The sequence below is a fragment of the Streptomyces sp. RKAG293 genome (genome assembly GCF_023701745.1).
In the GTDB taxonomy this organism is placed as follows: Bacteria; Actinomycetota; Actinomycetes; order Streptomycetales; family Streptomycetaceae; genus Actinacidiphila.
This window is the reverse complement of the sequence record NZ_JAJOZB010000001.1, coordinates 8101911-8158052: the sequence shown is the minus strand read 5'-3', so window position 1 is coordinate 8158052 and position 56142 is coordinate 8101911. Positions and strand designations below refer to the sequence as shown.

The 56142-nt window shown below is 71.1% G+C and carries 54 protein-coding genes (2 of these 54 running past the window's edge); 21 read left to right on the top strand and 33 right to left on the bottom strand.

Annotation, left to right across the window (positions count from 1 at the left end):
- From LNW72_RS35985 to LNW72_RS35965, 5 genes are all read right to left on the bottom strand, one after another.
- Positions 1-531 carry the 5' portion of an NAD(P)/FAD-dependent oxidoreductase gene (locus LNW72_RS35985; RefSeq protein WP_250979232.1) on the bottom strand. The gene continues 822 nt to the left of window position 1, outside the view, so only the first 531 of its 1353 coding nucleotides appear in the window; its start codon is at positions 529-531; its stop codon lies off the left edge, out of view.
- A gap of 30 nt (positions 532-561) precedes the next feature.
- Complete coding sequence (locus LNW72_RS35980) at positions 562-1851, bottom strand: lysine N(6)-hydroxylase/L-ornithine N(5)-oxygenase family protein (protein WP_250979231.1); 1290 nt, start codon at positions 1849-1851, stop codon at positions 562-564.
- A gap of 198 nt (positions 1852-2049) precedes the next feature.
- Positions 2050-2817: an SDR family oxidoreductase gene (locus LNW72_RS35975; RefSeq protein ID WP_250979230.1), complete on the bottom strand. Its 768-nt coding sequence runs from the start codon at positions 2815-2817 to the stop codon at positions 2050-2052.
- Between the two features lie 118 nt (positions 2818-2935).
- Positions 2936-4135 carry a cytochrome P450 gene (locus LNW72_RS35970; RefSeq protein WP_250979229.1) on the bottom strand — a complete coding sequence of 400 codons (1200 nt, stop codon included), beginning with the start codon at positions 4133-4135 and terminating at the stop codon, positions 2936-2938.
- Between the two features lie 80 nt (positions 4136-4215).
- Positions 4216-5376, bottom strand: a complete 1161-nt coding sequence (locus tag LNW72_RS35965) for a nucleotide disphospho-sugar-binding domain-containing protein (RefSeq protein WP_250979228.1) — start codon at positions 5374-5376, stop codon at positions 4216-4218.
- A 141-nt stretch (positions 5377-5517) separates the two neighbouring features.
- Here LNW72_RS35965 and LNW72_RS35960 point away from each other — a divergent pair, with 141 nt between their 5' ends.
- The 3 genes from LNW72_RS35960 to LNW72_RS35950 all read left to right on the top strand — a co-directional run bounded on the left by LNW72_RS35960 (position 5518) and on the right by LNW72_RS35950 (position 9851).
- Complete coding sequence (locus tag LNW72_RS35960; RefSeq protein WP_250979227.1) at positions 5518-6207, top strand: TenA family transcriptional regulator; 690 nt, start codon at positions 5518-5520, stop codon at positions 6205-6207.
- Positions 6208-6315: 108 nt separating this feature from the next.
- Positions 6316-8175 carry an asparagine synthase (glutamine-hydrolyzing) gene (gene asnB, locus LNW72_RS35955; RefSeq protein ID WP_250979226.1) on the top strand — a complete coding sequence of 620 codons (1860 nt, stop codon included), beginning with the start codon at positions 6316-6318 and terminating at the stop codon, positions 8173-8175.
- A 5-nt stretch (positions 8176-8180) separates the two neighbouring features.
- Positions 8181-9851, top strand: coding sequence for an MFS transporter (locus tag LNW72_RS35950; RefSeq protein ID WP_250979225.1), 1671 nt, complete (start codon positions 8181-8183; stop codon positions 9849-9851).
- On the opposite strand, the gene LNW72_RS35945 is transcribed toward LNW72_RS35950, so the two are convergent.
- Together LNW72_RS35945 and LNW72_RS35940 are read right to left on the bottom strand one after the other, a co-directional pair.
- On the bottom strand, positions 9844-10080 hold the full coding sequence (locus tag LNW72_RS35945) for a ferredoxin (RefSeq protein ID WP_308402083.1): 237 nt from the start codon (positions 10078-10080) through the stop codon (positions 9844-9846). The genes LNW72_RS35950 and LNW72_RS35945 overlap by 8 nt on opposite strands.
- Before the next feature lie 20 nt (positions 10081-10100).
- Entirely contained in the window at positions 10101-11222 is a 1122-nt protein-coding gene (locus tag LNW72_RS35940) for a cytochrome P450 (RefSeq protein WP_250979223.1), read from the bottom strand.
- Positions 11223-11531: 309 nt separating this feature from the next.
- On the opposite strand from LNW72_RS35940, the gene LNW72_RS35935 reads away from it, so the two are divergent.
- A complete protein-coding gene (locus LNW72_RS35935; RefSeq protein WP_250979222.1) occupies positions 11532-12542 on the top strand; it encodes a methyltransferase in 1011 nt (336 codons plus the stop codon).
- 10 nt (positions 12543-12552) lie between these two features.
- Positions 12553-13599 (top strand): acetylserotonin O-methyltransferase, encoded by a 1047-nt coding sequence (locus LNW72_RS35930; protein WP_250979221.1) that lies wholly within the window; start codon positions 12553-12555, stop codon positions 13597-13599.
- A gap of 70 nt (positions 13600-13669) precedes the next feature.
- Here the strand turns inward: LNW72_RS35930 and LNW72_RS35925 are convergent, their stop codons facing one another.
- Positions 13670-14353, bottom strand: a complete 684-nt coding sequence (locus LNW72_RS35925; RefSeq protein ID WP_250979220.1) for an SDR family oxidoreductase — start codon at positions 14351-14353, stop codon at positions 13670-13672.
- 137 nt (positions 14354-14490) lie between these two features.
- Between LNW72_RS35925 and glnT the strand changes: the two genes are divergently transcribed.
- Positions 14491-15852 (top strand): type III glutamate--ammonia ligase, encoded by a 1362-nt coding sequence (glnT, locus tag LNW72_RS35920; RefSeq protein ID WP_250979219.1) that lies wholly within the window; start codon positions 14491-14493, stop codon positions 15850-15852.
- Between the two features lie 9 nt (positions 15853-15861).
- Here the strand turns inward: glnT and LNW72_RS35915 are convergent, their stop codons facing one another.
- The 5 genes from LNW72_RS35915 to LNW72_RS35895 are packed head-to-tail and all read right to left on the bottom strand — an operon-like array spanning position 15862 to position 20359.
- On the bottom strand, positions 15862-16197 hold the full coding sequence (locus LNW72_RS35915) for a hypothetical protein (protein ID WP_250979218.1): 336 nt from the start codon (positions 16195-16197) through the stop codon (positions 15862-15864).
- Positions 16194-17579: an FAD-binding oxidoreductase gene (locus LNW72_RS35910; protein ID WP_250979217.1), complete on the bottom strand. Its 1386-nt coding sequence runs from the start codon at positions 17577-17579 to the stop codon at positions 16194-16196. The genes LNW72_RS35915 and LNW72_RS35910 overlap by 4 nt, the downstream gene beginning before the upstream one ends.
- A complete protein-coding gene (locus LNW72_RS35905) occupies positions 17576-18646 on the bottom strand; it encodes an FAD-dependent oxidoreductase (protein ID WP_250979216.1) in 1071 nt (356 codons plus the stop codon). Before LNW72_RS35905 ends, LNW72_RS35910 begins: the two co-directional genes overlap by 4 nt.
- Positions 18643-19989, bottom strand: a complete 1347-nt coding sequence (locus tag LNW72_RS35900; RefSeq protein ID WP_250979215.1) for a class I tRNA ligase family protein — start codon at positions 19987-19989, stop codon at positions 18643-18645. Before LNW72_RS35900 ends, LNW72_RS35905 begins: the two co-directional genes overlap by 4 nt.
- On the bottom strand, positions 19979-20359 hold the full coding sequence (locus tag LNW72_RS35895) for a cupin domain-containing protein (RefSeq protein ID WP_250979214.1): 381 nt from the start codon (positions 20357-20359) through the stop codon (positions 19979-19981). Before LNW72_RS35895 ends, LNW72_RS35900 begins: the two co-directional genes overlap by 11 nt.
- 115 nt (positions 20360-20474) lie before the next feature.
- On the opposite strand from LNW72_RS35895, the gene LNW72_RS35890 reads away from it, so the two are divergent.
- A complete protein-coding gene (locus LNW72_RS35890) occupies positions 20475-20957 on the top strand; it encodes a hypothetical protein (protein ID WP_250979213.1) in 483 nt (160 codons plus the stop codon).
- Positions 20958-20972: 15 nt separating this feature from the next.
- On the opposite strand, the gene LNW72_RS35885 is transcribed toward LNW72_RS35890, so the two are convergent.
- Positions 20973-22502 carry a right-handed parallel beta-helix repeat-containing protein gene (locus LNW72_RS35885; RefSeq protein WP_250979212.1) on the bottom strand — a complete coding sequence of 510 codons (1530 nt, stop codon included), beginning with the start codon at positions 22500-22502 and terminating at the stop codon, positions 20973-20975.
- A gap of 133 nt (positions 22503-22635) precedes the next feature.
- Here LNW72_RS35885 and LNW72_RS35880 point away from each other — a divergent pair, with 133 nt between their 5' ends.
- Positions 22636-24753 carry an MMPL family transporter gene (locus tag LNW72_RS35880; protein ID WP_250979211.1) on the top strand — a complete coding sequence of 706 codons (2118 nt, stop codon included), beginning with the start codon at positions 22636-22638 and terminating at the stop codon, positions 24751-24753.
- A gap of 89 nt (positions 24754-24842) precedes the next feature.
- On the opposite strand, the gene LNW72_RS35875 is transcribed toward LNW72_RS35880, so the two are convergent.
- Entirely contained in the window at positions 24843-25862 is a 1020-nt protein-coding gene (locus tag LNW72_RS35875) for an acetylserotonin O-methyltransferase (protein ID WP_250979210.1), read from the bottom strand.
- Between the two features lie 211 nt (positions 25863-26073).
- Between LNW72_RS35875 and LNW72_RS35870 the strand changes: the two genes are divergently transcribed.
- Positions 26074-27702 (top strand): FAD-dependent monooxygenase, encoded by a 1629-nt coding sequence (locus LNW72_RS35870; RefSeq protein ID WP_250979209.1) that lies wholly within the window; start codon positions 26074-26076, stop codon positions 27700-27702.
- Between the two features lie 140 nt (positions 27703-27842).
- On the opposite strand, the gene LNW72_RS35865 is transcribed toward LNW72_RS35870, so the two are convergent.
- The 13 genes from LNW72_RS35865 to LNW72_RS35805 form a co-directional block, all read right to left on the bottom strand.
- Complete coding sequence (locus LNW72_RS35865) at positions 27843-28709, bottom strand: LLM class flavin-dependent oxidoreductase (protein ID WP_250979208.1); 867 nt, start codon at positions 28707-28709, stop codon at positions 27843-27845.
- Positions 28702-29439, bottom strand: coding sequence for a 3-oxoacyl-ACP reductase family protein (locus LNW72_RS35860; protein ID WP_250979207.1), 738 nt, complete (start codon positions 29437-29439; stop codon positions 28702-28704). The genes LNW72_RS35865 and LNW72_RS35860 overlap by 8 nt, the downstream gene beginning before the upstream one ends.
- 22 nt (positions 29440-29461) lie before the next feature.
- A complete protein-coding gene (locus LNW72_RS35855; protein ID WP_250979206.1) occupies positions 29462-29773 on the bottom strand; it encodes an antibiotic biosynthesis monooxygenase in 312 nt (103 codons plus the stop codon).
- Positions 29763-30086 (bottom strand): antibiotic biosynthesis monooxygenase family protein, encoded by a 324-nt coding sequence (locus LNW72_RS35850; protein WP_250979205.1) that lies wholly within the window; start codon positions 30084-30086, stop codon positions 29763-29765. The genes LNW72_RS35855 and LNW72_RS35850 overlap by 11 nt, the downstream gene beginning before the upstream one ends.
- The gene (locus LNW72_RS35845) at positions 30086-30838 is read right to left on the bottom strand and encodes an SDR family oxidoreductase (RefSeq protein ID WP_250979204.1); all 753 of its coding nucleotides are present in this window, start codon (positions 30836-30838) and stop codon (positions 30086-30088) included. The genes LNW72_RS35850 and LNW72_RS35845 overlap by 1 nt, the downstream gene beginning before the upstream one ends.
- 11 nt (positions 30839-30849) lie before the next feature.
- Positions 30850-31311 carry a DUF1772 domain-containing protein gene (locus tag LNW72_RS35840; protein WP_250979203.1) on the bottom strand — a complete coding sequence of 154 codons (462 nt, stop codon included), beginning with the start codon at positions 31309-31311 and terminating at the stop codon, positions 30850-30852.
- Between the two features lie 27 nt (positions 31312-31338).
- Positions 31339-31794: an SRPBCC family protein gene (locus LNW72_RS35835; protein ID WP_250979202.1), complete on the bottom strand. Its 456-nt coding sequence runs from the start codon at positions 31792-31794 to the stop codon at positions 31339-31341.
- 42 nt (positions 31795-31836) lie between these two features.
- Complete coding sequence (locus LNW72_RS35830) at positions 31837-33072, bottom strand: ketosynthase chain-length factor (RefSeq protein WP_250979201.1); 1236 nt, start codon at positions 33070-33072, stop codon at positions 31837-31839.
- Positions 33073-33074: 2 nt separating this feature from the next.
- Positions 33075-34352, bottom strand: coding sequence for a beta-ketoacyl-[acyl-carrier-protein] synthase family protein (locus tag LNW72_RS35825; protein WP_250979200.1), 1278 nt, complete (start codon positions 34350-34352; stop codon positions 33075-33077).
- Positions 34349-34774: a cupin domain-containing protein gene (locus LNW72_RS35820; RefSeq protein ID WP_250979199.1), complete on the bottom strand. Its 426-nt coding sequence runs from the start codon at positions 34772-34774 to the stop codon at positions 34349-34351. Before LNW72_RS35820 ends, LNW72_RS35825 begins: the two co-directional genes overlap by 4 nt.
- Positions 34771-35106: a TcmI family type II polyketide cyclase gene (locus LNW72_RS35815; RefSeq protein WP_250979198.1), complete on the bottom strand. Its 336-nt coding sequence runs from the start codon at positions 35104-35106 to the stop codon at positions 34771-34773. Before LNW72_RS35815 ends, LNW72_RS35820 begins: the two co-directional genes overlap by 4 nt.
- A gap of 213 nt (positions 35107-35319) precedes the next feature.
- A complete protein-coding gene (locus LNW72_RS35810) occupies positions 35320-35700 on the bottom strand; it encodes a SchA/CurD-like domain-containing protein (protein ID WP_250979197.1) in 381 nt (126 codons plus the stop codon).
- A 108-nt stretch (positions 35701-35808) separates the two neighbouring features.
- Complete coding sequence (locus LNW72_RS35805; protein WP_250979196.1) at positions 35809-36066, bottom strand: acyl carrier protein; 258 nt, start codon at positions 36064-36066, stop codon at positions 35809-35811.
- 200 nt (positions 36067-36266) lie between these two features.
- Between LNW72_RS35805 and LNW72_RS35800 the strand changes: the two genes are divergently transcribed.
- Positions 36267-37313 carry an acetylserotonin O-methyltransferase gene (locus LNW72_RS35800; protein WP_250979195.1) on the top strand — a complete coding sequence of 349 codons (1047 nt, stop codon included), beginning with the start codon at positions 36267-36269 and terminating at the stop codon, positions 37311-37313.
- Positions 37306-38919, top strand: a complete 1614-nt coding sequence (locus LNW72_RS35795; protein WP_250979194.1) for an FAD-dependent monooxygenase — start codon at positions 37306-37308, stop codon at positions 38917-38919. Before LNW72_RS35800 ends, LNW72_RS35795 begins: the two co-directional genes overlap by 8 nt.
- 104 nt (positions 38920-39023) lie before the next feature.
- Here LNW72_RS35795 and LNW72_RS35790 read toward each other — a convergent pair whose 3' ends face one another.
- Complete coding sequence (locus LNW72_RS35790; protein WP_250979193.1) at positions 39024-40613, bottom strand: FAD-dependent monooxygenase; 1590 nt, start codon at positions 40611-40613, stop codon at positions 39024-39026.
- Positions 40614-40888: 275 nt separating this feature from the next.
- Here LNW72_RS35790 and LNW72_RS35785 point away from each other — a divergent pair, with 275 nt between their 5' ends.
- From LNW72_RS35785 to asnB (LNW72_RS35775), 3 genes are read left to right on the top strand one after another with little or no spacing between them, the layout of a single operon-like run.
- Positions 40889-41350 (top strand): DUF1772 domain-containing protein, encoded by a 462-nt coding sequence (locus LNW72_RS35785; protein ID WP_250979192.1) that lies wholly within the window; start codon positions 40889-40891, stop codon positions 41348-41350.
- A complete protein-coding gene (locus LNW72_RS35780) occupies positions 41347-41880 on the top strand; it encodes a hypothetical protein (RefSeq protein WP_250979191.1) in 534 nt (177 codons plus the stop codon). Before LNW72_RS35785 ends, LNW72_RS35780 begins: the two co-directional genes overlap by 4 nt.
- Positions 41877-43757, top strand: coding sequence for an asparagine synthase (glutamine-hydrolyzing) (gene asnB, locus LNW72_RS35775; RefSeq protein ID WP_250979190.1), 1881 nt, complete (start codon positions 41877-41879; stop codon positions 43755-43757). Before LNW72_RS35780 ends, asnB (LNW72_RS35775) begins: the two co-directional genes overlap by 4 nt.
- A 68-nt stretch (positions 43758-43825) precedes the next feature.
- Here the strand turns inward: asnB (LNW72_RS35775) and LNW72_RS35770 are convergent, their stop codons facing one another.
- On the bottom strand, positions 43826-44341 hold the full coding sequence (locus LNW72_RS35770) for a hypothetical protein (RefSeq protein ID WP_250979189.1): 516 nt from the start codon (positions 44339-44341) through the stop codon (positions 43826-43828).
- Between the two features lie 215 nt (positions 44342-44556).
- Here LNW72_RS35770 and LNW72_RS35765 point away from each other — a divergent pair, with 215 nt between their 5' ends.
- The 4 genes from LNW72_RS35765 (at position 44557) to LNW72_RS35750 (ending at position 49844) form a co-directional block, all read left to right on the top strand.
- Positions 44557-46176, top strand: coding sequence for an FAD-dependent monooxygenase (locus LNW72_RS35765; protein ID WP_250979188.1), 1620 nt, complete (start codon positions 44557-44559; stop codon positions 46174-46176).
- Between the two features lie 35 nt (positions 46177-46211).
- Positions 46212-47774, top strand: a complete 1563-nt coding sequence (locus tag LNW72_RS35760) for an MDR family MFS transporter (RefSeq protein ID WP_250979187.1) — start codon at positions 46212-46214, stop codon at positions 47772-47774.
- A gap of 2 nt (positions 47775-47776) precedes the next feature.
- Positions 47777-49297: an FAD-dependent monooxygenase gene (locus LNW72_RS35755; protein ID WP_250979186.1), complete on the top strand. Its 1521-nt coding sequence runs from the start codon at positions 47777-47779 to the stop codon at positions 49295-49297.
- Positions 49298-49475: 178 nt separating this feature from the next.
- Positions 49476-49844, top strand: coding sequence for a SchA/CurD-like domain-containing protein (locus tag LNW72_RS35750; protein WP_250979185.1), 369 nt, complete (start codon positions 49476-49478; stop codon positions 49842-49844).
- A 99-nt stretch (positions 49845-49943) separates the two neighbouring features.
- Here LNW72_RS35750 and LNW72_RS35745 read toward each other — a convergent pair whose 3' ends face one another.
- From LNW72_RS35745 to LNW72_RS35735, 3 genes are all read right to left on the bottom strand, one after another.
- Positions 49944-50786 carry an AfsR/SARP family transcriptional regulator gene (locus tag LNW72_RS35745; RefSeq protein WP_250979184.1) on the bottom strand — a complete coding sequence of 281 codons (843 nt, stop codon included), beginning with the start codon at positions 50784-50786 and terminating at the stop codon, positions 49944-49946.
- Between the two features lie 21 nt (positions 50787-50807).
- Positions 50808-51539 (bottom strand): thioesterase domain-containing protein, encoded by a 732-nt coding sequence (locus LNW72_RS35740; RefSeq protein ID WP_250979183.1) that lies wholly within the window; start codon positions 51537-51539, stop codon positions 50808-50810.
- Positions 51540-51667: 128 nt separating this feature from the next.
- On the bottom strand, positions 51668-52477 hold the full coding sequence (locus tag LNW72_RS35735) for an AfsR/SARP family transcriptional regulator (protein WP_250979182.1): 810 nt from the start codon (positions 52475-52477) through the stop codon (positions 51668-51670).
- A gap of 285 nt (positions 52478-52762) precedes the next feature.
- On the opposite strand from LNW72_RS35735, the gene LNW72_RS35730 reads away from it, so the two are divergent.
- The 3 genes from LNW72_RS35730 to LNW72_RS41815 all read left to right on the top strand — a co-directional run.
- Positions 52763-53017, top strand: a complete 255-nt coding sequence (locus LNW72_RS35730; RefSeq protein WP_250979181.1) for a hypothetical protein — start codon at positions 52763-52765, stop codon at positions 53015-53017.
- 175 nt (positions 53018-53192) lie between these two features.
- Positions 53193-55340, top strand: a complete 2148-nt coding sequence (locus tag LNW72_RS35725) for a TOMM precursor leader peptide-binding protein (RefSeq protein WP_250979180.1) — start codon at positions 53193-53195, stop codon at positions 55338-55340.
- A gap of 38 nt (positions 55341-55378) precedes the next feature.
- Positions 55379-56142, top strand: partial view of a SagB family peptide dehydrogenase gene (locus LNW72_RS41815; protein ID WP_250979179.1) — the beginning only. 868 nt of this gene lie beyond the right edge of the window; only the first 764 of its 1632 coding nucleotides appear in the window; the start codon lies at positions 55379-55381; its stop codon lies beyond the right edge, outside the window.

Here is a 56142-nt window from a genome sequence, read left to right as displayed (position 1 = left end):
GGACTGCGGCAGGTACTGCTCGCGCACGGCGGAGTTGGCGCCGTCCGCGGCGACCAGCAGGTCGCAGGTGGCCTCGGTGCCGTCGGCGAAGAACGCGGTGACCCTGCCGTCCTCGTTCTTCTCGTAGTGCGTGTACTTCTTGTCGAAGTGCACGAGGTCCTCGACGCCGGTGAACAGGACCTGCCGCAGCGTCATACGGCTGACGGACTTCTCGCTGTTGACCGGGTCCTCGTCGACGACCAGCGGCAGGACGATGTTCGGCTTCATGTCCTCGCGGAGGAAGCTGAAGTACTTCGGCGAGCGGGCGCAGGTGCTGACGAAGACCTCGAACAGCTCGGGCGGCAGCAGCCGCTTGAGTGCCCGGCTGCCGTCCGGGTCGATGCCGACCCGGTAGCCGTGCAGACCGCTGGTCCTGGTGCGGTCGCGCTCGTACACCGCCACGCTGATCCCGGCCCGTTTCAGACCGTGGGCCAGCGCCATCCCACCGGTGCCGCCGCCGATGATAATCACGTGGAACGGTTGTGTCGTCATTCCTGGTGCATCCTTTCGATACTCCGTGCGTCAGGCCCAGACCGTGTTCATCTGCTCGTCCCGGATCGCGAACACCTGCCGTTCCAGAAGGGAGTTGACGATGACGGCGGACCGGACGGCGAGCAGGCTCAGATTGGGGTCGGCGAGTCCATGACCGACCCGGCTGCGGTTCTGCACGTACATCCGGCAGTGTTCCGAGAACTTCCACCGTATCGAGTAGTCGGCGTCCACCACCGGCTCTCCGCTCGAGTCCGTCTCGAGCAGTCCGAGCAAGTGGGGGGAGATGGGCAGCGGTGAGGCCTTGCGCCCGGTGGCGAGCACGACGGTACGGGCGGAGTGCCGTTCCCGGCCGCCCCAGTCGCGTTCGCACCACAGTGCGATGGTGCCGTGCCGCTGCGAGGCCTCGACGACGCTGCGGCCGGGCAGCATCATCACCGGTGACCGGCCCTCGCGCAGGAACGCCTCGTAGTTGGCCTGGTAGAGCACCTGCAGCGTGGTCATCGAGACGCCGTCGCTGGTGAGGGTCTGCTCGGCGACGTACCGCTCCCGGACGGACTCCGGCAGCCCCTGGAAGAAGCGCAGATACGTCGGGCGGTAGAAGTCGTTCGCCGAGGGCGATTCGTCCATGGGTGCGAACCACTGCCGGCGACCGATCCAGCGGATGTCCCGGAAGCCGCGCTGCACGAGGTTGAGCACGCATTCGGCGCCGGTCTGCCCGCCGCCGATGACGATGGCCTGCTCGTACGGCACGCTCGGAACGGTGGCCAGATGGGACTCCAGCTGCTCGGCCTGCACCACGCCGTCGATCTGCTGGCCGGCGAAGCAGGCCGGCACGTCAGCGCGGGTGCCGAGGCCGAAGACGACGTGGGTGGCGGTGGCCACCGGCCCTTCCGGGCCCCGCAGGACGAACCTGCCGTCGGCGAAGTCGACCTCGGTGATCTCCGAGCCGTAGCGCACCGAGCCCAGCCGGCCGGAGGCCCAGGCCAGGTAGCGGGCGTACTCCAGACGCGGGATCGATTCGTACTGGGCGTTGAGGAACGCGTAGATCCGGCCGGTGGTGACCATGTAGTTGAGGAACGACAGCCGGTTGCGCGGGTCGGCCAGCGAGACCAGGTCCTTGATCCAGGACGTCTGCAGCTGGGTGCCGGAGCCGAGCAGTCCGGGGTGCCATGCGGGCCCCTCCCGACGTTCGAAGAGAACAACGCCTCCGGGCACCACATCCTCCCCCAATGCTGCGAGGCTGAGGTTGGCGGGTCCCGCTCCAAGGCCCGCCACATGGTGGTGCGGCACGACGTCTTCCCGACGATCTGAGGTCCGCATGGCATCTCCCATCACGACCGATGGTGATCGCACGCCTTGGAGCAGGCCTTGAGCGGCGCTTGACCGTGCCGCGCGCAGTCCGCCCGCCCAGGGCGGCGAGCGCCTCGATCACGTTTGTCTGTGGAATGGCGAGGATCGGGAGGGGTCCGGAATTGATCCGGGAGGGATCGGAAGTGACCGGGAGAGTAAGCGGGCGGATCAGACGGACTTGAGCATGCCCGCGTCGATCAGCCAGTCACCGCCGGTGGCGCCGGGCAGCCGGTCCGAGGCCAGCAGGGCGACGATCGCGGCCACCTCCTCCGGCTCGATGATCTTCCCGGTGGTGAGTCCCATCCACTTCGGCACCGCGGCCACCAGCTCCTCGGCCGTGGCCATCCCCATCCGCTTGGCGCGCTCCGGGCTGTCCCAGGTGTCGGTGCGGACCGGCCCGGGGGACACGGTGTTGACCCGTACGCCCTGCGGTCCGAACTCCTCCGACAGGGACTTGGTGAGGTTGGTCAGCGCCGCCTTGGCGGCCGAGTACTCCACCAGGCGCGGCGCGGCGAGCCGGCCGTTGACCGACCCGATGTTGACGATCGCGCCCCTGGACTCGATCAGGCTGGGCAGGGCGGCGCGGATGGTCCGGATGGCGCTGAAGAAGTTCAGGTCGAACCCCTTGGCCCAGCCCTCGTCGTCCAGGTCCAGGAAGCCCTGCGCCGACACGGTTCGGCCGCCGACGTTGTTCACCAGGATGTCCAGGCCGCCGAACGTCTCCACCGCGTGCCCGACCAGCCGGGCCGGACCGTCCGTGGTGGTCAGGTCGACCTCCAGGGTGTGCGCGGCGGCCTCGGACAGCGCCGGTCCGATGGTCCGCGCGCCTCCGAGCACCTCCACGCCCTCGGCGGCCAGGGCGCGGACGATGGCGAGACCGATGCCCCGGCTGGCACCGGTGACGACGGCCCGCTTTCCCTTCAGCTGCAGATCCATGACGACTCCTCACACATAGGAATTCAGGCGTACGGACGTTCGGTCTTTCCGGACGTCCGGCGGCGCGGACGCACAGGTCTTCAGGTCTCAGGTGTTCAGGTCTCAGATGTTCAGGTGGTCAGGCGTCCCAGGTGACGGGCAGGGTGTGCGGGCCGCGCACCAGGCCGCCCGTGCACCAGGTGAGCTCCTCGGGCGGGACCGCCAGCCGCAGCCCGGGAAAACGGCTCAGCAGCGCCTGCATGGCCTCCTGCAGCTCCAGCCGGGCGAGCGCGGAGCCGAGGCAGCGGTGCACGCCGAAGCCGAAGCCGAGGTGCTGGTTGTGCGGACGCTCGAAGTCGACCACGTCGGCCGCGGCGAACACCGTGTCGTCCCGGTTGGCGGCGGTCATGACGGGCAGCACGTACTCCCCCGACCGCACCAGGGTGCCGCCGAGTTCGACGTCCTCGGTCGCCCGCCGCGGGGAGCCGGTGCTCACGCCCAGCGGCGTGTAGCGCAGCATCTCCTCGACCGCGGCGGGGATCAGCTCCGGGTCGTCCAGCAGCTGCCGGTGGTGGCCGGGGTGGGTCAGCAGGAAGTAGGTGAAGTTGGCGAGCTGGTCGGCGAGCACCTCGTGGCCGGCGATCAGGATGGTGACCGCGATCCCGACCAGTTCCTCGTCGCTCAGATCGCCCTCGGCGACCAGCGATCCGAGGAGGTCGTCGCTGGGCTCGTCGTGCCGGCCGGCCACCAGATCCGTCAGATAGCGCCGCAGCTCCTGCCCCGCCGCCCCGATCTGCTCGGCCGTCAGCTGGTGCAGCTTGGCGGCGAGGAAGGACTCGGCGAGCGCCCGGAACCGGGCGCGGTCGGGCTCGGGCACGCCGAGCAGCTCACAGATCATCAGGATCGGCACCGGCAGCGCGAACAGCTCCATCAGGTCGGCGGGGCCGTCCTGCTTCCCGACGGTGTCCAGCAGGTCCGAGATGATCTCCCGGGCGCGCGGCCGGAGCCGTTCCACGCCCCGGACGGTGAAGGCCGCCGCGAGCAGCCGGCGCAGCCGGTCGTGCACCGGGCCGTCCGAGGCGATCAGCAGATTGGCGCGCTGCACGATCGGCAGCAGCCGGGGTTCGTCGGGCCCCACGGAGGCGGCCCGGCTGAACCGCCGGTCGGACAGCAGGGTCTTGACGTCCTGGTGGCGCACCGCCAGATACCCGGGGCCGCCGTAGGGCAGCTGGACCGGGCAGAGGCCGGCGCCGGCGCGCAGCCGGCCGAGTTCCGGCTCCACGTCCAGGCCCGCCGGGTCGCTGAAGGGGAAGGCCACAGGTTCGGTCGGTGTGGGCATCTCGCAGGACCTCTTCCCGGTCGCGTCGGGGGCCCCACGCTGGCGGGACGCCCTCGACAACGGCTCGAACGACGACAGGTTCAGCTCCCGGCGGCCAGCGTCTCCAGTTCCGCGGCCACCTCGCTGGGGGTGGGCTGCGCGAGCATCTCCGTGCGCAGCGCGGCGGCCGCGGCCCGCTCGGGTCCGTCGGCGACCAGCCGGCTCACCTCGGCCCTGATCCGCTCCGCGGTCGCCTCGTCCCGGGTGAGCACCTCTCCCGCGCCGGCCGCCAGGACCCGCGCGGCGTGTCCCGCGTGGTCGGGCAGTTGTGGGATCAGCAGCATCGGCACACCGTGCAGCAGCGAGGTGAGGACGGTGCCGGCGCCGCCGTGAGCGACCACCAGGTCGCACTCCGGGAGCAGTTGGTGCAGCGGTGCGTCGACCTCGATGCGGACGCCGGGTGCCAGCGGGCCGAGCAGCGTCCGCTGCTCCCCCGCGACCGCGAGGACCACTTCCACGTCCAGGCCGGCGATCGCCCGGGCCACCTCGCCGGCCAGGAACCGCCGGGGGTCCAGCTTGGCCATCGTGTGGCCCCAGGTCACCAGCACCCGCGGCCGGTCCCGGCGCTCCGGCAGCGGTTCCGGCCGCTCGCCGGGGCCGTTGAACGGCACGTAGCGCAGCGGCAGCCGGCGGTACTCCCCCGGCACCTGGAGCCCGGCCGGCGTCGGGTCGACGGTGACGGCGCCGAACGGGTCGGGCCCGGCCACCCCGAAGCGGGCGGCGAGCGGCGCGATGGCGTCCGGCAGCATCTGCTGGGCGCGCAGCATCAGGTCGGTGCCGTACAGCAGCCGGACGGCCGGTACGCCGACGGAGGCCGCGGCGATCGGTCCGGCCAGCGCCGTCGGCTCGAAGACCACCAGGTCGGGGCGCCATTCCTTGGCGAGCCCGACCAGGTCCTCGGTCATCGACTCGGCGTGCGCGAGGAACATCTGCAGCGCCCGCGGGCCGCGCGCGGCGTGCGGCGCGCTGCTGACCGGCGGACCGTCGGTCTCGGACGGGAGGATGTAGCCGCGCACCATCCCCACTCCGTCGACGTCGTACCCCACGGCGGTTCCCTGCAGCCCGGTCCGCAGTACTTCCTCGCGCAGCCCCGGCTGGGTCGCCACCAGCACTTCGTGGCCCGCCGAGCGGAAGGCCCACGCCATCGGTACGAGTGCGTACAGATGTGACGGCCAGGCCCAGGTGGTGAACAGCACCCGCATGTCTCGTCCCAACCCTTCACCGATATATGACTCGTGACGGACGGCCGGCGCCCGCACCGGCGCGCGCTGTCGCACACCTTGTCGCCATGGCCCCGTGAGCCGCTCGAGCGGCGATTGAGCCGGGGTGCGCAGGCTGCCCTCATGGCGACGCGAACCTCAGTCAGGGCCGAACTCACCGGCACCGTCACCGACGGCGCCCGGCGGATCAGTGAGCACCCCTACTACCGGGGTCTGCGGGACGGCACTCTGCCGGGGGCCGCGCTGGTCCACTTCACCCTGCAGGACTCCTGTCATCTGCTCCCCTCCTACGGCAGGGCGCACGCGCGGTGCGCGGCGCTGGCCCGGGACAGCCGCCGGGCGGCGCTGCTGAGCCGGATGGCGGCCGGGTCGCTGGAGGACTGCACGGCGCGGCTGACCAGCTTCGGCGAGACCGCCGAGCGGCTGGGACTGCCGTACGCGGCGGACGCCGGTCCGCCGCCGGCCGCCCCGGCGACGCTGAGCTACGCCAGCTTCCTGGGCGACTCCTGCGCGGCCTCGCTCGCGGCCGGGATCGGCGCGCTGATCCCGTCGGCGTGGCTGTACCTGCTGGTCACGGACGAGCTGCTGGACCACCACGACCCCGCCTCGCGGTATGCGCCCGAGGTCCGCAAGGCCCACCCCGGGGACTTCTACCGGGGCATGCTCGACGAGTTCCTGGACCTGGCCGACGAGATCGCGGCCGAGTCCTCCGCCGCGGACCGCCGGGAACTGGTGCGCCGGGCCGGGCACGCGGTGCGGTACGAGTGGGCGTTCGTCGACGCCGCCTGGCGGCTGGAGTCGTGGCCGTTCTGACCCCCTGTCCCGGCCGGGTTCCGGCCGGACTTGAGCACCCGTCCAGGCAGTCGGAAGACGATGGCTGCCGGGATGCCCCGAAACCGAGAAGAGCAAGGGAGTTTCCGCATGTGCGGTATTGCCGGCTGGGTGGATTTCGGGCGCGACCTCACCGAGGAGCGGCCGACCGTTGACGCGATGACCGACACGCTCGGGAAGCGCGGTCCTGACGCCCGGGGCGTGTGGATAGCGCCGAACGCGGCGCTCGGACACACCCGCAACTCGATCATCGACCTGGCCGGCGGCGTACAGCCGATGTCGGCCGAGGAGGACGGGCGGGAGCTCGCCGTCCTCGCCTACACCGGCGAGGTCTACAACTTCAAGCAGCTGCGCACCGAGCTGGAGGGCCGCGGCCACCGCTTCCGCACCCGCAGCGACACCGAGGTGGTGCTGCGTTCGTACGTGGAGTGGGGCACCGGCTGCGCCAACCACCTGGAGGGCATGTTCGCCTTCGCGGTGTGGGACGTGCGGCGCGAGGAACTGGTGCTGATCCGCGACCGGATGGGCATCAAGCCGCTGTTCTACAAGACACTGCCCGAGGGCCTGCTGTTCGGCTCCGAGCCCAAGGCGCTGTTCGCCAACCCGCTGGTACGCCCCACCGTGGACGCCGACGGGCTGCGCGAGCTGTTCTCGACGGCGAAGGTGCCCGGGCAGAGCGTCTTCAAGGAGCTGCGCGAACTGCCGCCCGGCCACACCCTGACGGTCAGCCGCCGTGGCGCCGTGCTCCACCGGTACTGGGCGCTGGAGGCGAAGCCGCACACCGACGACCTCGACACCACCATCGCCACCGTCCGGTCGATGCTGGAGGAGATCGTCACCCGCGAGCTGGTGGCCGACGTCCCGCTCTGCACCGCCCTGTCCGGCGGCATCGACTCCAGCGCCATCACCGCGCTGGCCGCGATCGCCCGCGCCCAGGCCGGGGACGACGCGGTGCGCACCATCACCGCCACCTTCGTCGGCTACAGCGAGAACTTCACCCCGGACGACCAGCGCGACACCCCGGACGCGCCGTACGCGGCGGAACTCGCCCGGCACGTCGGCGCCGACCACACCGACATCGTGCTCGGGACCGCCGACCTGATCGACCCGGCGGCCCGGCAGGCGGCGATCATCGCGCAGGACATGCCGACGATGCTCGGCGACATGGACACCTCGCTGTACCTGATGCTGCGGGCCACCCGCGAGCACTCCACGGTCGCGCTGACCGGCGAGACCGCCGACGAGATCTTCGGCGGCTTCAAGTGGCTGCACGACGAGGAACTGGTCGGCATGGAGACCTTCCCCTGGGTCGCCGCCGAGAAGCGCCAGCAGGGCAGCAGCAACGGCCAGGGCCGCGGGCTGTTCTCCGCCGGCCTGCTGGGCAAGCTCGACATGTACGGCTACTACGCCGACAACTACCGCACGACGCAGGCCGAGACCCCGCACCAGGAGGGCGAGAGCGTCCGCGAGCACCGGATGCGCGAGCTGAGCTACGCGCACCTGGCCCGCTGGCTGCCGATGCTGCTCGACCGGGGCGACCGCCTCGCGATGGCCTCCAGCCTGGAGACCCGCGTGCCGTTCTGCGACCACCGGCTCGTCGAGTACGTCTACAACACCCCGTGGGAGTTCAAGATCTTCGACGGGCGGGAGAAGAGCCTGCTGCGCGCGGCCACCCGTGACCTGCTGCCCAAGTCGGTCATCGAGCGTCCGAAGAGCCCGTACCCCGTCACCCAGGACCCGACGTACACCCAGGCCCTGCACCGGGAGTTCGGCGCCGTGCTCGACGACTCGAACTCGCCGGTCCTGCCGTACCTGGACGTGGACGCCGCCCGGCAGGCCATCAAGGACCCGTCAGGTGTCGCCCACGAGTGGCACAGCCGGTCGAACATCGAGATGGCCCTCGGCTTCGACTTCTGGCTGCGGACCTACGGCGTACAGATCGACGTCTGACAGCCGTGACGGAAACCGTCCGGCGCCCCTGGCCCTGCCTGCTGGTCGTCCTGTTCGCCGCGTTCATGGACATGATGGACCTGGGGATCGTGAGCGTCGCGGCCCCGTCCATCCAGCGTGATCTGCACAGCGACTACGCCTCGGCGCAGTGGTTCATGGCCTCGTACGCGCTCGCCTTCGCCGTCCTCCTGATCCCGGGAGGGCGGCTCGGCGACATCTACGGGCGCAAGCGGGTCTTCATGACCGGGGTCGCCGGGTTCACCGTCGTCTCGGTCGTCTGCGCGCTCGCGCCGACGGCCGGGGTGCTGATCGCCGCCCGGTTCGTCCAGGGCGGCTTCGGGGCGCTGATGGTGCCCCAGGTGCTCGCGGTGCTCCAGATCCTCTTCCCCGCCACCCGCCGCGGCTTGGCGCTGGCGGCCTACGGCACCGTGATGAACCTGGCGCAGCTCAGCGGCCCGATCCTCGGCGGGATCATGGCCACCGACGATCTGCTGGGGCTGGGCTGGCGGGCGATCTTCCTGGTGAACGTGCCGATCGGCGCCCTGGTGCTGGCCGGCACGGCGGTGCTGCTGCCCGAGTCCCGCTCCGACCGGCCGCTGCGGCTGGACGTCACCGGCATCGTGCTGGTGGCGCTGCTGGCCGGGCTGGTCAGCTATCCGCTGCAGCAGGGGCGGGCGGCGGGCTGGCCGCCGTGGATGCTCGCGGCCCTGGCCGCCGCGCTGCCGGCCGGTCTGCTCTTCGGCTGGCACCAGCGGCGCCGCGGACCGCAGGCGGCCCTGGTGCCCGTCGCGCTGTTCCGCCGCCGCTCCTTCGTCGCGGGCATCGTGCTGTTGCTGCTGGTGTACACGGCGCTGCTGGCCCAGCAGATGGTCGTCATCTGGCACACCCAGATCGGGCTGGGCTGGTCACCGCTGCGGACCGGTGCGGCCGGCGCCGGCTGGGTGCTCGGGCTGTTCCTGCTCGGCGGCTTCGCCGTCACCCTCGCCCCGCGCATCGGGCGGGCCCTGCTGGTCTCCGGGTGTCTCCTCGTCGCGGCCTCCATCGCGGTGCTGAGTGAGGTCATCTCGCATGACGCGCTCAGCTTCTGGCGGCTCTTCGGCTGTATGACGGCGCTGGGCTGCGGGCTGGGGCTGGTCGTCCCGATCCTCGTCGACCTGGTGCTCGCCGGTGTCCCGAAGCGGGACGCGGGCGGCGGCTCCGGAGTGGCGAACGCGGTGATCTACTTCGCGTCCGCGGTCGGCATCGGGCTGAGCGGTCTGGTCTTCTTCGGCCAGGTGGCTTCGGGCGGCGACGCACACGCCCGGGCCCAGGAGTACCGGGTCGCCGACGCCGGCCCCGGCGCGGCCGACGCGCTGCGGGCCTGTGTGCACGACCGGTCGGCCGCGGCCGACCCGTACCGGATCCCGGCGAGCTGCCGCACCTCCCGGGCCGCGGACCCGGTGGTGGCCGCGGCCACCACCGAGGCACTGCGGCGGAACTTCGCGGACTCGGCCGCCAACAGCCTCTGGTACCCGGCCGGCGCGTTCCTCGCCGCTGTGGCGCTGGCTCCGCTGCTGCCGCGCGGGAGCGGTACGGCGGACGCCGGTGACGCGGACGGCGGAGTCGTCGCGGCGGACGGCAGTGGGGCCCGGCCGGAGAATCCGGCCGGGCCCCGCGTGGACGTTCCCCTCAACTAGCCGGCGCCTCGGGGGCGGGGGCCGGGTCCTCGACCACCACCCCGTTCAGCTCCACCTGGATGGACCGCGTCGGGCAGCCGCGCCGGGCCCGCAGCACCTCGTGCTGGAGCTCGGCCGGCGGTTCGGCGTCGAGGACCACGACCCGGCCCTCCGCGTCCTGGTCGAAGACGTCCGGGACCCGGTAGACGCACAGGCTGCTGGTCACACAGGTCGTGTTGTCGGCGGTCACGCGCATCGCACCCACCGCCGTCACCACACGACCGGGATCTCGGCGTACCCGGCGAGGAATCCACCGACCGGGCGCACCAGCTTCTCGCCGGGGATCGCGAGCTGCAGTCCGGGGAAGCGGCGCAGCAGACCGTCGGTGGCCTCCTGCAGCTCCATCCGGGCGAGCGCGGCCCCGGCACAGAAGTGGATGCCGGCGCCGAACGTCATGTGGTGGTTGTCCTGCCGCCGGATGTCGAGGGCGCAGGCGTCGGGGAAGGTCTCCTCGTCCATGTTGGACTCGACCGACAGCATCACCGTCGACCCCTTGGGGATGACCGCGCCGTCGCTCACCTCGATGTCCTCCAGCGCGTAGCGCAGCGAACCGAGGGAGGTGCCCATCATCTGGTAGCGGAGCAGTTCCTCGACCGCGGACGGCACCAGCGACAGGTCCGCCTTCAGATCCGCGGCGGCCTCCGGGCGGTGCAGCAGGACGGCGGTGCCGGTGCCGATCTGCGAGGCGGTGGTGACGTAGCCGGCGATCAGCAGGGTCTTGACCCAGTGCTGGAGCTGGTAGTCGGTCAGCTTCTCCGGGTCCTCCTCGCTGACCCGGATCAGCTCGCTGATCAGGTCGTCGCCGGGGTTGGCCCGCTTGTCGGCGATCAGCTCGCTGAGGTAGTTCCAGTAGTCGACGCGGCAGCGTTCCACCTCGTCGGCCGGCAGGGCCGTCACCGAGAGGTAGCCGTCGATGAGCCGGCGGAACTTCGCCCGGTCCTTCGGCGGTACGCCCAGCATGTGACAGATGACCAGGATGGGCAGCGGGTACGCGAACGCCTCCATGAGGTCGGCCGGGCGCGGCCCGGCCTCCATGGCGTCCATCAGCTCCGCGGTGATCTCGCGGACGACGGGCCGCAGCGCCTCGATCCGGCGGGCGCTGAACGCCCGCATGACGACGGCGCGTTCCACCAGATAGCGCGGCGGGTCGTTGTCGATCTCCGGGTCCCCGAACAGGTCGTTGTCCGCGGAGATGCGGGAGGCGGGGTGGCGCGACGTGTTGCGGCTCAGCCGCTCGTCGGCGAACAGCCGCCTGACGTCCTTGTACCGGGTCACCAGCACGGCCGGGTCACCGCTGGGGAGGGCGACGTGCAGCAGCGGTGCGTCCCGCATCGTCCGCCAGTCCTGCGGGATGTCCGGCGCTGGGGCCCATGGGAAGGGATAACTGACCGGGCATGACGGGCTCGAGCTCACCTGGCACCTCTCTCGTCTCCGTGACAGGGCTCCGACAGCCCTCAGTGTCGGCAGCCGCGCTGGGGGCGGGCTCAACGGCCGCTGGAACGCGACCGGTACCAGGGCGGGTCGAGTCATCCTCCATCCCGCGCTGGGAGATTCGCGGCCGACAGCGCGGTCGGGAGTGCGGCCGGACAGTGCGGGCCCACGAGCGCGCCGCGGAAGCGGCCAGGAACGGGAGACGCCGATATGTCATCCACCGCTGCGGACACCGGAACGGCCGCGGGCATCCTCCGGCTCGGCAACCGGTTCTGCGACGCCAAGGCACTGCTCACCGCCGTCCGGCTCGATGTGTTCGGCACGCTCGCGGACGGCCCGGCCACCGCCGGGGAACTGGGCGAGCGGCTGGGGCTGCACGGCCGCGGCCTGTCCGACTTCCTCGGCCTGCTGGCCGCGCTCGGACTGCTGCGCCGCGACACCGACGGGCGGTTCCGCAACGCCGAGGGCGCCGACCGCTATCTCGTACCGGGCCGGCCCGGCTGTGTGGCGGGCTTCCTGACCGGCGCCGACGTCAACCTCTACCCGGTGTACGGGCGGCTGGCCGACGCGCTGCGCTCCGGGAAGCCGCAGGCCGACGGTGACTTCACCGGGATGCTCGACGACCCGGAGGCGCTCGGCGGGTTCGTCCGCATGATGGACGGCCTCACCCAGGGCCTGGGCGTCGAGCTGTCGGCGGCCCTGGAGGGCACCGAGTACCGCTCGGTGCTCGACGCGGGCGGCTGCCGCGGCCATCTGCTGGGCCAGCTGCTCGCGGACCGCGCGGATCTCACCGGCCAGGTCTTCGACCTGCCGCAGATGGAGCCGTTCTTCCACGCGTACATGGCCGAACTCGGCCTGGACGGGCGGACGTCCTTCCACCCCGGCGACTTCTTCCAGGACCCGCTGCCGCCCGCCGACGTGATCGTGCTCGGCCACATCCTGCACGACTGGGACGCCGCGCAGCGCCGGCTGCTGCTCGACAGGGCGTTCGCGGCGGTGAACCCCGGCGGGACCGTCCTGGTCTACGACCGCATGCTCGGCCGCCGCGCCGACGACACCGAGAACCTGGTGGCCAGCCTCAACATGCTGCTGGTCACCGAGGGCGGCGGCGAGTACAGCGCCGAGGACGTCGGCGAGCAGGCGCGCCGCGCCGGGTTCGCCTCGGTCACCGACCGCCCGCTCGCCGACTTCGACACTCTCGTGATCTGCCGCAAAGGCTGAGGGGATTGCCATGACCGGTCCGACCACCGACCAGCCGACTCCGGCGGAGTATCTGCCGCTGCTCTTCGGATTCGCCGTCTACCAGATCGCCGGGGTCACCGCCCGGCTCGGAGTGCCCGACGCCCTCGGCGACGGGACGCGGACCGCCGCGGAACTCGCGGAGGCCACCGGCACCCACGCCCCGTTCCTGGAGCGGCTGCTGCGCGCCGCCGTCTCGGCGGGCCTGCTCACCTCGGACGAGGAGGGCGGCTTCACGCTGACCCGGCTCGGCTCCATGTACCGCAGCGAGTCCCCGGTGCAGGGCGCCCCGCTGGACGCCATGCACGCCGCGGCCCCGGTCTGGCAGGCGTGGGGCGCGCTGGAGGAGTCCGTCCGGACCGGCCGGCCCGCGTTCGACCTGGTGCACGGCAAGGGGCTGTTCGACCACCTGAAGACGGACGACGAGCTCGCCGGGCACTTCCACGCCGCGATGGCGGCCGGCAGCGCGGTCCAGCTGCCCGCCATCACCGGCGGGTTCGACTTCAGCCGCTTCAAGTACGTGATGGACGTCGGCGGCGGCAACGGCACCCACCTGGCGGCCATCCTCGCCGCCAATCCCAACCTCATCGGCAGCGTCTTCGACACCGCCAACGGGGTACTGGAAGCGCCGTCCGTCATCGAGGTGGCCGGGGTCGCGGACCGCTGTGAGATCGCCACCGGATCGTTCTTCGACTCGGTGCCGGCCGGCCCTGACGCGTATCTGCTGAAGAACATCCTGCACGACTGGAACGACGACGAATGCGTGCGCATCCTGGAGAACTGCCGCAAGGGGCTCGCGCCCGGCGGCCGTGTCGTGGTGTTCACCTCGGTGCTGTCCGAGGGGCGCCGCAACGAGGACCCGGTCGAGGCGCTGGGCGCCTCCATCTTCGACATCGAGATGATGGTCGTGACGACGGGCCGGGAGCGCACCCTCACCGAGTTCGAGGAACTGTTCACCCGGGCCGGTCTGCAGCTGGACTCGCTGACCGCGCTGCCCTGCCCGTTCCTCTACTACGGCCTGGAGGCCGTCGCCGTCTGAGCCGGGTGCGCGACATGAACGGTCCGGGCCGGTTCACACCGGCCCGGACCGTTCGTGCTGCGGCGGGACGTCACCAGGGGAAGGTCTGCTCACCGCGCCGGAAGGTACCGGTGGGGCCGCCGTCCGGCAGGGTGGCGGCGTCCGCGATGTCCACGGCGGCCTCCTCCGCGGTGCGCTGCGCCTGCGGCATCATGCGGGTCCTGACCGGGCCGGGGTTGACGGCGTTGACCAGTACCCCGGAGTCCTTGGTCTGGGCGGCGAGCATCTGGGTCAGCCCGTTGACCGCGGTCTTCGACACCGAGTAGCCGGGGCTGGCGGTGAACAGGCCGTGGCTGAAGGAGCCGGTACCGCTGGAGATGAACACCACCCGCCCCCAGCCCCGTCGCACCATGTCCGGGACGAAGGCCTGCGCGACCCGCCAACTGCCGAGCAGGTTCACCGCGAAGGTCCGCTGCACCAGGTCGAGGGAGACACCGAGCGGATCGCTGCCGGCGTCCAGCAGCACCCCGGCGTTGGAGACCAGCACATCGACCGGGCCGATGCCTTCGGCCGCCCGCTTGACGCTCTCGGTGTCGGTCACGTCCAGCGCGTGCGCGCTCGCGCCGGGGCCGAGTTCGGCGGCCGCCGCGAGCGCCGCGTCGCCGTCCCGCGCGGTGAGCACCACCCGCAGTCCGCGGCCGAGCAGTTCGGCGGCGACCGCGCGGCCGAGCCCTCGGTTGGCTCCGGTGATCAACGCTGTCCGCTGAATGGTCACTGTGTCCTCCTGGCATCGCCCGCGTCCGCCGGCTCTCCTGGCGCGGATGCTGACCGGTCCGTCTCAAGCCCGGCACGAGCCGTGGCGGACACCGTGGACCGTCGAGTCACCTTTGAATTCCCACCCTGGAGGCCGCGATGACGGCGTTGTCACCCGCACCACCGAGGGACGCCGAGGAGCTGGCCCGGGCGGTCGCCCGGGACGGCGTTGAGTTCCTGCTGGTCATGTTCGTCAACCTGTACGGAAAGCCCTGCGCCAAGCTGGCCCCGGTGCGGACCCTGGACCAGCTGCTGAGCGACGGGCTGGGTTTCGCCGGCAACGCCGCGGACGGTCTGGGCCAGTCGTCGGCCGACCCCGACGTCGTCGCGATCCCCGACGTCACCTCGTACGTCAAGGCGCCGCTGCAGGACGGGCTGGGCATCATCCAGTGCGATCTGTACGTCGAGGGCGAGCCCTGGCCGTACGCCCCACGGCACATCCTGCGCAACCAGCTGCGGCTGCTCGCCGAGCAGGGCCGGCAGCTGAAGGTCGGCGCGGAGCCCGAGTACTTCCTGGTGCGGCGCGCCGAGGACGGTTCGATCAGCGTCGCCGACGAGCTGGATGACGCCGACTCGCCCTGCTACGACGCCAACGCCGCCACCCGCGCCTTCGGCCATCTGTCCACCATCAGCCGTTCGCTGGACGCGTTGGGGTGGGAGAACTACTCCAACGACCATGAGGACGCCAACGGGCAGTTCGAGCACAACTTCGGCTACGCGGACGCGCTGCGCACCGCCGACCGTGTGATCATCTTCCGTCATCTGGCGAAGATGGCGGCGCACCGGTCGGGTCTGATCGCCACCTTCATGCCGAAGCCGTTCACCGACCTCACCGGCAGCGGACTGCATCTGCACGTGTCGCTGTGGGAGGGCGAAACGTCGCTGTTCGACGACACCGACGACCCGCGCGGGCTGAACACCTCACCGCTGGGCTACGGCTTCATCGCCGGGCTGCTGGACCACGCGCCCGGTCTGATGGCGCTGACCTGCCCCACGGTCAACTCCTACAAGCGGCTCGGCGCCGGCTCCGACACGCTGTCCCGGTCCAGCTGGGCGCCCGGTTACGCCAGTTACGGCGGCAACAACCGCACCCACCTGGTCCGGATCCCCGACACCGGGCGGATCGAGGTGCGCTGCGTGGACGGCGCGGCCAACCCGTACCTCGCCATCGCCGGCATCGCCGCGGCGGGCGCCGACGGGATCGCGCGCGGCGCCGACCCGGGCGACCCGGTCGCCCGTGACCTGGAGGCGGCCGCGGTGCCCGCCGGGCTGCGCCCGCTGCCGCCCACCCTGCTGCACGCGGTGGACGAACTGGTCGCCGACGGGGTGCTGCGCGAGGGGCTCGGCAAGGTGCCGGACGGTTCGTACGCGGACTACTACGCCGAGGTGAAGCGGACGGAGTTCGCCCGCTATCACCGCGAGGTCACGGACTGGGAGCTGCGCCGCTACCTGCAGAGCTGACGGCACGGCTCAGTCCCGCGGGACCTCCTCGATCCAGGAGGTCCCGCGCGATCCGTCCGTCCGCTCCCAGTCCTCCCGCAGCCGCACGCGCCCGTCGGGCAGCGGCTCGGGGGTGCTCAGACAGGTCCCGCACACCACCTGGCCGTCGGCCAGCACCTGGCTGTACGCGGCGGTGAGGACGCCGTCGGGACCGGCCGTGCCGACGAGCCGGCCCAGCCGTACGGCGCCGCCGGAGAACTCCGCCCACACCAGGTCGCCGCTCTGGTGGTAGTGACCGGTGGGCGTGGCGTCCCCGGCGGCGGTCTCCGCCGCGTGTGAGCGGAAGACCCGTCCGTCGTAGCTCACCGCCCGGCCCCGGGGGCGACGTTGTAGTTGGAGCGGAAGAAGTTGTCCGGGTCCAGCCGCCGCTTCAGCGCCGCGAGCCGGCCGTAGGCCTCGGGGCCGAAGGTGCGCAGCGCCCGGTCGGCGCCGGGCGCGCCGCTGTCGCCGACGTAGTTGATGTAGCCGTCGCCCCAGCGGCCGTGCGGTTCCGCGGCCGCCGCGACGGACTTGGCCCACGCGGTCTGCTGCTCGTCCGCCTCCGGGTGGGCGGGGTCCCAGATCGCCATGCCGGTGACGTTGAAGGCCGCGTCACGGAAGGGCACCGCGCTCCCGGCGGAACCGGCCCTGCGGACCGCGCCGTTGATGGGCTCCAGCAGCACCGTGTCGTTGAACGGGTCGGTGATCCGGGCGTCCTGGAAGCGCGCGGCGACCGTGTCCACCAGTTCGTCGGGCAGTCCGTCCACCAGCCGGGCGCTCCAGTAGTGGCGCAGCCCGAACGGCAGGCGTCCCAGGCACAGTTGCATGGAGACATAGCTGCGGTGCTCGATCCGCCAGTCCAGGACGTCGATCCGGCGCAGTGTCTTGTCGAGGGTGACGCGGTACTCCTCGTCGTCGCCCGCGTAGCAGACGCTCATCACGGCGGCGGGGCCCTGGCCGGGGCCGTAGCGCTCGAGCAGCATCGTGCAGGTCAGGTCGTCGGGCGCTTCCAGCATGAGGTCGCGGAAGAGCCGGACGGCCGCCGACGGGTCGTCGCCGGGGTAGGCGACATAGCCGCCGTAGACCCGCTCGACGGGATGCAGCCGGAAGGTGAACTCGGTGACGGCGCCGAAGTTGTGGCCGGCACCGCGCAGCGCCCAGTCCAGCTCCGGGTCGGTGTGCGGGCTGACGTGCAGCCGTTCGCCGTCCGCGGTGACCAGGACGTACGACTCGACGTTGTCGCAGGCCAGTCCGTGCCGGCCCATGAGGTGGCCGATGCCGCCGCCGAGGGTGAGGCCGCCGACGCCGGTGTCGTCGAAGGTGCCCCCGGTGCTGGCCAGCCCGTAGCTGGTGGTCGCCAGGTCGAAGTCGGCCCAGGTGGAGCCGCCGCCGGTGCGGGCGAGGCGTTCGACGGGGTCGACGGCGGTCCTGTTCAGCAGCCGCAGGTCGATGACGAGGCCGCCGTCGAGCGATCCGGACCCGGCGATGTTGTGGCCGCCGCCGCGGATGGTGGTCGGCAGACCCGCGTCGCGGGCGGCCCGGACGGCACCCTGGACCTCGGCGGTGTCGGCCGGCAGGCAGATCAGCCGCGGCCGGTGGTCGTGCATCCCGTTGAACAGCAGCCGCACACGGTCGTACGCCGGATGGCCGGGGGTGATCACCCGGTCCGGGCAGACGGCCTCCAGGGCGCTGCGCGCGTCGTCGGTCATGAACGCTCCCCCTCGGTGATCGGGATCGGTGCCAGCAGTTCGGCCGCCGCCACGGACGCGGCGGCGAGCGCGGTCTTGGCGGCGCCGCCACTGCCTCCGGTGAAGGTGAACAGGCCGCTCGGGTAGGGCAGTGCCGCCCGCAGGACGAGCCGGCCCTCGGGGGCGTAGGCCTCGGACATGGCGATGAAGCGGTGCGGCGCGTTCAGGGTCAGGCCGGGCAGCCGCAGGGCGGCGGTCCGCCGGACGGTGCGCTCCTCGCGGTCGAGGAACACCCGCTGGCCGGGGTCGGTGTCCCAGCGGTCGGTGGGCAGGCCGAGCAGCATCCGGCCGGGTCCGGCAGGGCGCCCGTACAGCCCGCTGGTCTCGTCGACGAAGGGCGGCGGGCGGTCGCCCGATGTGGCGTACACGGCGCACTGGATGACCTTGGTGCGCAGGTCGGGGGCGGGCAGCCCGAGGCCGGTGAGCAGCCGTCGGGTCCAGGCGCCGGCGGCGACCACCATCAGGTCGGCCGTGCCGCGGGCGGCGCCGGTGCGGTAGTTGACCTCGCCGCCGTCCGGCCGCTCGAGCTCGCACAGGTCGGTGGTGTCCAGCACCCCGCCGCGGGCGGCGAAGTCGGCGCGCGCGCCGCGCCGCAGCGCGTCGGGTGAGAAGTGCCCCGCGTGCCGTTCCAGCACCGCGGCCGACTCCTCGGGCAGTTCGCTGAAGCCGTAGCGGACGGCCAGCTCACGGCGGTCGAGGATCAGCACGGAGCCGGGCAGGCTGCGGTCCACGTCGATCAGCCGGCGCAGCGGCGGCGCGGAGTGCAGGATGTACAGCGATCCGGCCTCCTGGTACTCCGACCATTCGCGCAGCAGCGCGCTGGAGCGCAGCTCCTGCAGGCTGCGCGCGGCCAGTTCGGCCGCCCGGGGGTCGGTCTCGAAGCCGCGGACGAGCCCGCCGGAGACACCGGTGGAGTCCCGGGTGCCGGGCACTCCGGTGACCAGGGTGACCCGCAGTCCTGGATGGCGCACCAGGCGCCAGGCGAGCAGCATTCCGGCGAGTCCGCCGCCGACGACGCAGATCCTCATGGCCCGGCCACCGTTCCGCCGCCGGTGAGGACGTCGAGCAGACCGTCCGCGGTGCCGCCGGTGCCGCCGAGCAGACAGCGGGCGGCGAGCGCGCTGTCGAAGGTCTCCAGGGCCAGCGCCTGTTCGGCGCGGGCCAGTTCCGCGGGGTCGGGGCCGCCGGAGCCGTCGGTGAGGTTCCAGCCGGCGGTGGCGGCCCGGTACCGCTCCCAGGTGAAGTTCGTGGCGTGCGGCGCGGGCCGGTCCCAGCTGAGGAAGGCGCGCACCGCGCGCGGGTCCTCCTGCTCCAGCAGTTCGTGGGCCCAGACGGCGTGGCCGCGACTGGTGGAGAACTTCGCCCCGTCGAGCCGGTAGAACTCGTTGACGACGAGCCCGCCGTGCACGCTCTGCGGTACCCCGGCGGCGGCGAACAGCGCCGGGAACAGAGCCAGGTAGTAGAAGGCGTTGTCCAGGCCGAGGAACGTCCACACGGAGTCGACGCCGTCCCAGGCCTTCACGTGCTCGGCGAGTCCGGTGGCGCCCGGCTCCAGCCGCCGTCCGATGGTGTGCAGATAGCCGAGGCCCATCTCGGCCCACACATCGATGCGCTGGCCGGGGAAGCCTTCCGCCTCGATGCCCCAGTCGGTGGGGTAGCTCAGCGGAACGGTCGGCAGCTCGTCACTGAGCAGCAGCCGCCAGGCCAGTTCCCGTGCCCGGGGCGGCAGGGCCGCCCGGTACCAGACGTTCTGCAGCACCGACCGGTACTCCTCCAGGCGGATGACGGGTCCGGTCACCGTCCTCGTCCCGGTGGCGGGTGATCCGCAGCGGGTGCATCGCGGGTCGACCAGCGCGGCCGCGGGCGTGTAGCTTCCGCAGCCCTCGCAGGTGCCGCCGCCGGACGGGCCGTCGCAGTGCGCGCAGCGCCCGCTGACGTAGGCGTGGTGGGCGATGCCGGGGCAGTTCGCGCAGACCGGGGTCCGCCACTCCTCGACGGGCAGTGTGCCGGCCTCCACCAGCTCGCCGAGGAACCCCGCGACCGCCGCACGGTAGCCGGGGTCGTCCAGGGGTTCGGTGAAGCCGTCGTGGCCGACGCCGACGCGGTCGAACACCCCGCGGATCAGCCCGGCGTAGCGGTCCCGCAGTTCGCGGACGCCGCTGCCTTCCTGGCGGGCCTTGGACAGGACGTAGTTCTGGTGGTCGTCGAGTCCGCACAGCGCGAACACCCGCTCACCGCGGCGGCGGGCGGCGCGCACCGCGATGTCTGCGGCCAGGTACGGGCCGGCGAGATGGCCCAGGTGCAGCGGGCCGTTCGGGGTGGGCGGCGGCGACAGGACGACGGTGGTGCCGGGCGCGCGGTCAGTGGGCATCGGCCGGCTCCGCCCCCTCCGGCTCCGACCCGGCGGGTGCGGCGTCGCCCGGCAGCCAGTAGATGCTGAGGATGCGGACGGGCTCGTCGCCCGCCGTGATCACATGGCGGTCGCCCGGGGTGAGCAGGATCGCGCTGCCGGCCGGGGCCGCGGTGTCCTCGCCGTTCACCGTGAAGACGGCGTCGCCGCCGACGACCACGGCGAGTTCGACCTCGGGGTGGTTGTCCAGCACGCTCTGGGAGTTGGCCGGGACCTGGCACCACATGGCGCTGAACGGCAGCCCTGAGGCGGCCGCGTACTGCTCCCAGCGCCCGATGTGGATGCCGTACTCGCTCGTCAGGGGCGAGTCGTCGATGCTGAACTTCTGCACTGGAGTTCTCCCTACGCGCGGGCGTGGATCTCTCGGCGCCATCGTCACGCGCGGGGCTCGAAGGGCCCTCAAGGGGAGGTTGGCGGCCGCCGCACGGCGTGTCACCATCACCGCCATGACGACCCCTCAGACGCAGGTCGGCGCGCGCCCGGTGGAGTACCGGCCGCGCGCCCTGAGCACACTCGCCCCGGAGTCGGAGCACGGCTGGACCGTCAAGCGGTACACCGTCTCGTCGTTCCGCGACGTACCGGCGCCGGACGTCCTGGAGTTCGCGCGGCGCGGCGTGCGGCTGTCGCTGCCGGATCCGCATCCCGGGCTCCCCTCGCACGCGTTCAGCGTCGTGCACGAGGACGAGGACGCCTGCTACGTGGTGGTGGGCTGGTGGAGCCGCAACCGCGTGATCCTCCACACCCGCACCTGGCTGGCCGACTGGGACGCGCTGTCCACGCCCGTCGAGGCGCCCGCGTACGCCACCGCGTGCATCTGGGAGATGGCCGCGATGGCGCACGAGCGGGACGCCTGGGTCCGGCATGTGGTGGTCCCGGAGCGGCCGGACTTCACGGCCTACTTGGCCTCGACCGTCTCCGGGCCCCACTGACCTGACGTGCCGGCTCTAGGAGACGGCGCAGCCCTGGTACGCCCCGATGTTCGGGGATGCGGACGGGACCGGGTTGCCGAAGTAGTCCCGGCCGCCGTTGCCCGCGACCGGCGTTCCGGTGTGCAGCGCCGGCGAGCCGGTGCGCAGCCGGTAGCCGGCGGTGTCGGTGCGCGAGTGGGCGGTGCCGGGGGCGGTCAGCAGCGGATCGCCCGTGAACGGGTGGGCGCCGAGCGGCGATCCGGCGGCCACGTTCTGGTACACGTTGTGGCTGTAGGTGCTGGTCGCGTCGCTGATCACGGATCCGGCGGGGCTGCCGACGAAGATGTTGTCGGTCAGCTGCATCGTCGAGGTCCCGTAGACCTGGATCAGGTTCGCGGCGGTCGGCGCGTAGACGGTGTTGTTGTAGATCCTGGTGCCGGGTTCATCACCGCACGGGCTGGTGATGACGCCGAAGAAGCCGTCACCGCGGTCGTTCTGGCTGATGTTGTAGCGGACGGTGCCGCCGCTGGCGGTGATGCCGGACGGGCAGATGAACAGGAAGCCCGCGCCGTTGTCGTGGCTGAAGTTGTACTGGTAGAGCGTGTCGCTGCTGCCGCCTTCCAGGTCGAAGGCCATCCCGGGGGCCACCCCGCCGGAGACCTCGTTGTACTGGAACACCGCCCGGTCGGAGTTCCACGCGTAGGCACCGACGTTGTAGTCGGTGGAGCGGGTGTTGTAGCCCGCGACCGTGTTGCGCTGGACGAGGGGTTCCACCCCGTTGACGACCATGATCCCGTCGCCCCCGGTGTCGCCGACCCGGTTCTCCTCGATGAGGACGTGGGTGTTCGGCACGAACTGCGTGCCGGGTCCCGTCGGGTTGGACGCCCGGCGCTGCCAGGACGAGGCGATGCCGATGCCCGCCCGGTCCACATGGGTGACGTGGTTGCCGGTCACCCGGATGTCGTCGAATCCGGTGGGGACCGACGCGCCGCCCGCGGTGAACACGATGCCGCCGCTGGTGTCGTTGTCACGGCAGTCGCAGCCGTTGACGTCGTGCACGGTCAGATCGTCGACCGTGTAGTGCCGGCCCGTCCCGTAGTCCTCCAGCAGCACGTAGACCCCGACGCGCTGCTGGGTCGCCGCGGGCGCGGGACCGGTGTTCGTGATGTCGAGATGCCGCAGGACATATCCCTCGACGTTGTGCAGGAAGACGGCCGCTGTAGCGCCCTGGCCGTCGATCCGGGCGGCCGAACCTGATCCGTAGGTGTTGACCGTGACGGGATGTTGTGCCGTTCCCGAGCCGCGCGGGGTGAGCGTGCCCCCGCAGCTGGTACCGGCCTTGAAGCGGAGGGTGTCCCCGGGGTGCAGCACCGTGGCGTTGACCTTGGTGAGGCTGCGCCAGGCAGTGGTGGTGCCGGTCCCGGCAGCGCTGTCGCTGCCGGCCGCGCAGTCCACGTATCGCGTGGTCCCGGTGGTGCCCGCGGACGCGGGTACCGCCATCGCGAAGAGCAGGACTGCGGCAAAACAAGCGCCGGTGAGTGTCCGCACCGGCTTGATTCTGGTCATTTCCAACCCCCATTCGAGCCACTGACTGGCCGGATCCTTGCGGTGGTCGCTCGAGCTGCGCTCAAGCCCCTACCGGGACCATGGCCGCCCCGGTTCGATACGAACTGCCGCTGATGTACGGAGGTGCCCCACCATGACCCGTAGACGCACAGAGGCGTCCGGTCGCCGGCTGCGGTGGCTGGTGCCGCTGCTGCTCGTCCTCGGATGGCTTCTGGTGAGCGGTGCGACCGGATCGTTCGAGGGCAAGCTCGGCGACGTGGTCACCAATGACGGCGCGGCCTATCTGCCCGCCAAGGCCGAGTCGGTGCACGCCGACAAACTCCAGGCCCAGTTCTCCGACAACAAGACCTATCCCGCGGTCGTCGTCTACGAACGCGCGTCCGGGATCACCGCCGCCGACCGCCAGGCGGTCGCGTCGGACGCCGCCGCGGCGGCCGAACTGGCCGGTGTGCGCGGGCAGATCAGCCCCGTCACGCTGTCCAAGGACGGACGGGCGCTGCAGTTCACCGTCCCGCTGGTCAACCAGATGGACCCGGTCACGGACGCGGTGAAGGCACTGCGCGCCACGGCCGACACCCATCCGGGACTGACCGGCCATGTCACCGGCCTCGGTGGCATGTACTCCGACTTCGGCGGGGCCTTCAGCAGCATCGACGGCCAGCTGCTCGTGGTGGCCGTCGGACTGGTGATCCTGGTCCTGCTGCTCGTCTACCGCAGTCCCACGCTGCCCGTCCTCGTTCTGCTGGGCATCGCCTTCGCGTCCGGGGTGGCCGCCGCCGTGGTCTACGGGCTGGCCAAGCACAGCGGTCTGACCCTCACGGGACAGAGCCAGGGCGTGCTGTCGGTGCTCGTCGTCGGCGCGACGACGGACTACTCACTGCTGCTCGTCAGCCGCTATCAGGAGGAGCTGCGCAAGACCCAGAACAAGTACGACGCGCTGGCCACCGCCTGGCGCGCGGTGCTCAAGCCGGTGCTCGCCTCCGGCGGCACCGTCATCCTGGGCACCCTGTGCCTGCTGTTCAGCAATCTCAACAGCAACCGGAGCATGGGCCCGGTCGCCGCGATCGGCATCGCCGCCTCGCTGCTGGCCGCACTCACCTTCGTCCCCGCGGTGCTCGCCCTGATGGGCCGCGGCGCGTTCTGGCCGTTCCGTCCCGCCTTCGGCACCGCCGAGCGCACGGGCGAGGGACTGTGGGGCAAGGTCGCCGGGCTGGTCGGCCGCCGGCCGCGCGGCATCTGGATCGCCGCGGGTCTGCTGCTGGTGCTGGCCGCGGCCTTCACCACCCAGTTCCGGGCCGACGGGGTCTCGGTGTCGGACAACTTCACCAAGAAGCCCGACTCGGTGCACGGTCAGCAGGTGCTCAACGCCCACTTCCCGGGCGGCTCGGGCGTCCCGGTGACCATCATCACCAAGGCCGCGGCGGCGGAGCAGGTGGCGACCGCGGCACGCGGCGTCCCCGGCATCACCTCGGTGACGCGGCTGCCCAAGGAGGTCGGCGGCTACACGGAGATCGACGCCGTGCTGGCCACCACACCCGACGCACCGGCGGCCGTCGACGCGGTCAAGCGGCTGCGTGACGTCGTCCACGCGGTGCCGGGCTCCGACTCCAAGGTCGGCGGCTTCACCGCCACCTCGATCGACACCCGGGTGGGCGGGGTCCGCGACTTCAAGGTCGTCGTCCCGCTGGTGCTGATCGCGATCCTGATCGTCCTCGCCCTGCTGCTGCGGTCGCTGGTCGCGCCGCTGCTGCTGATCGCCACCGTCGTGCTGTCGTACGCGGCCAGCATGGGTGTGGCGGCACTGATGTTCAACCACGTCTTCCACTTCGCCAACGCGGATCCCTCGGTGCCGCTGATGGGCTTCGTCTTCCTGGTGGCGTTCGGCGTGGACTACAACATCTTCCTGATGCACCGGGTCAGGGAGGAAGCGCTGCTGCACGGCACGCGCAACGGAACGCTCTTCGCGCTCCGGCGTACCGGCGGGGTCATCACCTCGGCCGGTGTGGTGCTGGCGGCGACGTTCGCGGCGCTGGCGGTCGTGCCGATGGTGGCCATGGCCGAGCAGGCGTTCATCGTCGCGTTCGGTGTGCTGCTGGACACCATCGTCGTCCGGTCGCTGCTGGTGCCGGCTCTGACGCTGGAACTCGGCGACCGCGCGTGGTGGCCGTCGAAGGCCGTCTTCGGCGCTCCGGTCCCGGCGTCCCGCGCCGGGCAGGCGGAGACCGAGCGGGAGCCGCAGCCCGCGGGCTGACCGGCCCACGCGGCCCGTTCGTACAGCGGAGAGCCCCCGGTCCTGGATCCAGGACCGGGGGCTCTCCGTCGTACCGGGCGGCCGCGGTGTCAGCCGGCCTTGCGGGCGACTATCAGGGTGTCGTAGTCGCTCAGCGGGGTGACCTCGATGCCGGTGAAGCCGGCGTGCTCCGCGTAGCCGGTGATCTCGGCCGCGGGGTACTCCGATCCACCGTCGGTCACCAGCAGCATGTCGAGGCTGATGACCAGGTTCTCGGCGTGCTCCGGCTCGTCGTCGAGCATCCGGTCGTAGACCAGCAGCGCACCGCCGGGCAGTACCGCGTCGAAGGCCTTGTGGACCAGGTAGCTGCGCTGGCTGGGGTCCCAGTCGTGCAGCACATGGCCCAGCACCACCACTTCGGCCTGCGGCAGCGGGTCGTCGAAGAAGCTGCCGCCGTGGAACTCGACCTTGCCGGTGAGTCCCAGTTCGGTGGCGAGCTCCGCGGCGAGCGGTGCCATGGCCGGCAGGTCGAAGACGTGCCCGGCCAGGTGCGGCTGGGCCCGGACGATCTGCGAGCAGAGGTTGCCGCGCGCGCCACCGACGTCCAGGACCGACGAGAAGCCGGACCAGTCGAAGGCCTTGACCAGTTCGGCGCCCAGGACGTTGGTGAAGGCGTCCATGCTGCCGACGAACTGACGCAGGATCGCCTGGTTCTTGGTGACCTCCTCGAAGTCGCTGCCGGACTGCTGCTTGCCGGTCCGCAGGGCTTCTTCGAGCCGGCCCCAGGCCGGGTACAGATTGCGGCTGGACCGCAGCAGGAAGCCGCCAATGTAGGCGTCCCCTCCGCGGACCAGGTGCCGGGCGGTGCCGGAGGAGTTGCGGTACGCGCCGTCGGCGCGTTCCAGGACCTCCAGGGCCACCAGCAGGTCGAGGAAGTCACTCAGTCCCCGGCCGTGCAGGGACAGCAGCTCCTTGACCTCGTCGGCGGTCGCCTTGCCGCCCGGCGCCTGCGCCAGCTGCGTGAACAGATCGAGTTCCACGGCGGTGAGCAGGGCCTTGGCATCGCAGAACGCGTTGCCGAGCCGGAGGATCCCGGCGGCCGTGCTGACGTCCGGGGGATTGGTCGTCATCGGGCGGACTCCTTCCTGGACGCCTGGCCACCAGGCGCCGGTGCCATCGCGTGAACTTCCCAGTCCCGCGTGGAGCTGTCCTCGAAGGGGCCTCGAACCGCAGGCGGGAGCACGGGCCCGACCGGGATGCCAGGGATCCTTGAGCCCAGGTCAGTACCCCTGACCCTGTGCCGCGGACAGTCCGCATGGCAGTGTTCCTGAGGGGATACACATGTATGACGTGAACATCCCTGTTCTCATCGTGGGAGCCGGGCCGGTCGGCCTGTCCACCGCCCTTTTCAGCGGCCGCCACGGGATCAGCACGATGCTGCTGGAGAAGCGCTCAGCCACCTCGACCCTGCCCCGCGCGCCTGGCCTGCAGGCCAGGACCCTGGAGCTGTTCCGGGCCGCCGGGATCCGCGAGGAGATCCGGGCCCTGGAGATGGGTGACTCACACCCGTTCTTCGAGGGCGGGATCATCCAGGTCGACACCTTCGCCGAGATCGACAAGGCCGTCGTCCTGGAGTCGCCCTCGCTGGACGGCCCCACCGTCAGCCCCGAGCGGGTGATGGGCTGTGGCCAGGACCGTTACGAGAAGGTCCTGGTCGACAAGGCCCGGGAGTTCGGCTCCGACATCCGCTTCGGTACCCGGCTGGTGGAGTTCACCCAGGACGACGAGGGCGTCACCGCCGTCGCCGAGGAGCTGGCCACCGGCAAGCGCTTCACCATCCGGGCCGGCTACCTGGTCGGCGGGGACGGTGCCAACAGCGCGGTCCGGCAGCAGCTCGGAGTGGAACGCACCGGCCGGGGCACCGTGTTCGACGCCCTGAGCATCTACTTCACCGCGCCGGAACTGGAGGTCATGCTCAAGGACCGCCCGTTCATCCTGTGCTACGCCAACGTCAACGGGACGCTGATGGGCCTGTCCAGGCTGCACGGCTGCAACCCGTTCCTGGCCGCCCCGATCTACCACCCCGACAAGGGCGAGAAGCCCGAGGACTTCACCGACGAACGCTGCGTCGAGATCGTCCGGGCGGCCTCCGGGCGGCCGGAGATGGACGTGGAGATCGTCGCCAAGGTGCCGTGGCAGGGCGCTCAGCTGGTCGCCGAGCGCTTCCGCACCGGCCGGGTCTTCCTCGCCGGCGACGCCGCGCACCTGCACCCGCCGGCCGGCGGTTTCGGGGCCAACACGGGTATCCACGACGCCCACAACCTTTCGTGGAAACTCGCCGCGGTCATCAAGGGCTGGGCCGGCGACACCCTGCTCGACACCTACCACGACGAGCGGCACGCCGTCGGCTCGGCCATGGCCGAGCAGGCGATGGTCCGCAACCGCATCCGGCACGGCTACGCCTCCGACGAGGACCGGGCGACGATGGTGGACGACATCATCATCACCCTCGGCTACCGGTACGTGTCCACGGCGATCAGCAGTGAGAAGCCGGGACCGGTCCTCACCCCGCACCTGGAACTCACCGGTGAGCCCGGCACCCGGGCGCCGCACCTGTGGCTGGAGCGGGACGGCGTCAACCTCTCCACCATCGACCTCTTCTGGGACTCCTACGTCCTGCTCACCGACCCCGCAGGGGCCGCCTGGGCCAAGGCCGCGGAGAACGCGGCGGCGGCGCTGGGAGTGCCGCTGAAGGCTCATGTGGTGGGTCCGGACAGCGAGTTGCGGACCACCGACCGCGACTTCCACAGCGTCTACGGGATCTCCCCCGGCGGCGCCGTACTGGTCCGGCCGGACGCGTTCGTCACCTGGCGGTCGGACGGCTCGGCCCAGGACCCCGACAGCGTGCTCGGCGAGGTCCTCGCCCGCGCGGCGGGCCTGGACCCGGTCGCCGCACCGGCAGCGCACTGAAACCGCCGGGGGCGGTCCGTCGTACCTGACACGACGGACCGCCCCCGGCACTCGTACGGCCCCCGGCAGCGGGCACAGAAAACGCCACGGCCCGGACTCGAAGTCGAGTCCGGGCCGTGGCTGTTCGGCAGAGCGGAACGTCAGAGCGCGGCTTCGGCCAGCAGGCCGACCTGCTTGAGGTCCGCGGTGCACGGCAGCAGGATCAGCTCGTCGCAGCCGGCCTGCTCGTAGGCGCCGACGGCCTCACGGATCTGCTCCGGGTCCACGAGCACCCCGGTGGCGGCCCGCTCGGCCTTCACGTTCACGAAGGAGTAGTAGTCGCGCAGATAGCGGCCCGCCACCGGTCCGGCGTCCGGGCCGAGGCAGGCGTACACGAGCGAGACCATGCGCGGCCGGTCGGTACGGCCCGCCGCGGTCCACTCCTCCTTCGCGCGGCGCACCAGCTCGCCGTAGTCCGTGGCCGAACTGCCGCCGGCGATCCAGCCGGTGCCGTACTTCGCCGAGCGGCGCATCGCGGTCCGCGAGTGGCCGCCGACGAGCAGCGGGATCCCGCCCGGGCGGTCCGGCCGGGGGCCGATGCCGGGCACCGGTCCCGCGCCGTCCCAGGTGGCGCGCAGCTCGTCCAGGAGGGTGTCGAGCCGCGGCCCCCGGCCGGGGTAGTCCGCGCCGGTGGCGTTGTAGTCGTCCTCCCGGCCGCCGGCCGCGACCCCGAGGGTCAGCCGGCCGCCGGAGATCGCGTCGACGGTCGCCGCCTGTTTGGCGAGCAGCGCCGCCCCGCCGCGGTAGCCCGCGATGAGGATGGTGCTGGCGAGCCGGATCCGTTCGGTCACCGCCGCGGCGGCGGCCAGCGAGACGAGCGACTCGAAGTTGTCGTACACCAGCCGGTCCAGCACGCCGAGGCTGGCGAAGCCCGCCTGCTCGGCCTCGCGGGCCCAGGAGGGCAGTTCCGTCCCTGACTTGTCGGGGACGGTGGTGGGCAGGCCCAGTCCGATGTCCACGTCAGACACCGCCGTCGACGTTGAGCGTGGCGCCGGAGATGTAGCGGGAGGTGTCACCGGCCAGGAAGAGCACCGCGCCGGCGACGTCGTCCGGCTGGCAGATCCGGCCCAGCGCCGTCATCCCGACGATGCGCTCCACGGCCTCCGGCGGCAGCCCGGCGCCCGGTTCGGTCTCGGTGAGGCCGGGGGCGATGGTGTTGACGCGGATGGAGCGCGGCCCGAGCTCCTTGCACAGCGCACGGGTCAGTCCGATCAGCGCCGCCTTGGACGCGGTGTAGTGCACCCCGCGCACCCGGCCGCGCAGTGCGACGGACGAACCGATGTTGATCACCGAGGCGCCGTCCGCCAGCAGGTCGAGCACGGCCTGCGTCACCAGGTACGCCGAGGTGACGTTGTGGTCGAAGACGCGGTGCCACTCGGTCTCCGGCAGCTCGCCGAACCAGACCTGGCCGTCCACGCCCACGTTGTTCACCAGGACGTCCAGCGTGCCGAACGCCTCCCGGACCCGTTCGGCGAGCTGCCGGACGTCGGCCGCGTCGGTGACGTCCGCCTGGAGCAGCAGATGGCCGTCGCCGAACTCCTTCAGCTCCCGGGTGAGCGATGCGCTGTCCTCCCCCGCGCCCCGTGAGACCACCACGACGCTCGCTCCGGCACGTGCGAAGGCCAGCGCCGAGGCGCGGCCGATCCCCCGGGTTCCGCCGGTGATCAGTACGCGCTTGCCGGCCAGTCCCTGCTCCATCTCCTGCTCCTTCTGTGAGTCCTCAGTACGCGGCGTCGACCTCGTAGATGCCGAAGGGCATGGCGAGCCGGGTGTCGCGGTACGGCCGCAGCGGTGCGGTGTCGCCGCGGTGCCCGGCCCCCTCCTCCCAGACGCGGAAGGCGGCGAGGTCCGCCCAGCGGCTCATCACGACCACGGCGGTGGGATCGACGGCGGACTGCAGCAGTTCGTTGCCGAGCATGCCCGGCACCTCCGCCAGCCGCTTGCTGACCAGGTGGTACGCCTCCCGCAGCGCGGCCTGCTCGGCCTCGTCGCGCACCTGGTGATGGATCATCACCAGCACTTCACCGGGCATGGGCGGCACCCTCGATGTGCTCCACCACCCGCATCGTGTCGAACGTGGCGGACGCCCGGTAGGCGTGCAGCCGCTCGCGGTGGGCGACGTGGGCCTTGCCGTCCTCGAAGGCACGGAAGCCGGTCTCGTCGGTCCAGTCGCTGACGATGTAGTACGTGTCCTCGTCGGCGGTGCTGCGGGCCAGCCACTGGCCGATGTTGGCGGGGTGGCCGGTCACCGCGTCGGTGCCGCTGCGCCACTCCTGCTCGAACTCGGCCGCCAGGCCCGGCTTGATCGTCATTTCCAGCATCACCCGGAACGCTCCGCCGGCCATCAGGAGATCCCCCCGTCGACCGAGATCGTGGCGCCGGTGACATAGCGCGACAGATCGCTGGCGAGCCACAGGATGGCGCCGGCGACCTCGTCGGGCAGCCCGAGCCGGCCCAGCGCGGTCTTGTTGCTGTACCGCTCGACCATCAGGTCCTGCTGCTCCTGCGGCAGGGCGTACAGCGCCTCGGTCTCGATGACGCCGAGGGAGACCACGTTGATCCGGATGCCCTGGGAGCCGAGTTCCTTGGCGAGCGACCGGGTGAGCCCGATCAGGGCCGACTTCGTCGCCGTGTAGTGCGCCCGCAGCGGTATGCCCGCCTCGGCGCCCTTGGAGCCGATGCTCACGATGGAGGAGCCCTCGCCCAGCAGCGGCAGCGCGCCCTGCGTCACCAGGTGGGTGGAGGTGAGGTTGGTGGTGACGATCCGCTGCCACTCCTCGAAGGGCAGCTTCGCGTACGGGATGTGGCTGATGGTGCCGGCGTTGTTGACCACCAGGTCGAGGTGGCCGTACAGAGTGCCGGCCTGCTCCAGCAGGTCCGCGACCTGGGCCGGGTCGCCGACGTCGGCGCGCAGCACATGGTGGTCGCCGCCGATCTCCTTGAGCTCGCGCTCCAGGGTGGAGACCCGCTCGCCCTCCTGTAGATAGCAGGTGATGACATCGACGCCGGCCCGCGCCAGCGCCAGCACGATGCCGCGCCCGACACCGCGGGTACCACCGGTGACCAGCGCCTTCTTCCCTCTCAGGCCGAGATCCATATAAATCCTCCTCAAAGAAGCGTGGCCAGCGCCGCGCAGTTGGACAGCAGGGCGAGCATGGTGATCACGCTGCGCCGCTTGTTCCACAGGCCCCACTGGCCGCGGCGCTGTGTCGCGTCGAAGCCGGCGGGCAGGTTGTCCGGGTCGACGGTGCGGATCCACCGGTTGACGGGGACGTTCTTGGCGAACGAGATGACCACGGTGCACAGCGCGAGCAGTGCCGCGGCGGTGAAGCAGGACCGTGCCCAGCCGTCACCGACGGTGGCGGCGAGCACGGTGTCGCCCAGCAGGGTGCCCAGGGTGCAGATGGGCATGTACGGGTCGTAGCGGCCGGAGAAGAACGCGTGCGTCCGGACGTAGCCCTCGTCGGGGAGACCCGCGAGCAGCGGCCAGCCGCCGAGCAGCGTGCCGAGCATGCATCCGGCCGCGAGCCCGTTCATCAGCAGCACGAGTGGGATGAGGAGAGCGGGCACCGGTGACCTCCGGGGGTGCGTCCGCGGCTACTTCCGGGTGGAGGCGGCCTCGACCTTGTCCTTGATCAGGGACATCTGGATGGCTGTGTTCCGGTTCAGGTGCGCGGTCATGCCGGCATCGTCCACGGGGGCCTGCGGCTTCATGTGGAAGTCCTGGACCCAGCGCATCCGCACGCCGTCGGGCGTCTCGGTGTACTCCCAGAAGATGTTCATGAACTCGAACGGGCCGGTCTCCACCCGGTGCGCCCGCACCGTGCGGGTGGCCCGGTCGGGGGTGCGCTCCGAGACCCAGCTCCACACCTGGCCGTCGTCGTCCGGGTGCATGGTCAGCCGGAACGTCACGGTCTCCCCGGACTGCTCCAGGATCTCGGCCTTGGCGTACTCGCTGAACAGGTCCGGCCAGTTGACGACGTCGTTGGTGGTGTCCCAGACCTCGTCGATCGGCGCGTTGATCACTATCTCGTTGTCCGTGTGCCCGGCCATCGCCACTCTCCCTTGTCTCTCGCCTTCGTCCCGATTCCGCCGTCAGGAGGCGGAACGTCCCAGTACCAGGGCCGCGTTGAAGCCGCCGTGTCCCCGGGCGAGGACCAGTACGGTGCGCAGTGCGGCGGCCCGGGGTTCGCCGAGGACCAGGTCCAGGCCGTACCCGGGGACCGGTGCGTCCGGTCCGACGGTGTGCGGGATGACCTGGTCGCGCAGGGCCAGTGCGGCGGTCGCCACGTCCAGCGCCGCGCCGCCGCCGTACAGGCGTCCGGTCAGCGTCTTGGGCGCCGTGACCGGCACCCCGCCGGGCCCGAACACGGCCCGGATCGCGGCGGCCTCGGCCGCGTCCTGCGCCGGCACGCCGGACGCGTCCGCGAAGACCACGTCCACGCCGGCCGGTGTCACTCCGGCGTCCGCGAGGGCCGCCTCCAGGGTGCGGCGCAGCGCCGGCGGCCGCTCGGAGCCGGGCGCCGGGTCGAAGCCCGCCGCGTAGCCGAGCACCTGGGCGTAGCCGCCGCCCGCGCCGCGCGCCTCCGCGTCGGCGGCGCGTTCGAGGATCAGCATCGCGCCGCCCTCACCGGGCACGTAACCGCTGGCCGCGGCGTCGAACGGCAGATAGGCCCGGCCCGGGTCGCTGACGGTCGACAGGTTTCCGGTGCTCAGCTGGGCGGTCAGGCCGTACGGGCACAGTGAGGCGTCCGTACCGCCGGTCACGACCAGCCGGGAGGTGCCGCGCAGCAGCCGCCGGCTCTGCCCGATCGCGTCCAGGCCGCCGGCCTGTTCGCAGCAGAGCACACCGCAGGGTCCGCGCATGCCGTGCCGGATGGAGACCTGGCCGGTGGTCGCCGCGTAGAACCAGGCGATCGACTGGTAGGCGCCGACCCACGTCGGGTCGTTCTTGTACAGGTTCTCCATCTCGTGCTGGCCGAACTCGGTGCCCCCCGAGGAGGCCGCGGTGACCACGGCCATCTCGAACTCGGGCAGTTCGGCCGGCACGACCTTCGCGTCGGCCAGTGCCTCGGCGGCGGCGGCCAGGCCCAGGTGGGTCCAGCGGTCGGTCTGGGTGACCAGCCGGCTGGGGACCTGTGCCTTGGTGTCGAAGTCCGCCACCTCACCGGCCAGTTGGACGGGGTAGCTGCTGGGGTCGAAGCGGGTGATCCGCCCGATCGCCGGCTTTCCGGCCAGGACCGCGGCCCAGTGCTCGTCCACCGTCAGTCCGGTCGGCGCGGTGACCCCCAGCCCGGTGATCACCGGGGCGGCTTGCGTCGCGCTGCTCACCGTCAGCTCCTCTCGTACGGGACGGCGCCGGGCCTGGCCAGCACCATCGCGCTCTGGAAGCCGCCGAATCCGCTGCCCACGCTGAGCACCACGTCCATGGCGTGGTCCCGGGCGGTGACCGGCACGTAGTCCAGATCGCACTCGGCGTCGGGGTTCTTCAGGTTGGCGGTGGGCGGGACGACCTGCCGGTCGAGAGCCAGCGCGCAGGCCGCGACCTCGATGGAGCCGATGGCTCCCAGCGAGTGTCCGACCATGGACTTGATGGAGCTGACGGGCACGTGGTAGGCGTGATCGCCGAGGCTCCGCTTGAACGCGGCGGTCTCATGACGGTCGTTCTGCTTGGTGCCGGAGCCGTGGGCGTTGATGTAGCCGACGGCGGTCGGGTCGAGCTTCGCCTGGTCCAGGGCGACCCGGATGGCCTCGGCCATCTCACGGCCCTCGGCCTTGAGTCCGGTCATGTGGAAGGCGTTGCTGCGGCCGGCGAAGCCGACGAACTCGCCGTAGATCTTGGCGCCGCGCGCCTCGGCGGCCGACTTCTCCTCCAGGACGAGGACCGCGGAGCCCTCCGCCAGCACGAAGCCGTCCCGGTCCCGGTCGAACGGCCGGGAGGCGTGCTCCGGGTCGGCGTTGTTCGACGTGGTCGCCCGGATCGCGTCGAAGCAGGCGGCGGTGATCGGTGAGAGCGGGGCGTCGGTGGCCCCGGCCAGTACGACGTCGGCCGAGCCCTCCTCGATCAGCTGCACACCGTGCCCGATCGAGTCCAGCCCCGAGGTGCAGCCGGTGGAGACCAGCGCCACCGGGCCCTCGGCGCCGACAGCGTGGGCGACCTCCACGGCCAGGGTGCTGGGCACCATGTAGCCGTAGAGGTGCGGAACGCCGTAGGTGCTGTCGACGAGCCAGTGCTTGCCGCCGTCGCTGAGGGTGACGTACTCCTCCTCCAGGCCCATCGTGCAGCCGACCGCGCTGCCGATGGAGACCGCGATCCGCTCCGGCGGGAGCGCGGACAGCTCGGCGCCGCTGTCCTCCAGCGCCTCCCGCGCGCAGACCACCGCGAACTGCGCGGCCCGGTCCATCCGGCGGATCTGCTGGGGCGTCAGACCCGATGCGACCGGGTCGAAGTCCACTTCCGCGGCCACCTGGGAACGGAACGGCGCGGGATCGAAGAGCGTGATCCGCCGGGTCGCGGTGCGTCCGGCGGAGAGCTGGTCCCAGAATCCCTCCCGGCCCACGCTTCCCGGTGCCAGGACGCCGATCCCGGTGACCACCGCACGACGGCTCACGGGGCGCCACCCACGTTCGGGTTGGGCGCCTGCGGGTTCGTCGGCAGCTCGGTGTCCACGTGCCCGAGATCCGGGCGGGGGGCCAGCGGGGAGAGGTGGAAGGCGCAGTGCGCCTTGACCTCACCGATGTTGACCAGCCGGTGGCGGACGCCGATGGGCACCAGCAGGGAGTCCCCCGGGCCCAGCTTGAGCGGCTCGCCGTCCAGCGTCATCTCGAGTTCCCCGTCGATGACGTGGATGAACTCCTCGGAGTACGGGTGGTAGTGCTCGGTCACGAACTCGGCGGGGTCCAGGTACATCACTCCGCCGAAGCCCGAGGTCGAGCCGGCCGTCACGGGGCTGAGCGTGACCCGGATGTCGCCACCGCGCTTGCGGTTGGGCGACACCTCGTCCGCCGAGATCCGCACAGGCTGCGCGGTCATTGGATCCTCCCCTGCTCGGGCGTCCACACGTAGAAGGGCACGGCCATGGCGTCCTTGGGCTCTTTCCAGTTCGGGTCGAACGGCGACACGCACTCCGCGAGCTTGCGGTTGATGTCGTCGTAGAGCGGGTGGCTGCGCGCCCGGTAGAGGCCGTCGGTGATGTCCTCGTCCGCCTCGACCAGATGGAAGTACAAGTCATGGAAAGCGAAGAGGGTCCGTCGCGACACGCCAATCATGTGCGGCAGATCCGACGCGTCAGACTCCGCGAAGATCTTCGCGATGTCATCGGCCTTACCCGGCCGCATCTTCGCCACGATCAAAGTCCGGTGCACCGTCGACCTCCTTCGATACGAGTTGCTCGGACCAACAGCCGGAACCGTCACAGCAGGCTCTAAAGACCTGCTCGAATCGGACTGCAGCTGGGGACCTGCGCGCGAACTCCGGCCGAACGGCCGGGAACGCGACAGCGCTCCGCGCGTCCCGCCGGAAAGGGCGGGGACGCACGGAGCGGCTGGGGGAGAATCCGTCGGGCCGTCAGAGCACGGTCAGGACTTCGTCTCCAGGGTGTCCACGCTCAGCTGGAGGATGCTGCGCATGGAGGCGTTGCGGAAGAAGGCGCCGAACGCCTGCGGCGACGAGGTGTCCCGCTCCTCCAGCAGGTACGGAGCCAGCCGGCTCTCCGCCGCGTGCACACCGGGCTGCATGGCCATGTGCTTGCCCACCGCCGCGAGGTCGCCCTCGTAGTGGATGCAGCGGACCATCACATCGTCCTTGATGAAGAGCCCGGTACCGAGAATGCGACCGGCGTCCGTACCCTCGTCGGTGCGCAGGTCGGCGGTGTCCACCCGGTTGAAGTTCTCGAAGATCTTGGCGATCTCGTCCTCGTTGCCGGGCTTGACCCGGTAGACGATCGCTGCGTACGGCATGCGATTCCTCCCACAGATTCGAACTCGATAGCGGCCGGTCGCCCCAGCCGGCCGGTGGCGCTGTACGGATCGGTCAGGCCCTACGCCGGTGGTGACCGCCGGCGGCGGTCAGCGGCTCTGCGCCGGGCTGGTGTTGATCATCTTCAGCAGGATCCGCGGGGTCTCCGCCTCGACCACCGCGTCGTCCGAAAGGTCGATACTGCGTTCCCGCTTGATCACGCCGGTCACCTGGAGCAGCGCGAGCGAGTCGTAGCCGAGTTCCATGAAGGGGGTGTCCTGGACGTCTCCGTCGAGGTCGACACCGTCGGGCTCACCCGCGCATTCGCGCAGCTTCGCGGTCAGCTCCTGCAGAGTGAAGTCACTCATCCGGTTTCCTCTCCTCACTGTCGTGAGCCCCGCTGAAGGACCCGGACGGCAGCGTGCCCACCGCTCCTCCAGAAGGACTTGAGCCGGAGTGGGACGCGGCTGTCGGAGCCGAGTGCTGCGCGACCGGCCTTCTAGCCGGGTTCGACGCGGCCCGGCGATGGTCGGGCGATCCAATGTCCGGTCACTCCAAGGAGGATCATGTGACGACGACCGGAGACCTGCCCGCCACCGCGGAAGTAAGCCCTGGGCCGCTGATCCGGCTCTCCATCGCGGACTGCGGGGCCAAGGTGCTGCAGGGCGCGGTGCGCGTGGGGGTTTTCACCGCCCTGGCGTCCGGGCCCGCCACGGAGTCCGAGATCCGGGAGCGCACCGGTCTGCACCCCCGGTTCTCCGCGGACTTCCTCGACGCCCTGGTCGGCCTGGGCCTGCTGGACCGGGAGGACGGCGCCTACCGCAACTCCCCGCTGTCCACGGCCTATCTGGTGGAGGAGACCGAAAGCTACCTGGGCGGTTTCATCGAGCTCACCAATGAGACCCTCTACGACACCTGGGGGCGGCTGCCCGACGCGCTGATCAGCGGAGAGCCGCAGACCCTCGACCCGGACAAGGGCGGTTTCTTCGGCGACCGCCATGAGAACCCGGACAAGATGAAGCGGTTCCTCAAGGGCCTGGACGCGTTCAGCGACCGCATGGGCACCGAGCTGGCCGCGTGCATCGACTGGAGCGGGATCGCCACCTTCACCGACCTCGGCGGTTCCCGCGGCAACCTGTCCTCGGTACTGGCCCGCACCCACCGGCACCTGACGGGGGTCTGCTTCGACCTGCCCCGCACCCAGCCGCTCTTCGAGGAGCACATGGGCCGGCTCGGACTCACCGACCGGGTGACGTTCCAGGGCGGGGACTTCTTCGCCGACACGCTGCCGAGCACCGATGTCGTCGTACTCGGCCACATCCTGCACGGCTTCGACAGCGAGCACAGTCTGGCGCTGCTCAAGCGGATCCACGACAGCCTGCGGCCCGGTGGCCAGGTGCTCATCTACGACCGCATGATCGACGACGACCGGCGGGACTCCGACCGGCTGCTGAGCAGTCTGCACATGAAGCTGGTCAGCCAGAACGGCCAGGAGTACCGGGTCGGCGACTGTGTGCAGTGGCTGCACGAGGCCGGCTTCGCCGAGGCCTCCGCACAGCCGCTGCTCAGCACCCACACCCTGGTGATCGGACGGAAGGGAGATCGCAGTGGCTGACGAGAACGTGCCGGTGCTCGTCATCGGCGGCGGCCTGACCGGGCTTTCGGCGAGTGTCTTCCTCACCCACTTCGGGGTGCGTTCCCTGCTGGTGGAGCGGCACCCGGACACCTCCGGTCACCCCAAGGCGCGGGCCATCAACCCCCGCACCATGGAGATCTTCCGGGCGGTGGGCATGGAGGACGCCATCCGCGCCGAGGAGTCGCCGATCGCGGGCAACGACGTCCTGGTGCACGTGGAGACCCTCGCCGGCCCCGAGCGGGTCCGGATGCCCAGTGCGGCGCCCGAGGACCTCAGCCGGATCAGTCCGGCGCGCTGGGCCATGATCGACCAGAACCAGTTGGAGCCGCTGCTGCGCAAGCAGGCGGTGGCGACCGGCGCGGAGGTGCGGTTCAGCACCCAGCTGGTGTCCCTGGAGGAGGATCTCGACGGGGTGCTGGCCACGGTGCACGACCGGTCGACCGGCGTCACCAGCACCATCCACGCGAACTACGTGATCGCCGCGGACGGCAGCCGCAGCCCGGTGCGCCGGATGCTGCGGGTGCCCGACCGGGGCAGGGGAACCATCACCAACCTGGTGAGCTTCTTCTTCCACGCCGATCTGAGCCCGGCTCTGGCCGGCCGCAAGGTCATCGCCGCGTACGTCAACAACCCGGTGGTGCGCGGCACGCTGATCCCCATCGACAACGAGAAGCGCTGGGTGTTCAACGTCTCCTTCTACCCCGAACAGGGCGAGGGGCCGGAGGACTTCACCGAGCGGCGCTGCCTGGAACTGCTGCGCAGCGCGATCGGCGTCGACGACCTGCCGGCGGAGATCGAGGACGGCAGGATGCTGCCGTGGGAGATCTCCATGCGGATCGCGGAGCAGTTCCGCGCGGGCCGGGTGTTCATCGCCGGTGACGCCGCGCATGTCATCCCGCCGACCGGCGCGTTCGGGGCGAGCACCGGCATCCAGGACGTCTACAACCTCTCCTGGAAGCTGTCACTGGTGCTGGCCCGGGCCGCGGGCCCCGGCCTGCTGGACACGTACGGCACCGAACGCCGCCCGGTGGCCCTGGAGACGGCGAAGCAGGCGGGCCTGCGCTTCGCCGTCCGGGAGGGCAAGCGGCTGGAGGACGTCGCGGACGAGCTCGTCGACGAGACGACCATGACGTTCGGCTACCGCTACCGGTCGGGCGCCTTCTCCCCGCAGTTCGCCGAACCGGCGGGACCGCTCCTGGAGGACCCGGACCACCCGTCCGCGCAGCCCGGGGCACGGGCGCCGCATGTGATCGTCCAGGCGAAGGACGGCCCGGAGATGTCCGTCGTGGACCTCTTCGGCCGCGGCTTCGTCCTGTTCACCACGGGCGCGGCCGACAGCCTGGCCGCCGCCGCGGCCCAGACCGCGGGCCGGCTCGGGGTGGACCTGGTCGCCTACCGGGTGGGACCCGACGGCGAACTCACCGACCCGAAGGGCGAGTGGGCGGCCCGCTACAAGGTGGGCGACGACGGGGTGGTGCTGGTGCGCCCCGACGGATTCGTCGGCTGGCGTGCCGCGGGCGCGGTGCCCGGCACCGCGGATCTGGAGCGGGCGCTGCGCCAGCTCCTGGACCTCGGGGCGGCCTGAGCCGCGACCAGGTGCGGCATCACAGACGGGAGCCGCGCCACCGCCCGGGACAGGCGGTGGCGCGGCTCTCCTGTGTGCTCTTGTTCCTGACAACTCCTGCCTCTTTACAAGGTGCGGGAGTGCGCCGCCCGGGAGAGGGCGTCGGCCAGGATCGCGGCCGGGTCGGCCACCGGGCCGCGGCTGCGCCAGGCGATGAACCCGTCGGGACGGATCAGCACCGCGCCGCCCTGGCCGACCCCGTACGCCGTGGTGAAGCCCGCACCGGCCGGCTGGGCCAGTACCCCGATACCGGACCGGGCGGCCAGCGGCGGCGCCGCGGCCAGCCAGGCACGGCCGTCGTCGGTGGTGTCGTCGGCCAGCAGCACGAAGTCCCGGGCGATCAGGTCGTGCAGCGGTACCGGGCTGCCGCCGGGCCGCTCGATCATGAAGTGCGGTGCCCGGGTGCCGGGTGTTCCGGTGGCCAGGTGCGGGTCCTCGAAGACCGCGCCGTCGTCGGCACCGTCCGGGTCGGCCAGCACCGCGCCGGAGCGGTAGCGCTGGCCGAACAGCACGGTCGGCTCGGGCCGGTGCCGTGCGGCGATCTCCTCGTCGAGCCCGTTGCGCTGCAGATAGCGGATGACGCCCTGTTCGACGGTGAACTCCGCGACCGGCAGCCGTTCCGGCTCGTAACTGTCCAGCAGTGAGGGCCGGGCCAGTCCGCGCAGCACCAGGGCGAGTTTCCAGGACAGGTTGTGCGCGTCCTGGATGCCCATGTTGCCGCCGAACCCGCCGGTCGGCGGCATCACATGCGCGGCGTCGCCGGCCAGGAACACCCGGTCGTGGCGGAACCGCTGCGCCACCTTGGCGGCGATCTCCCAGTCCTGCCCCGACTCCACCTCGACGTCGAGGTCCGGCACGCCGACCGCGGCGCGGATCAGCGCCAGGCAGCGCTCCGTCGTGTAGTCGGCGGCGGACTCGTCGGGCTGCAGGCTGACCGCCAGGCACCACCGGTGGGTGTACGGGTCGAGCTGCCCCAGTACGCCGTGCACCTCGGCGTTCTTGACGAAGCACAGGAAGAACTCACGGCCGGCGACCAGTGCGGTCAGATCCGCGTGGAAGATCATGATGAGCTGGCGGCCGAAGGCGCCGGGGCCCTCCGCCTTGATGCCGAGCCCGTCCCGGATCGGACTGCGGTTGCCGTCCGCCGCGAACAGGTAGTCGGCGCGGACGTCGTGCTCCTCGCCGGTCTCCACCGAGCAGATCCGGGCGGTGACCCCGTCCTCGTCCTGGGTGTAACTCACCATCTCGGTACCGAACCGGATGTCGGCGCCCAGCTCCTCCGCCCGGCGCTTGATCACCGGCTCCAGCCGATCCTGGCCGATCAACGTCCAGCCGGTGGCGCTGACGCCCTGCGGATCGGCCGGGAACGGGCCGTCGAACCAGCCGAGTTCGGGGCCGGCCAGCGACTCGACCTGCATGATGTTGCCGTATTGGGCGTTGGGCGTCTCGGCGGCCCTGACGTCCGCCTCCAGTTGCAGCGCCCGCAGGATCTCCATGGTGCGCGGGCTGGCGGCCTGGGCGCGCGGCTGCACCGAGACGGTGCGGTGGCGCTCCACCACCAGCGGTGGGAATCCCTGGTGGGAGAGGAAGAGAGCGGCCGACAGGCCCACCATGCTTCCGCCCACGACCAGCACAGGTGTCCGTTCCTCGGCCATGCACAGCCCCCTTGACAGGTAACGACCTGCCCCACGGTAGGGAGCGGGCTCGCGGTGTCCTGCGACTCCGCTCCCTCATCCACTCCCTACCGCGGGGCAGGTCGTAATCGGTTGGGGTCCACTGAACGGCTCGGGGCTCGGTGCGCGGTGGAGCACCGCTCGGGACCCGATCCCTGCCACGGCCCGGATTCGACCGGTCTTCCAGTACCCGCCGAGAAGCCCCTGGGACGTTCCCGGGACCTGACCGTGGTCCCACAGTCGAGAGAGGGATGAGCATGGTGTTGCTGCAAGTGCTGAGCGTCGCCGTGATCCTGGGCACCGGCATAGTCGCCGGGGTGCTGTTCGCCGTGGCGATCAGTGTCATGCCCGCGTTGATCGCGATGCCGGCGGACCGATACATCACAACGCACAGACTGCTCGGCCGCCGCTACGACCACATCATGCCGTACATCGTCACGAGCTCGGTGGTCGTCGACGTCTTCGCGGCCTTCCGGACCGACTCGGCCGGGAGCCGCCCGCTGTTCGCCCTCGCGGCGGTGTTCATGGTGGGGGTCGCCGTGGTGTCCCAGACCCGGAACGTGCCGATCAACAACCGGGTGAAGAGCCAGGACGAGAACAACCTCAGCCCGGACTGGCAGGATCCGCGGCTGCAGTGGCGCAACTGGCACGCGGTGCGCACCACGTTCGCGATCGTGGCACTGGTCCTGACCGCGACGGCCGTGGCGGTGCTCCGATGAGCCCCGCCGAGCGGCCCGTGATCGAGCTGGGACGGCCGGGTGACGAGGGGCTGCCCGACAACGAGGCGGTGATCGCCGCGCTGTCGGCGCCCACCCCCGGCCCCATGGCGCAGCGGTTGCTACTGCTGCACTTCACCGGCCGGCGCACCGGCCGCGCGTTCACCATTCCGGTGGGCGCCCACAGCCTCGACGACAACCTGGTACTGGCCACGTCCGGGACCTGGCGGCACAACTTCGCCGGCGGCGCGGACGCCGAGATCACCTGGCTGGGGGAACGCCGGGCCGCCCGGCTGGAGCTGGTGACGGAGCCGGTCCGGGTCGCCAACAGCTATCTGCGGCTGATCCGCCTCTACGGGCCCGCCGCGCAGCGCAGGCTCGACCTCACGATCAACAGTGACGGCCCGCCGACGACCGCGGACCTGCGGGACGCCGTCGAGCGGTACGGGCTCAGCCTCATCGACGTGCGGCTGCTCACTCCCGGGCCGTCCGCTCCCGCAGAAGCCGCAGCACCGGAGAGGACCAGGGCATGAGTGGAATCGTCGGCTGGGTCGACTACCAGCGCAATCTGTCCGGCGAGGCGCCGGTGCTGCGCGCGATGGCGGACACGCTCAACCATCGCGGCGGCGACGGCGAGGGGCAGTGGCTCTCCCAGCACGCCGGTCTCGCGCACCGCAGGTTCGCGGTGCTCTCCCCCGCGGACAGCCGGCAGCCGGTGATCGCGGACCACCACGGCGAGCCGCTCGCGGTGGCCCTGCTGGACGGGTCGATCTTCAACTTCCGGACGCTGCGCACCGAGTTGGAGGGGCGCGGGCACACCTTCCGCTCCGGCGGCGACGCCGAAGTGGTGGCCAGGGCCTATCTGGAGTGGGGCAAGTCCTTCGCCGAGCGGCTGGAAGGCGCCTTCGCGGTGGCCGTCTGGGACGTGCTGCGGCAGGAACTGCTGGTGGTGCGCGACCGCCTGGGCATCAAGCCGGTGTGCTTCGCGCGGACCGGCCCCGACTCCACCTCAGGGTTCGTCTTCGGCTCCGAGCCCAAGGCGCTGCTCGCCCACCCGGCGGTCGACCCGGTGGTCACCGCCGACGGCCTGCGCGAGGTCTTCGCGCACGGCAAGAAGCCGGGGACCACGGTCTTCCGTGATGTGACCGAGGTGCGTCCCGGGCATCTGGTGCGGGTGCACTCCGGCGGGGTGACCGAGGAGCGTTACTGGGGGCTGACCGCGGAGCCGCACACCGACTCGCTGGCGACCACCGTGGACACCGTCCGCGGACTGCTGTCGGAGTCGGTCGGGCGGCACCTGGTCGCCGATGTGCCGGTAGCGGCGCTGCTGTCCGGCGGTATCGACTCCAGCGCGCTGACCGCGCTGGCCGCCGGCGCGCTGAAGGCGGAGGGCCGCGGCGCGATCCGCACGTTCTCGATGAACTTCGCCGGCTACACGGAGAACTTCGAGGTCCACCCGACGATGCGGGCCACCCCGGACTCCCCCTTCGCGACGATGGTCGCCGAGCACGTGCACAGCGACCACACCGAGATCCTGCTCGACACGGCCGCGCTGTCCGACCCCAAGGTGCACGCCCAGGTCATGCGCAGCCAGGACACCCCCTCGCCGCTGGGCGACATGGACGTCTCGCTCTATCTGTTCTTCCGGGCGCTGCGCGACCAGGCCAAGGTGGTGCTCTCCGGAGAAACCGCGGACGAGGTCTTCAACGGCTACTTCTGGGCGTACGACCCCAAGCACGCCAACTCCCAGACCTTCCCCTGGGTGAACTTCGAGCGCGGTCACGACACCGCGGTCGGCGGCCTGGGCACCGCTCTGCTGGACCGGGGGCTGCGCGAGCGGCTGGACTTCATCGGCTACGCGGACGGGCACTACCGTGAGGCGGTCGCCGAGGCCCCGCGGCTGGCGGGCGACTCGCCGGCCGAGCGCCGGGCGCGCGAGATCACGTATCTCACGCTCACCCGCTGGGCGCCCACCCACCTGGACCGGGCGGACCGGATGAGCATGGCGGCGGGCGTCCAGCTGCGCGCACCGTTCTGCGACCACCGGCTGGTGGAGTACGTGTTCAACGTGCCGGCCGAGATGAAGCGGGTGAACGGACAGGAGAAGAGCCTGCTGCGGGCGGCCGTCTCCGATCTGCTGCCGGAGCCGGTGCTCAACCGCCGCAAGAGCGCCTACCCGACGACGCAGGACATCGAGTACGGCCGGTTCGTCCACTCGCGCTTCGTCGAGCTGGCGGCCGACTCCTCGGCCGCCGTCCAGCCGCTGCTGGACCAGGCGGCGACCAAGGCGGTGCTGGCCCAGGACACCACGCCCGAGGGCGCGTTCGCCTGGGTCGAGCGGGCCAACCTGGAGATGGTGCTGCAGCTCGACACCTGGCTCACCGAGTACGGGGTCCAGCTCAAGCTCTGATCCGTCTCGTCATGCCGAAGGGCCGGCCACCGGGGAGATCCGGTGGCCGGCCCTTCGCGCTACCTGACTCAGGTGTCGACGCCGACCCGGGTGCCGTTGATCGCGTCACCGGTGTGGCTGTACACCTGCGTGCCGGCCGGATCGTAGATCGCCACGTTCGCGGTGCCCGCCCAGTACGTGTCGGAACCGAACGTGCCGTTCCCCCACATGTGCATCTGCCCGGTGTACGCCCCGGTGGCCGGGTCGGTGTTCAGGATGTGGAAGTTGAAGACGAAGGTGTTCCGCCCGGTCGCCGACCAGTTGCCCATCCCGATGTGCGGGGCCGAGACGTGCATGACCAGCACCAGACCGTCCGAGGTGAAAGCGGTCAGCCCCGGCTGGAAGGTGTCCAAGTGCTGCATCTCGATGGTCCAGGCGCCGGGCAGCCGGCGTTCCGCCGCGTTGCCCGGCCGGGCCGGCGCCGTACCCGTGTGCGCCGAGGCCGCCGGGGCGGCCAGCATGCCCACCGCGGCCATTCCGAGGCCGAGCGTCCCCGCCGCGCCGGCCTTTCTGACGATGTCTCTTCGGGCTATCGCGTCCGTCATGTCCAGATCCCCCAGGGTGGCTGAAATGTGATGTTCCGGGTCCCGGCAAGCTCTCAGGGGCTACTGGAATTCGAATCGACGCGTACTGGAGTGCGAGGTCAGCTGGGCTCGACCCACCTTCTAGGCACCGCTGTCACGATCACCCGCGAGAGCTCCATGGAGATACACAAAAGGCCCACAGAGGTACTGAAGAGGCCCCGAGAGGGAGAAGTCCTATGAGCGATGACCGGGTCCCGGTCCTGATCGTCGGCGGCAGCCTCGTTGGCCTGTCCACGGCGCTCTTCCTGGCCGGGGAGAAAATCCCCTGCCTGCTGGTCGAGCGTCACCCCGGCACCTCCGTCCATCCGCGCGCGGTCGGGTACTACCCGCGCACCCTGGAGATCCTGCGCGCCGCCGGCCTGGAGGAGACCGTTCTCCAGGCGGCCGCCGGCTTCAAGGACCACACGCTGCGCGCCGGCCTGGAGTCACTGACCGGGCAGGTGTTCTGGAGCCGCGACGAGCTCGCCGGCGGTGACGAACTCGACGACCTGACGCCGAGCCGGATGGTGCTGCTGCCCCAGGACCGGCTGGAGCCGCTGCTGCGCAGCCGCGCCGAGCTGCTCGGGGCCCGTACCTCGTACGGCACCGAGCTGGTCTCCTTCGAGGCCGACGCGTCCGGTGTCACCTCGGTGTTGCGCGACCGCGCGGACGGCAGCGAGCGGACCGTGCGCAGCGACTACCTGGTGGGGGCCGACGGCCCGCGCAGCCTGGTGCGCGAGACGCTGGGTGTGCCGCGGCACGGGCGCGGCGTCATCTCGCACCAGCTGAGCATGGCGTTCACCGCCCATATGCGCGAGGCCCTGGACGGCCGCCGGTTCAGCGTGGCGCACGTCCAGAACGACGAGGTGACCGGGATCCTCGTGCACGACGACACCCTCACCGAGGGCACCCTCGTCGTCGCGTACGACCCGGCCGAGGGCGACAGCCTGGACGACTTCACCGACGAGCGGTGCGTGCATCTGGTGCGGGCCGCGATCGGCGTCCCGGACCTCGAAGTGCGCATCCGGTCCCGTTTCCCGTGGGAGATGGCCGAGTTCGCGTCCGAGGAGTACCGCCGCGGCCGGATCTTCCTGGCCGGCGACGCCGCCCATGTGATCCCGCCGACCGGCGGCTACGGCTCCAACACCGGTATCGCCGACGCCCACAACCTGGCCTGGAAACTCGCCTCGGTGATCCGGGGCACGGCGGGCGCGGGACTGCTCGACAGCTATGACGCGGAGCGCCGGCCGCTGGGCGACTTCGTCGCCGACCAGGGAGCCCTGGAACTCGCGGTCCGCTCCAACACCGCCACCGACGAGCAGCGCGCGCGGATCGCGGATCCGCTCGCCGTGACGATGGGGTACCGGTACGTCTCCGGCGCGGTGCTGAACGGCGCCGGCGACGAGGCGGCGGACCCGCCCGCGGTCATCGACCCGCGGACGACCGGCGGCCGGCCCGGCACCCGCGCGCCGCATCTGCTCGTGGAGAGCCAGGGCAAGGAGATCTCCACGCTCGACCTGTTCGGCGGCGGCTTCACGCTGCTGGCCGGGGAGGACGCGGACCCGTGGTGCGAGTCGGCCGGAACCGCCGCCGAGGAGCTGGGGACACGTCTCACGGTCCACCGGACCGGCGGTTCGCGCGGGCAGGTGCTGCACCCGGTCACCGGCGACTTCACCGAGGCGTACGGGATCGGCCCGCAGGGGGCGGTGCTGGTGCGCCCCGACGGATTCGTCGCGTGGCGCAGCCACGGCGCCGCGGCCGGGCCCGCCGACGAGCTCGGCACCGTACTGCGCCGGCTGCTCGCCCGAGACAGCTGACCGACCGATACCGAAGACCCCCGAAAGGAACGGCCGTGGCCGCCACTCCGATCCCCCGTCACATCAAGTTCATCCTGGCCGGTCTCATGCTCTCGGTCTTCATGGGCATGCTCGACGGCCAGATCGTCGCGACCTCCCTGCCCAAGGTCGTCACCGACCTGGGCGGACTCAACCTGTTCGCCTGGGTGACCACCGGGTACATCATCGCCGCCAGTGTGATCACACCGCTGTCCGGCAAGCTCGGTGACCTGTTCGGCCACAAACGCGTCGTCATGGGCTCCATCGGCGTGTTCATGGCCGGCTCGCTGGCCTCAGGACTGGCCGGTTCGATGCACCAGCTCATCGCCTTCCGGGTGCTGCAGGGGCTGGGCGCCGGCGGTCTGGTCACCGGTGTCTTCGCCATCCTCGGCGCACTGTTCAGCCCCCGTGACCGGGCGAAGTACCAGAGCTACTTCGCCGCGAACTTCGCCGTGGCCGCGCTGGCCGGGCCGGCCGTCGGCGGCATCCTCTCCGACCACCTCGGCTGGCGCTGGGTGTTCTTCATCAACCTGCCGATCGGGATCGCCGCCCTGCTGATGCTGGGCCTGCTGCTCAAGCTGCCGGTCATCAAGCGCAACCCGGTCGTGGACTACCCGGGGATCGCACTCCTCAGCGGGGCGATCGTCACACTGATCCTGTTCGCGAGCTGGGGCGGCTCGCGGTACGCGTGGAGCTCCCCGGTCATCATCGGGCTGGGCGCCGCGACCGTGCTGATCGCGGCGCTGTTCATCGCCGTGGAGCGCAAGGCCGTCGAGCCGGTGATCCCGCTGCGGCTCTTCCAGGACTCGACGTTCTCCCTCTGCGCCGCCCTCGGCATCATCGGCGGCGCCGTCTTCCTGGGCTCGGTCAACTTCCTGGCGCTGTTCGCCCAGGGGGTGACCGGCGCGAGTGCCACCGTCTCCGGCCTGGTGCTGCTGCCGATGATGTTCGGCCTGGTCGCCAGCACGATGATCACCGGCCAGGTGATCTCCCGGACCGGCCGGTACAAGTGGTTCCCGGTGGCGAGCATGGCCGTCGGGCTGGTGGGCGTGTCCCTGCTGGCCACCATGACCGCCGACACCAGCCGGGTGGTGGCCTGCCTCTTCATGATCCTGCTGGGGATCGGCTCCGGGCTGTCCCAGCAGGTCCTCACCCTCGCCGCCCAGAACTCCGCCCCGATGCGCGACATCGGCGCCATCACCGGGACGGTGACGCTGGCCCGTCAGGCCGGTACCGCCCTGGGGCTCTCGGTGTTCGCGACCATCTTCTACACCCGGCTGGGACACCAGCTGCCCAAGCACCTGACGCCCGCCCTGGAGGCCGAGCTGGCCGGCAAGGGCGGCGCCTCCTCGCTGGCCTCCACCCACGGTCTGTCGCCCGCGCTGGCGCACGCCGTCTCCAGCGCCTACGCCGACGCTCTGACGCCGGTGTTCATCGCGACCATCCCGCTGCTGGCGACCGGTCTCGTCATCGCCCTGTTCCTCAAGAACGTCCCGCTGCAGAAGGCGGAACGCGGCGCACCCGCCGCTGCCAAGCCCGAGCCCCAGCTGGCCCACGCCAACGAATCGGACAAGGACTGACTATGGCAACGCCCCATGATGTCGACGTGATCATCGCCGGTGGGGGGCCGGTGGGTGTCTTCCTGAGCTCGGAACTGCAACTGGCGGGCATCCGCAGTGTGGTGGTGGAACGCCTCGCCGAACGGAGCCCCCACTCGAAGGCGTTCGGCCTGCACTCCCGCTCGATGGAGGTGCTGGACCGGCGCAACCTCATCGACCGGTTCACCGACGGAGCGCGGTCCTGGAGCAACGGGCACTTCGCCGGCCAGGACGTCTGGATCGACTTCAGTGTGCTCGACAGCAGCCACGCCTACGCCCTGCTGGTCCAGCAGACCAGGACCGAGGAACTGCTCGAGGAGCACGCGCTGCGGTCCGGGGTGGAGATCCGGCGCTCCCACGAGATCACCGGCGTCGACCAGGACGAGGACGGTGTGACGGTCCAGGTCACCGGCGGCGGCGCGGACTACGCGCTGCGCGGCCGGTATCTGATCGGCTGTGACGGCGGCCGCAGTCTGGTCCGCAAGGCGGCCGGCATTCCGTTCCCCGGCCAGGGCGGGCGGGTCACCGCCCGGCTCGCGGACGTGGTCCTGGCCGACGGCGAGAACGCGCCGATGGGCATGGAGCGCACCGAGAACGGCCTGCTGTTCTGTGTCTCCCTCGAAGAGGGGGTGCACCGGGTCGCGACCTTCGACTACACCGAGGAGGGCCGCAAGAGCCCGGACGAGACGCTGACCCTGGAGGAGTTCCAGGACAGCATGCGCAAGGTCTGGGGCACCGACCTCGGGGCCCACGACGCCCGCTGGCTCTCCTGGTTCACGGATTCGGCCCGGCAGGCGGAAACCTACCGGCACGGCCGTATCCTGCTGGCCGGCGACGCCGCGCACACCCACTTCCCGGTCGGCGGGCAGGGCCTCAACCTCGGTCTGCAGGACGCCTTCAACCTGGGGTGGAAGCTCGCCGCCGAGATCAACGGCTGGGCACCGGAGGGCCTGCTCGACACCTACAACGCCGAGCGCCGGCCCCCGGCCGAGGGCGTCATCGGCAACACCCTGGCGCAGATCGCGCTGATGAACCCGGACCCGATCGTCACCCCGCTGCGGGACATGTTCAACCAGCTGATGCAACTGCCCGACGTCAACCGGTTCCTGGCCGGCATGATCGCCGGCGTCGATGTGCGGTACCCGCCGCAGGGCGGGACGCACCACCAGCTGGTCGGCGACTTCGCCCGCGACATGGTGCTGAAGGGCGCCGACGGGGACGTACAGCTCGCGCATCTGCTGCACGACGGGAAGCCCGTCCTGATCGACCTGGCAGGACAGCCGGAGACCGGTGCGACGCTCGCCCGCTGGGCGGCCGCGGCGGGCGCCGGCGACCGGGTGCGGTCCTACGCCGGGGCCGCCGAGGCGGCCCCCGGCCTGGCAGCGCTGCTGATCCGCCCCGACGGCTACATCGCCTGGGCCGCGGACCGCGACGCCACCCCCGGTGAGCTGGTGGACGGGCTGTACCTGGCCCTGTCGACCTGGTTCGGACGGCCCTCCGCCTGACCCGTCCTCAGCACCCCGGACCGTCCCCGGCCCCCGCGCGAACCTCTCGTGCGGGGGCCGAGCCGCGCTCCAGTGCCGCGAGAGCGCGAAGGTGACCATTGATGCCGGGGCCGTTCCCGGCCCGCAGCGGCGGGCCCGCCCGGTCCGCCGGTTCCCCTCACCGCCTCGGAGGCCGCCCATGCCGTTCGCCGCCATCACCTACGACATCAAGGCCGGGTACGAGAAGGAGATCGGGGAGATCTTCGGCGGCTTCCGCCGGGTCGGATCGCCGGTCGTGAAGAGCGAGGGTGAGGAGACCACCCGGATCCTCGCCACCGCCGTCTTCATCAGGGACGCCACGATGGTCCGCGTCATCGAGTACGAGGGCGACCTGCAGGACGTCGCCCGCTTCATGGCCTCGCAGCCCGGCGTCCAGGAGGTCGAGCGCAAACTCGCCCCGTACCTCACCCGGCCGCGCGACACCGGCACTCCGGAGGGCTTCATCGCCACCTTCAACCGGAGTCTGCTCACCTGCCTGACCCAGATCTCGGCGCGCGACGCGTCCTGATCCATCTGGCCGCGCCTGCGGCGTGCTGACAGGGCGGCGGCCCCGGTTTCCCGGGGCCGCCGCCCTGTCAGCACGCCGGTCGTCGTACCCCTCCGGCCGTCAGCCGGCCCGCACCACCCGCAGCGGTCCCCCGCCGGGCAGCGACCCGACGGAATCGCATTCGAGTCCCGGGTCCGACGCCAGCATCGCCTGCTGCAGTTCCTGGAGCGCCGAGGACGGGTCGAGGCCCAGTTCCCTGCCCAGCACGACCCGCATCCGGTGGTAGGCCTCCAGAGCGCCGCCCCGGCGGCCGGCCCGGTACAGGGCGAGCATCAACTGGCCCTGCAACCGCTCGTGCGTGGGGTGCTGGGCGGCCAGCCCGGCGAGTTCGCCCAGGATCTCATGGTGCCGGCCGAGCCGCAGATCGGCCTCGATGCGCTGGCTGAGGATGCTCATCCGCGATTCCTCCAGCCGGGTCACCTCCGCCTCCAGCAGCGGGCCGACCTGCACGTCCACGAGCGCCGGGCCGCGCCACAGGGCGAGCGCCTGCTGGAACAGCACCGCCGCTCCCGCGTGGTCACCGGTCTCCAGCGCACGGTGGCCGGCGCCCGCCAGCCGCTCGTACTCCACCGAGTCCACGACGCCGCCCTGGGTGTCGAGCAGATAGCCCCCGGCCTCGGTGACCAGAACGCTCTTGGCGCCGAGCGGAAGGTCGGGCTGGTCCTCCCCGGCGAGCGCTCTCGTGATCAGGTTCCGTATCTGCAGGATGTAGGTCTGCAGGGTGGTCTGCACGCTGCGTGGCGGGTTGCCGCCCCACAACTCCTCGATCAGCGAGCTCACCGAGACCACCCGGTCCGGCTGGAGGGCGAGCAGGGCGAGCACCTTGCGGGGCTTGATCGCGGTCGGGACGACGGAGAGTCCCGCCTGCGTCACCCGGCAGGGGCCAAGTACACCAATGTCCATCTTCTCGGCTCCTCTCGAGCGTCAGACGGCCGGTTCCAGCGGGCGGCGCTCATCGAGCACGTCGCGCAGCAGTCCGGCCAGGTCGGCGTCCCTCACGAACAAGTGGTCCCCGGGCACCGAGCCCGTCCGGAATCCCTCGGGCGCGTAGCGGGACCAGGCGTGTACCGCACCGGGCGATACCAGCAGGTCGTCCTGGCCGGACACGGCCAGCACGGGGCACGGGAGCGGATCGCCCGCCGCGGCCCGCAGGCTGCGGGCGAGCAGCAGATCGTCGCGCATGATCGTCATGGTCAGCCGCAGCCACTGCGGCCGGTCGAGCAGCTGGCTGGAGATACCGCCGGAGGCCTTCATCACCGAGAGCACTCCTTCCTCGGAGACGTCCGCGCCCTCGAGCACCGGCATCCCCAGATGCGGTGCGGAGCAGGCTCCGACGGCCAGCACCTCCGGCGGACGTCCGCCCGCCCGGTGGTGATGGAGCGCGAAGGAGTACGCCACGAGAGCGCCGAGACTGTGCCCGTAGAAGGCATACGGCCGGTCGAGCAACGGACCCAGTTCTGCTTCCAGCTCCCGCGACAGTTGCTCCCCGTCGACGACGCGTTCTTCACGCAATCGCGTCTCGCGTCCGGGAAGTCGTACCGGGATGACGGAAATGTCAGAGCCGAAACGATTCTGCCATCGAGCGAACGACAAGGCGCCGCCCCCCGCATGATGGAAACAGAATAGCCGCAGCCTGGCGGCCGATTTAGGCCTCACCGCCAGATATCCACCCACAGCTGACCGCCTCCTGGACTTGTCCCGCCCACATCCGGACGGATGCCGCGATCGTCCACAGGCCGCCTGGAAAGCGACTTGACGCAGGCTGGAGGCGGTGGCGCCGGCTCTCAGCCGATACTCGACACCCCGACGACCGCGCCCGAGGGAACCCCGTCGAGTACCGGGTCCGCCGAGAGAATCGCCCGCTGCAACCGCTGTACCCGGGCGGAGGGCTCCAGGCCCAACTCGTCCACCAGGCCCGACCGCAGCCGGCGAAAGGCCTCCAAAGCCTGCGAGGGCCGGCCGCACCGGTATAAAGCGAGCATGAATTGCGCGTGCAGATTCTCGTGCAACGGGAATTCCGCGGTGAGACCGGCCAGTTCGCCCAGGAGTTCATGGTGCCGGCGCATGGCCAGATCAGCGTCGAGCCGGCGCTCCAGCGCCGCGAGGCGGCTTTCCCGCAGCCGCATCACCTCGACCTCGAGCAGCGTCCCGTGCTGCAGGTCGACCAGTGCAGGTCCCCGCCACAGGTTCAGTGCCTCGCTCAGCCGGCGGGACGCCCGAGCGGCGTCCCCGGCCTCGTATGCCGCGTACCCGGCCACCGTCAGCTGGTCGAACTGCCAGGCGTCGACGGCGGATGCGTCCATGCTCAGCTGGTAGCCGCTGTGCCGGGTGGCCAGCACGTCCTTCGCCCCCGTCACCGACCCGAGTGCCGCGCTCAGTTTCCGGCGCAGCTGCAGGATGTAGGTCTGCAGCGTCGTCGGCGCACTGCGCGGCAGATCGGATCCCCACAGCTCCTCCATCAACCGGGCGACAGTCACCACGTGGTTGGCGTTGAGAGCGAGAACGGCCAGGATCTGCCGCGGCTTGGCGGCGCTGGGCACAATCGAAGTGCCGGCTTCACTCGCCGTCAATGGTCCCAAGACGTTGATCTCCACAGGTGCCGTCCTCTCCCCGTTCCACGCCGCCGTTGTGTCGTCTCGACCCGGCGATCGCTGCGCACATAGGAGCACGAGCAAAGGTTCCCACCTAGGGGATCGGACTGAACAGTGAGATCTTCACGGGTTTCAGGGGGAGCACGGGAATCCGAGATCATGAAATCTTCACATGAGTTCCGTGACCGACCCACTGTTCGCTGCCCAATTTTCAGCCGCACACTCCTCGGTGTACGGCCAGGAACGCATCCACAGGCCGTCGACACGCCTCAGAACTGGAGAACGAGAATGGACGCAATAGAGCAGGACTGGCGCTTCGCGGAGCTGGTGGCGCTCAGTTGGATCGAGCCGGACTTAAGCATCCGGTACGCCCAGAACCCCTCCCAGGTGCTGGCCGAGTTCGGCCTGCACGTCGACGGCGACGGCAGTACCCCTGACCTGCCGCCGGCGCCGGAACTGGCACTCGTCATCGAGGACTTCGCCGCCGCATCGACGGCAAAGGCGTGCACCGGCTGCGTGGGCTGCAAAATAGCCGCCAACTGAGCCAATAAAACCGGACAGGCATGAGGGGGATGCTGCTGTGACCGAGTTCAAGGCTCATTTGCGCGCTGAAGTGATTCCGGGTGAGGGTACTTATCTCTTCTCGGAACGGGACGTGAAGATGATCGACTGTCCTCAGTTGGAGCTGGTTGCTCCGCTCATGGACGGCCGCCGGGGATTGAACGAGATAATCCGGGACGCCTCACGGGAACTCGCTCCGGAGCAGATCGGATACGTGTTGGCGCAACTCGCCAATGCCGCGCTGGTCGACTTCCGGCGTACCGCACGCACGCTGGAGAACCCGGCCAGGACAGGCCTCGCGTTCTGGGAACTGGCCGGACTCGACGGTGCTCGGACCGCCGCCCGGCTCGCGGACGGATCCGTCCGCATCCTCACGGTCGGCGCGGTCGACGGCAGTGCGGTGCGGGCCGCTCTGCAGGCCACCGGGCTGTCGGTCGACACCACCTCGGCGGTCGCCGGGTCGAGCTGCGAGATTCCGCGCACCGACCTCTCCGTCGTGGTCTGTGACGACTACCTGGCCAGTGAACTGGCCGCCGTCGACACCGCACACCGCGCGGCCGGCCGGCCGTGGCTGCTCGCGAAGCCGCACGGGGCCGACATCTGGCTCGGCCCCGTATTCCAGCCGGGTGAGGGCCCGTGCTGGAACTGCCTCGCCCACCGGCTGCGCGGTCACCGGGAAGTGGAGAACCACGTTCAGCGCACTCTGGGCCGTTCCGGTCCGCTGCTGATTCCGCAGGCCTCGATACCCCCGAGTCAGGGGGTGGGACTGCACATGGTGGCGCTCGAAGCGGCGAAATGGATGGCGGGACACCGCTATCACGGGCAGCAGTCCGTCCTCACCCTGGACAACTTCACGATGACGGCCCGTCATCACGCGGTACAGCGCCGCCCGCAGTGCACCCACTGCGGTGATCCGGCACGCAGCACCGAACGGATCGGTCGTCCGCTGCCACTGCGTTCGCGCACCAAGGCGTACGCGAACGGCAGCGGCGACCGGTCCGCCTCCCCGGAGAACGTGCTGGCCCGTTACCGGTCGCACGTCAGCCCGGTGACCGGGGTGGTGAGTCAGCTCGGCCCCGACCCGGCCGCGCCACCCGGACTCCAGGTGTACCGGGCGGGGCACAACATGGCGCTGGGGACGCCCGGTCTGCGTTCGTTGCGGCAGGGCTTCCGCGGCATGAGCGCCGGCAAGGGCGTCACGTCGGTGGAGGCCGAGGTCGGGGCGCTGTGCGAGGCGCTCGAGAGATTCTCCGGCGTCTTCACCGGCGAGGAGCTGCGGGTCCGCGATTCACTGCGGAACCTCGGCGACCGGGCCATCCACCCGAACCGCTGCCAGCTCTTCGACGAGCGGCAGTACGCGGACCGGGACGGCTGGAACGCGACGCACGGCGACTTCCACCAGGTGAACCAGGTGTTCGACGCCGACGCGGAGGTGGACTGGACTCCCGTCTGGTCGCTCACCGAGCGCCGGCAGCGGCTGCTGCCGACCAGCCTCATGTACTACAACACCCCCGGGGCGTCCGGCCGCGGCTTCTGCTCGGCCGACTCCAACGGCTGTGCGGCCGGCAGCAGTCTGGAGGACGCCATCGTCCAGGGGTTCCTGGAACTCGTGGAGCGCGACTCGACGGCGCTGTGGTGGTACAACCGCACCTGCCAGCCGGGGCTCAGTCTCAGCGCGTTCGAGGAGCCCTGGATCGCGGAGCGGCGCGCGCTGTACGCGGGCCGCAACCGCGAGGTGTGGGCCCTGGACCTGACCGCCGACTTCGGCATCCCCACGGTGGCGGCCCTGTCCCGGCGCACGGACAAGGAGGACGAGGACATCGTGATCGGGCTCGGCGCGCACTTCGACATGCGGGTCGCGCTGCGCCGGGCGCTCACCGAACTCGACCAGATGCTGCCCTACGTCATGAACGCCCGCCCGGACGGCCAGGGTTACGACTGCACCGGCGACGACATCCTGGAGTGGTGCCGTACGGCCACCGTCGCCAACCAGCCGTATCTGCTGCCCGATCCGGGGGCTCCGCTGCGCACTCCGGGCGACTACGCGTACGCCGCCCGCCCGGATCTGCTCGACGACGTCATGGCCATCCAGCGCATGGTGGAGGCCAAGGGCATGGAACTACTGGTCCTGGACCAGACGAGGCCCGACATCGGCCTGCCGGTCGTCAAGGTCATCGTGCCGGGACTGCGCCACTTCTGGGCCCGTTTCGCACCGGGCCGCCTGTTCGACGTCCCGGTTCTGCTGGGCCGTCGCACGACGCCACTGGGGTACGAGAAACTGAATCCGGTTCCTCTCTTCCTCTGACATCGCGTCCGTACCACCGCAGCTGAAGGAGACCCCCTGTGCACCCAGAACCACGCCCCGACGTAGGCACCGACCTGCGCAGGGTCTCCTTGTGGTCGCTACGGGAGGACGTCCATCTGGAACGGGCGTCCTCCGCCGGCGGGGCGGTGCTGCACAGCCGGTGGGGTGATGTGATGGTGGCCGGCTCCGACGAACTGGTCTACGAGTCACTGCGCAGGATGAGCTTCGGACCTGTCGATCTGGAGAACATCCTGCGCGCCACCCCCCGGCCGTACGCCGAGATCACGGCGAGCGACCGGGCCCGGCTGCTGGCGTTACTGGACAGCATCTCCTACCTCGTCGTCCGCTCCCTGGGTCTGGACGACACAGAACCGCAGCTGCTGGACATGGTTCCGATCGCGCGCGGCGCCCGGCTGGACATCCGGTCGGTGCCGCCCGACCAGCCGCTGCGGCTCTCCCGGTTCGCGGTACTGCAGACCAGGGACGAGCTGCTGGTCCTGGAGTCCGCGCTGTCCCTGCACCGGGCGCAGTTCCACCGGCCCGAGGCCGCCTGGGTGGTCGGGGTGCTCGGCAAGGCCACCACTCTGAAGGCCGCGACGGCCGCGCTGCCGGTCGCGGACGGCGTCGTCGCGGACATCGTCGCCTATCTCACCGCCGCCGGCATGGTCACGCTCGGCGAGCACGACGAGAACGGCGCGGTGGTGTTCGCCGAGGACCACGATCCCTCACTCATCACCTGGACACCGAACGAGCTGCTCTTCCACACCCGTACCCGGCTCGGCCGGCACGACGGCGACTTCGG

Excerpts from the sequence above, each read along its gene's own strand:
- LNW72_RS35755 (WP_250979186.1), top strand. The coding sequence starts at position 47,777 with ATGGCAACGCCCCATGATGTCGACGTGATCATCGCCGGTGGGGGGCCG.
- LNW72_RS35835 (WP_250979202.1), bottom strand. The coding sequence starts at position 31,794 with ATGGCCGGGCACACGGACAACGAGATAGTGATCAACGCGCCGATCGAC.
- LNW72_RS35820 (WP_250979199.1), bottom strand. The coding sequence starts at position 34,774 with ATGACCGCGCAGCCTGTGCGGATCTCGGCGGACGAGGTGTCGCCCAAC.
- LNW72_RS35805 (WP_250979196.1), bottom strand. The coding sequence starts at position 36,066 with ATGAGTGACTTCACTCTGCAGGAGCTGACCGCGAAGCTGCGCGAATGC.
- LNW72_RS35790 (WP_250979193.1), bottom strand. The coding sequence starts at position 40,613 with ATGGCCGAGGAACGGACACCTGTGCTGGTCGTGGGCGGAAGCATGGTG.
- LNW72_RS35940 (WP_250979223.1), bottom strand. The coding sequence starts at position 11,222 with ATGCGGGACGCACCGCTGCTGCACGTCGCCCTCCCCAGCGGTGACCCG.
- LNW72_RS35905 (WP_250979216.1), bottom strand. The coding sequence starts at position 18,646 with ATGAGGATCTGCGTCGTCGGCGGCGGACTCGCCGGAATGCTGCTCGCC.
- LNW72_RS35750 (WP_250979185.1), top strand. The coding sequence starts at position 49,476 with ATGCCGTTCGCCGCCATCACCTACGACATCAAGGCCGGGTACGAGAAG.
- LNW72_RS35785 (WP_250979192.1), top strand. The coding sequence starts at position 40,889 with ATGGTGTTGCTGCAAGTGCTGAGCGTCGCCGTGATCCTGGGCACCGGC.
- LNW72_RS35745 (WP_250979184.1), bottom strand. The coding sequence starts at position 50,786 with ATGGACATTGGTGTACTTGGCCCCTGCCGGGTGACGCAGGCGGGACTC.
- LNW72_RS35900 (WP_250979215.1), bottom strand. The coding sequence starts at position 19,989 with ATGCCCACTGACCGCGCGCCCGGCACCACCGTCGTCCTGTCGCCGCCG.
- LNW72_RS35880 (WP_250979211.1), top strand. The coding sequence starts at position 22,636 with ATGACCCGTAGACGCACAGAGGCGTCCGGTCGCCGGCTGCGGTGGCTG.
- LNW72_RS35980 (WP_250979231.1), bottom strand. The coding sequence starts at position 1,851 with ATGCGGACCTCAGATCGTCGGGAAGACGTCGTGCCGCACCACCATGTG.
- LNW72_RS35845 (WP_250979204.1), bottom strand. The coding sequence starts at position 30,838 with ATGGATCTCGGCCTGAGAGGGAAGAAGGCGCTGGTCACCGGTGGTACC.
- LNW72_RS35910 (WP_250979217.1), bottom strand. The coding sequence starts at position 17,579 with ATGACCGACGACGCGCGCAGCGCCCTGGAGGCCGTCTGCCCGGACCGG.
- LNW72_RS35850 (WP_250979205.1), bottom strand. The coding sequence starts at position 30,086 with ATGGCCGGCGGAGCGTTCCGGGTGATGCTGGAAATGACGATCAAGCCG.
- LNW72_RS35935 (WP_250979222.1), top strand. The coding sequence starts at position 11,532 with ATGTCATCCACCGCTGCGGACACCGGAACGGCCGCGGGCATCCTCCGG.
- glnT (WP_250979219.1), top strand. The coding sequence starts at position 14,491 with ATGACGGCGTTGTCACCCGCACCACCGAGGGACGCCGAGGAGCTGGCC.
- LNW72_RS35780 (WP_250979191.1), top strand. The coding sequence starts at position 41,347 with ATGAGCCCCGCCGAGCGGCCCGTGATCGAGCTGGGACGGCCGGGTGAC.
- LNW72_RS35970 (WP_250979229.1), bottom strand. The coding sequence starts at position 4,135 with ATGCCCACACCGACCGAACCTGTGGCCTTCCCCTTCAGCGACCCGGCG.
- LNW72_RS35860 (WP_250979207.1), bottom strand. The coding sequence starts at position 29,439 with ATGGAGCAGGGACTGGCCGGCAAGCGCGTACTGATCACCGGCGGAACC.
- LNW72_RS35870 (WP_250979209.1), top strand. The coding sequence starts at position 26,074 with ATGTATGACGTGAACATCCCTGTTCTCATCGTGGGAGCCGGGCCGGTC.
- LNW72_RS35965 (WP_250979228.1), bottom strand. The coding sequence starts at position 5,376 with ATGCGGGTGCTGTTCACCACCTGGGCCTGGCCGTCACATCTGTACGCA.
- LNW72_RS35960 (WP_250979227.1), top strand. The coding sequence starts at position 5,518 with ATGGCGACGCGAACCTCAGTCAGGGCCGAACTCACCGGCACCGTCACC.
- LNW72_RS35975 (WP_250979230.1), bottom strand. The coding sequence starts at position 2,817 with ATGGATCTGCAGCTGAAGGGAAAGCGGGCCGTCGTCACCGGTGCCAGC.
- LNW72_RS35855 (WP_250979206.1), bottom strand. The coding sequence starts at position 29,773 with ATGCCCGGTGAAGTGCTGGTGATGATCCATCACCAGGTGCGCGACGAG.
- LNW72_RS35930 (WP_250979221.1), top strand. The coding sequence starts at position 12,553 with ATGACCGGTCCGACCACCGACCAGCCGACTCCGGCGGAGTATCTGCCG.
- LNW72_RS35770 (WP_250979189.1), bottom strand. The coding sequence starts at position 44,341 with ATGACGGACGCGATAGCCCGAAGAGACATCGTCAGAAAGGCCGGCGCG.
- LNW72_RS35875 (WP_250979210.1), bottom strand. The coding sequence starts at position 25,862 with ATGACGACCAATCCCCCGGACGTCAGCACGGCCGCCGGGATCCTCCGG.
- LNW72_RS35810 (WP_250979197.1), bottom strand. The coding sequence starts at position 35,700 with ATGCCGTACGCAGCGATCGTCTACCGGGTCAAGCCCGGCAACGAGGAC.
- LNW72_RS35730 (WP_250979181.1), top strand. The coding sequence starts at position 52,763 with ATGGACGCAATAGAGCAGGACTGGCGCTTCGCGGAGCTGGTGGCGCTC.
- LNW72_RS35890 (WP_250979213.1), top strand. The coding sequence starts at position 20,475 with ATGACGACCCCTCAGACGCAGGTCGGCGCGCGCCCGGTGGAGTACCGG.
- asnB (WP_250979190.1), top strand. The coding sequence starts at position 41,877 with ATGAGTGGAATCGTCGGCTGGGTCGACTACCAGCGCAATCTGTCCGGC.
- LNW72_RS35765 (WP_250979188.1), top strand. The coding sequence starts at position 44,557 with ATGAGCGATGACCGGGTCCCGGTCCTGATCGTCGGCGGCAGCCTCGTT.
- LNW72_RS35885 (WP_250979212.1), bottom strand. The coding sequence starts at position 22,502 with ATGACCAGAATCAAGCCGGTGCGGACACTCACCGGCGCTTGTTTTGCC.
- asnB (WP_250979226.1), top strand. The coding sequence starts at position 6,316 with ATGTGCGGTATTGCCGGCTGGGTGGATTTCGGGCGCGACCTCACCGAG.